Genomic DNA, 56064 nt, shown 5'->3' on the forward strand with positions numbered 1-56064 from the left:
TGTTCCCAGCGAGCATCTGCGTGGGCGGTGGCTGTATGTTTGCCACGCAAAAGCACTAGACACATCGCATTGGGTTGTACTCAACAAACCACACTGGATTGGCGGCTGGTTTCAGGGCGAGAAGCCAGATGCCGAACTTGCTATGGATGCTCTGAGGCGCGTAGAAGACAGAGGCATTCCGCAGCTGTTTGCCGTATTGCGGGAAGATCCGCGGGTCGGCAATTGGCACGAGGTGGATCGGGTGTTTGTGGTGCCGGAAGATTGGCCATGATTTTCGTACCAATTTCAGGAAACGCCTGCCACAATAAGCCAATAATATCAGCACTATGCAGATCAAGCTTGCAAGCAAAGCAGGCCGCTAAAACACTGATAAAGGATAGGCATCATGGATGACCACAGCCAATTTCGACTGCTTTCAAAGCGCCGGTTCCTGCCGTTTTTCCTGACGCAATTTTCCGGCGCCTTCAACGACAATCTGTTCCGCAATGTCCTGCTGCTTTTAATTACCTATACCGCAGGTGGTTTGATGGGCCTGCCGATTGATGTGGCGGTAAATATTGCGGCCTTCGTGTTCATTGTGCCGTTCTTTCTGTTCTCCGGTATTGCTGGTCAATTGGCGGACAAATACGAAAAGTCCCAGGTTATCCGATGGGTAAAACTGGCAGAAATTGCAATCATGGTGCTGGCCGCTGTTGGCTTGTGGCACGGATGGTATGAGGCTTTGCTGCTGTTATTATTCCTGATGGGTGTACAGTCCACCTTCTTTGGCCCGGTCAAATATGCCCTCCTGCCCCAAGTGCTCACAAACGATGAGCTCGTGGGCGGCAATGCTCTGGTAGAAATGGGCACCTTCGTTGCGATTTTGGTGGGTACGCTTGCGGCCGGCTTGTTAATGGGCAGCGAGCAGCCGGAGAAACTGGCGGCAATCGGTGTAGTGGTTCTTGCCGTTGTTGGTTATCTGGCCGCACGAAAAGTTCCGGTGACGGGCGCTACTAACCCAGAGATGACCATTGGTTTCCGGCCACTGCGAGAAACCTGGAACCTGATGCGGCTGGCAGCCGAGAATCACTCAGTGTTGTTGTGCATCATGGCCATTTCCTGGTTCTGGTTTCTGGGCGCCGCCTACCTCACTCAATTCCCCAGCTTCGCCCAAACGGATTTGATGGGCGACGAAACCGTTGTCACCTTGCTGCTCGCCGTATTCACCATCGGGATCGCATTGGGCTCAATGGCCTGTGAAAGGCTATCCGGGCACCGGATCGAACTCGGTATCGTGCCGATTGGTTCGCTGGGCATCAGTCTGTTCGGGCTTGATCTATATTTCAATATGCCCGCCAATCCTGTGCCGACCGACTGGTGGATGCTCGTCACCGACAGCCAACACCGGCAACTGGCCATTGATCTTCTGGGCATAGGCTTCTTTGGTGGCCTGTTTATCGTGCCGCTATATGCCTTTGTACAACAGCAAACCCCGGAGCCCCGGCGGGCCCGCGTAATTGCGGCATTGAACGTATTCAACGCCCTATTCATGGTAGTCAGCGCTGGTATGGGTATTTTAATGCTGGGCGTGATCGGGCTCAGCATTCCGGAGTTCTTTCTGGTGCTCTCCATCATGAACCTGATCGTGGCTGGCTTCGTTTATCAGCAGGTTCCCGAGTTCGCTTTGCGGTTTATTGTCTGGATACTGTCACACACCATCTACCGGGTGCGCCACGAAGGCCTTCGCCAGATTCCCGAGGAAGGCCCGGTACTGTTGGTTTGTAACCACGTAACCTATATGGATGCATTTATCATTGCCGGCGCAGTGCGCAGGCCCATCCGTTTTGTAATGGACCACCAAATCTTCAAAACGCCCGTTCTTGGCGCCCTGTTCAGGCTCGCCAAAACCATCCCGATTGGTCCCAAAGCCAAAGTGCCTGAGATTTACGAGACAGCTTTCAACCGCATCGACGAAGAGCTGGATGCTGGTAACGTGGTGTGTATATTCCCGGAAGGAAAACTGACATCTGACGGCGAAGTAGGCACCTTCAAAAACGGGGTTGAAATTATCATCCAGCGCAGGCCCGTAACGGTTGTGCCCATGGCACTTCGGGGGCTATGGGGCAGCTTTTTCAGCCACTGCGGCGGGCCGGCGCTGAGCCACCTTCCGAAACGTTTCTGGTCGCGGATCGAATTGGTGGCTGGCGAGCCGGTTTCGGCAGAAAAAGCGACTGCTGAGATGTTGGAGCAGCGGGTTAAAGGTTTGAGGGGGAGTGGTCAGTGAGCTGCTGACCCTCTGGCCTTCGATCGCCGATCCCAAGCATCATTCAAAAATATACATTCCGTTTTCATCCTTCTTCACATCCATAAATCCCATGTGAGGAAACAGTCGAACCTTTATTGAATACGAGAGCACGCACCCTGAAATCGCCAACAGAACACCCACGACTCTTTTTGAGCTTCTCGAAAATCTCATTTCGGCTAAATCCCTGCTTTATGAGTTCTTTTATTTGATAATCCATTGTCTACTCTCCTTGTAACATCAAATTGGCCATGGGCCTGCCAGGTACTCAGCACAACTTCCAGACAGCCTTTCGCCAGTTTCTTCGGCGATCAGGCGGTCACCCTGCCAGAGGGGGATACCCATCAACCAGAAGCGTCAACACTCTGTAACTGAATAACACCACCGTTCAGCGCTGAACTCATGATTGCTGAAACCAAAATGAATGGAACCGCCACGAAATAAGTAGGGAATCCGGCATCACCAAATATATTGATCAGCGCTACCACGCCAACCGTTGCCGCCCCAATGGTTAGTATTAAAACCGATACTTTTGCTTTTAGCTCTGATTCGGCATCCGCATTAATCTTTACCAGTACCCCACACTGGGAACACTCAACAGGCTCAGATTTCCCAAGCATTTCCATCTGATCTGCAGCAAGTTGATTCCTACCATCGCAGGCTGTGCATGTCGCTTCTACACAATCACTCATTTTCACCATCCCTGGAGTTGAGTTAATTTTTAATCTCTGTTTCCCGTATTGCTCCGTGCGTCGCCGCTGAGTTCCCTCTGTCTGGCAAGACCCTCAGGCTCCCCGCCGGCCATGGTTAGTTTCCTGGCCGCAAGGTCAAGCCATTAGCGGGCTCTTTGTCTCAAATTGGCCAAGAGCCATAAGGGCGCTTCTGGCGATACTCTTCCATCGAGATCCTGCCCAGTTGTGGCGTAAGTTTGCAAGCCCGGCTGCCCCACGGATACTGTCTTTGCCGCTGATATAATTCCCGCCATCCCTCTCCGTCTTTCCAGGAGTCCAGATCAAGGTCACGCCAGTAACGGGGGTTCCGACCGGTTTGCTTATCATGTTCCGCAGTGACCGGATCCAGGTGACGAAAGGGTTCCAGACGCGGTGTATCCGGCAAGGGCTGGGTCACATCCATGTAGCGCTGAAGCATATCCCACAGGGCCAAAACTTCGTGCTTTTCCGCTTCAATGGTGCTGAAGGCGGTCTTGTTGAAGGTTTTCTGGGTGTAGCGGTGTACCAACATGAGTCGATAGAAGATACCGCCTTGCTGAACAACCCGCTCAACATAGGCATCAAACTCCACAAAAGGCGCTTCGAAAAAACGCTTTCGGCCGAGGGCAATGCGAACCTGGCCTGTGAGGCGATTGAATTCACTGCAGCCATCTTCGAGGGTGTTGTCCAGCTTTTTGTGGATGGTTTTCTCGAAGGGTTTGAGAAAAAAGCTGAGACCGGTGCTCATTATCCAGTTGGTGGTGGGAGGGATTATCCAAAATGCAAAAAACAACCACGCGAATACCATAACCAACCCAATCATACCAACTAGCAGCCCGGGAAGATCGTACCACCCAGATAACAGGATGATTCCCCAAACAATAGAAGCCAAGCCACCAAATAGAAGCATAAAGATCCACGTAAATGGCAAGAGCAGGATTAGAAACTTAAAGCCTAGCTTGCCATTAAGAAATCGAATTTTCTGGTGATCCCACCACCAATCCTTGTCTTTGAATTCAGGATCTTTTCTTTCCTGACCCTGCAGAGTATCAATATCTTGGATAGTTCCGTGGTATGGAATAAACCCAGCGTAGATGCCAATGGGCTGCAGTTCTTCGCCGATACGGGTGCGCTTGGTCTGGCTTTGAGGCAACGGCCCTATAGCAGTTGCCCTGAAGGCCGTGCCTGCATATTCAGAGACAGCTTTTGGGGCACTCATGCGGTTACCTCGGTGAAAAACCAGTATGGCGACTTTGGCTGAGCGTATGGATCCAAGATAGCCCGCTCCTTAGGTGGTGGGTTGCTGTGCAGGGCCGAATTATATGGTTCATAATATTCATACACTGGTGCGGGAAATATGATCGGCCCTAATTCGGTATCTAAAGTAACCTGAAGTCCAACTCGAACCCGTGTCTTCACTGACTCTTGATAAAGCAAACTACGATATTCACGATCTTGAAGCTCGCGTTTTACAAGAAACCGAACAGCAGATAGATGTGGCAGTGACTGTCGAGCCACGACTTTCTTCAACGGTGTGGTTTTTACGAGTTGAGTACTGCTAACGGGCGCAATAGAGCCCGGAGCAACGATGCTTGTATTTGAGGATTGATAGGCGACTTCCTGAACAACCAAGTTGAAAGGGGTCACAGGTATGCCTGCGTTACACTCATACCCACGATAGAGGTTCAACCGGCTGACCAAAGGGAACTTTACTGTTACCACGTAATCATCAGATTTGGGTGTGTAACTAGGGGGAGATAATGCAGAATCCGGTTCAATATCTGCATACTTTTGCGCAGTAATCTCAATCGGTGAAAGAAGAGAAAGCAGTTGACTGTAATAGGCTTGATCGTCGTGCCCAACCATTAAGTCGTCAGGATACGTACCCCACGGACCTCGCTTGAGGAGTTTTTCGAACACATCATCTGCAACAGCAGAGGCATACAAACCACCGCCAATCACCATCGTCATGCCAAGGATTGCCCACCCCCAGCCAGGTATGGCGAGCAAAGTGCCAAAAAGTGGCTGAGCCACAAAAATCAAGCCACCTATTAATGCTATAGCGTGGCCCGTGGCGGCATCCAAATCCTGCTGTGACAAACTGATTCGCAATTCCCAGGCGCTCACAACAACATTGATAGCACCTGCAACAAAACTCGCCAAGCCTACAGTACGAACCAAGGTAGAAGCATTCAAGCTTTTTAACCTACTACCAATAAAAATCCAGTTTTTCATATCGAACAGTGGTCGAGTAGAAAATTTGTAAAGACGACGCTGGTTAGTTAAGTCGCTTCCCATCACAACGCTCAATTTAATGGACGCTGCGAAGAGATCCACGCCAGCACCCGCCAGCAACTTCGTGGTTGCTAGGGGCATGTTCCCATTACGTGAATCTTGGGCTCGACCATAATTTTGCAGTTCTATAAAAACATTAAACGCCGCCAAAACCACCAGCCCACGGGACACAGCTGGCCCATCCACAACTTTCCCGACACGCTTAGCAAAATCCACCTTCAACAGGCTAAGCTTCTGGGCTTCGGAGTGCGCATCGGGCGCAAAGAACACCATGGTTCCACCAGCTACCTTATTAACAGCTTCCTCCAAAGCATCAGCGGCGCGTGTGGGGCTGCTTGATGCAATTACCTCATCAGAACTGTCCAATAGGTCCGCATACAAATAGTCTTTTTTTCGGGTGAGCACGCCTTCTGTGTGGTCAAAATCATTTAATCCCCGGTCGAGCCCATTTCCTTTCACACCTAGAATTGAACCGCTGATAAGAGCTCCAGCCCGGTCCATCACCTTAATACTTTTCAGCTCGGGATCAGTTAAAGCAAGGTTCGATGAAACGGCCTGCATAACTCTTTGCAATTCGACCTGCTGAATTTTTCCCTCTTCCATCAGACGCTTACATACTGCCAATATCGCGGAACTCCACTCTGACAAAGCACCGGATACTAACCCTCCAACTTTTCCCGCATTGGAAATATCCTTAATAACGCTATCACCGCTTTCTGTTTTCTCTTGCAGCTGCTTCTCCAGATAGACTAATGACTGCGTATTCAGGCGGTTTAGCAGCGCCTCATCAATCTCGACGCCCCCATCAGCAAGCGCTCGCAAGCGTTCATAAGGAGACGGCATCTCGCCCTTCTCATCAGTTGAACTCTCAGAATCAGGTTGCGGTGACCAATCAGCTAGAAAACTTCCCTTGAGTATCCATTGTTTTAATCCGGTTAAGACCTCGACATCACTGCTTGCACCTTGAGCTTTAAGCACGCCGGGGATCTGCTGCAAGACATTGAGTTTATCCGCCACCAACAAATAGGCTTCACAGATCGCATGATCACTGCATGTCCGGTAATCTTCAAAAATTGGATCAAGCCCCCCTATCTTGATCGTAGCTATCAGATCTTCGGCGTGCTGCTCAATGATGCGAATGGCATGATTCTTTTCAGGCGTGTGCAACACTTCATCTAACTTCTGCCGGTCTATGGCTTCTGCATACTTTGCCAATGATGGTTTTTTACCACCTGCTTGCGGATCAAAAACCGCCTGCCGGATCAGCATTGCAGAATGAACCATCGGGTTTTTCTGAATAGACACATCAATCGCATCAAGATAATGCAAAGCCAAATGCAACTGAGCAAGCGAATGCCGCAGCTTGAAAAGCGGGTCTGGCAAGGCAATACAAGCTAGCCCTTTCTGCCCTCTCAGGTCGGCCAGCCGGTCTTTGTCGGGATCACAGCTGATATCAAGCTCTACGGGCTGCCCACCTTCTTCCTGAGCTTCACGCAAGCGGGCGGCTAGTTTTACACAGAGTTCGGAATCCGATGGAGTTTCGAAGGCTGGCGTAAAATCTCGCGGATTTTCCAGCATTAGCTCAACGCCGAGATCCCTTGCCCGCAGCTCCGGTAGATCCTCAACCCTGGAAGCCGGAAACCCGGTCTTGAAGCTGATGCCCTCTGCGGCAGTTACAGCCCAGGCATGGCCAATGCCTGTTGTGCGGGCATTCCTGGCCTTATCATCGGCCTCCAGCTTCTGGATATAGCTCCAGTCCCATTGCACCTCACTGTACGCCATGCGGAAGTCGTGCATAACCGCTTGCCCTTGCAGGAATACGGGTACGAGTACATCGTCGAACCATTCACCTTCCGCTGGGCGTTCAACCCGTAAGTTACTCTCCGGGTTATCAATTTCATTCCGGGCAGCCGTGAGATCAACATCACTCACTTTTGAATCTGGCCCGATCTCCAGCTCACGCCACAAACTGCCTCGGCGAAACACATATAAGTAGCCTGGCCGGAGCATCGCAACAGCCTTGCCTTGATAGACTGGGGCTCCATAACCTGTAGAGACAGGAAGTGCGCTTTCGATTTCTGCCAGGGGTTTAATCCTTAACAGGGTGTTCTCCTGATGGTCTTCCCGTTCAATATTCGAACGGGCATTTTTCAGAAGCGGAATAGTAATCTGCCCCCCTTCCCGCTTGTTGATTGTGAGCACCAGGTCATGGGGATTACTGTCGTCGTATTCTGCTTTACGACGAACTGAACGTTCCCTGGATTCATCGGTAAAAGTTACAGTACCTGTCACGCTTTGCCCCCTTCTGAAGAATCCTTGATAACCTCAACTGCTCCCCCGCTGTTATGCCCACCAATCACATCAACGATCAGCTTTCGATCTGTGCCCGGTAACTGATCAACCTCCATTTGGTCAGGAGAGGCATTTTTGCGTTGGCCCACCATCGCCAGTTCCGGCGGCTGTGGCATTGCCGCACCATCTATACCAAGTACTGCTGGGAGTTCCGGAGTAACGACCGCCTGCCCTGAGCCACTCCCCGGCGCCCCACCCGAATTAATCTTGATCCCCGGCCCACTCAGTGTTACCCCACTGGGATCCAGCTTGATAAAGCTGCCACCGCCGGAGATGGTGATTTCGGCGCCGGCATCCAGTACTACTTTCGCGCCCGCTTTGTGGTGGGCTTCGCTGCCAGCTTCGCAGAGCATGGCGCTGCCGGATTTCTGGTGCAGGGTGCCGCCGATGGTCTGGCTGCAGTCGGCCCCGATGGTTTGGCGCCTTTCGCCATCAACCGTGAGGTGCTCGTTGCTTTTTATGTGGCTGAAGCGGTCGTTCTCAACGGTCAGGTGACTGTCATTTTTGATGACTTCGGTGCAGTTATTTTCCGTGAGCAGGTCCAGGTTTTTCTGGGCGTGGATGTAGATTTGCTCTTTGTCGGCCTCATCTTCAAACCGCAATTCGTTGCTGCCCTCGCCTTTATGGGTCTGGGTTTTCAGGGTGGTGCGAGTTTTGTGTTCCGGCAGCGCGTAGGGCGGTGTGTTGGTGGCGTGGTAGGTTCGGCCAGTGATGATGGGCTGATCCGGGTCGCCATCGAGGAAGGAGACAATCACTTCGTTGCCGATTCTGGGCAGGGCCATGAAGCCATACTGGCCGCCAGCCCAGCCCTGGCTTACTCGCAACCAGGCGCTGCTGTGTTCGTCGTTCTTGCTGTATCTGTCCCAGGGGAAGCGTACTTTTACCCGGCCAAATTCGTCGCAGTGAATTTCTTCCCCTTCCGGGCCTGTCACCAGGGCGATTTGCGGGCCGTCCATTAGAGGGCGATGGCTAACCGTTGGCCGCCAGGTTTTGTCGGCGGGTACGGCACTGAAGGTGTTGTGGTAGGTAGTGGGGCCAGAACCGCCCTCTTCTTCCATGGCTTGGGGCTGTTTACCGGTGTGGGTAACCGCCGTAAGCAACCAGTCCCGATTCAACTTGGGGTTGTCGTGTTCGGTGAGTTCGGTTTTGGCACCGCAGGTGAAGTCTGCGCGGTTGCTCGCGCCGGTGGCGGTGCTGGCGTCGTTTCTGAGGGCGTCCAGCCTGGCTTCGGTAAACGGCTGGCCGCTGGCGTCGGCTTTGAAACGGCCCGGGTAATCAAAGTGCTGGTAATCCTGCCGTTGATTGGCACCGGCTGCACTGTGTTCGTGCATCAGCGCATAGGCGGGGTTTTTGAAGGTGTAGTCTTTGGTGGCTACAGAAGCGGCGCGAACCCGTTCTTCGTAGCGGAAACGGAATACGGCGGATTGTTTGGTGCTTCCGCCCGCTTTGCCGTTGTATTCGGCTGCTTCCAGCCTTGGCGCATCACCGTGGTGGTCGGCAATAATCAGGCCGGGTTGTTCGCTGCCATCCACGCTGCCGTACTGGTAGCGGTAGTGCCAGCCTTCCTCTGCCGCCAGCCGTTTGACAAAGGCCAGGTCGGTTTCCCGGTGCTGTACGCAGTATTCCCGTTCCTGGGGGGCACGTTTCAGATCAAATACGGAATCCACAATGCCCCGCTCTTCCAGCAGGGTGCGCACGATGGTATCTGTAGTTTGAGTCTGGAAGATGCGGCTGTTGTGCATCAGCCCCAAGCGCCACACAGGCGGCTCGATAACAATTTCATAGCGGGTGCGCCGGTGGCCGGAATCACCCCGGGCGAATTCGTTGACCACGCCGGTGAAGCGGCGAAGGGGCATGCCATCCTGCCACACAACCAGATCGACTTGCTGCTCCAAAACTTCGGATGCATCTATGTCCGGGTCGGTGCTGGCCAGCTCAAGGCAGCCGTGAAACAGCTCGGATAGCCGTTCGGTCAGCGTAAAGCCAACAACAGAGAATAGATCAGTGGGGAGTTCGCCAACACGGGCGGTAAACTGCAGTCCGCTTGCCTGGGGCATGTCTTCTGTCCCTGAAGATTGGTGTGTTATCCATGCTCATCCTGAGCCGGTGCCCGATTATAACCTCCCGATTCCGGAATGTAACCCCGCTAACCGGTATGGCCAGAAACATGAGAGCTTGACCACAAGTTTATTCTCCTTCAAGCTAATCTGGTCTCTTTACGCAACCTAAATGAAAAGCCGGCCCAAGACCGCCGCCCCTCAAGTTGCGTTCCACCATGCATAAGCAGAGGAAACACCATGAGCCAATACCAAAATCGCGCCATTGTTCTGAAGCAGCGTCCCAACGGCGAAATTCAGGACGGTGATCTGGCGATGGAAGAGCGCCCGGTGCGCAAGCCCGAAGAAGGTGAGGTTGTTGCGCAGGTGTTATGGCTTTCGCTGGACCCATACATGCGTCCGCGAATGAACGATGCAAAAGGCTATATGGATCCCATTGCGATAGACGACCCCATCGTGGGCGAAAGTGTTGCGAGGATTGTTGAGTCCCGGTCAGACAAGCTCAAAGTAGGTGATCTGGTTACCTGCTATTCCGGCTGGCAGGAGTATGTCACCTTCCCCGCAGATGCGCCGATGGTTTACAAGATCGATCAAAAAGAAAACGTACCCCTGCAAACCTATCTCGGCGTGGCAGGCATGCCAGGGCGCACGGGCTACTGCGGTTTAACCTACTTGGGCAAACCGAAATCCGGCGAAACGGTGGTAGTTTCCGCAGCTTCCGGCCCCGTGGGCACAGTAGTTGGTCAAACCGCCAAACTTGCGGGTTGCCGCGTGGTGGGTGTTGCAGGTGGGCCAGAGAAGTGCGGCTATGTGGTAGGCGAACTGGGCTTTGATGCCTGCGTGGACTACAAAGCGGGCAATCTTGAAGCCGATTTGAAAGCCGCCTGCCCAGACGGTATCGATATTTATTATGAAAACGTAGGTGGTGACGTAACCAGAGCCGTTGCGACACTACTGAACCCCGGAGCGCGGGTGCCCATTTGCGGTTTCGTCTCGGCTTACAACGCCAAGAGCACAGATAACGTAGAGACACCGTTTGATATTCTCAAGCGTCTCGACCCGGTTCCGGAGCACCGTTTCTTCCTGGTAACCGAGTGGCAGGACAAGCACCAGGAAATTACCGACATTCTCACCAACCGCATTGCCTCAGGCCAACTCAAGTACCGTGAAACGGTTGCTGAAGGCCTCGAAAACGCTGTTGAGGCATTCAAAGGCATGCTGAAGGGCAAGAATTTCGGCAAGCAGCTGGTGCACATCGCCGATTAAAGTAACCGGCGTATAACGCCGGGAAGGCTACTCCCCTATTTGGAGAAGTACCTTCCCGGTATTTTTGTTGGCTTCCACATGGGCCATGGCGTCTTCAACCTGCTCAATGGGCCAGGCACTGTCAATCACCGGCTCAATCTGCCCGGCAACCAGCAACGGCCAAACATGGCGATACAAATCTTGCATCACACGCTCCTTATCGGCGACTGAACGGGAACGCAGGGTCGAGCCGATCAGCTTGTGGCGCTTCATAAGCATGAGACCCAGATCGACCTCCGAAAAACGTCCTCCCAGAAGACCGATCAGAACAATGCGGCCATCAACACTCAGGACCTTCTGATCATCCTTAATGTATCCTCCGCCGACTGGATCCAGCACCATATCTACGCCGCCCCAGCTTTTCACCGCATCCACAAACGATCCGTTCTTGCGGTTCCAGGTGCCCGTTGCTCCCAGCTTACGGCACACTTCCAGCTTGTCGTCGTCACCTGCAGTGGCAAACACCGGATTACCAAACGCTGTGGCTATCTGAATAACTGTGGTACCCAGGCCGCTTCCTGCCGCGTGCAGCAATACACGCTCACCGGGCCTAAGGTCGGCTTCCTGGTATAGATTCAACCAAGCCGTCGCAAACACTTCCGGAAGCGCTGCGGCTTTTTGCAACGAATACCCCTTGGGTATGGGCAATACCTGAGCCGCGGGAACCACAACCTTGGTTGCGTAGCCTCCCCCAGTCAGAAGCGCACACACTTCATCGCCCACTTCAAAGCCCGTTACGGCTTCGCCTATGGCTGCAATACGGCCACTGACTTCCAGCCCGAGAATTTCCGATGCTCCGGGAGGTGGGGGGTAAACGCCCGCCCGCTGAGACAAATCAGCCCGGTTAACGGCAGTCCAGACAACATCGATTTCTACGTGGTTTGCAGGTAGCTCTTCGGAGCTCGCATAGTCTTCCCACACCAGGGAATCACCGACTATCTTGATTGCTTTCATCATGTATCGAATCTCGGCACTCGTGGGTGTCCAGCTTTTGAATATCCAGCTATAAATCGCGTGTCATATCAGGATACCCCATGTGGATGGGTGGTTCGACTTTGAAGCTAAGGGAATGCGATTCCGATACGTCCACTACCACATTCGCCCTCACGGGCATTTCCGCAAGGGAAGCTCTGGTTATCCGTTCATAGTGCATAATAAAACGAGCGACTTCATCATCGCTCATAACCCGTAACGGCTGCGACCTATCAGCAGTCATAGCTAAAGTTCTGATCCGCTCTGCCAGTTTGTTTTCCTGCAAGGTGCGCCATTCCAGAACGCTTTCCATGGAGGGCGCTTTAAGCATAATCAGGCTATCCAGCTGGCTGAAAAAATCCTTATATGTAGTACTCAGGCACTGATTCACGTAAGCGCGCCCTACTCCTTCCGGGTCTTCTTGCTCCTCCAATAAATTCACCGGAGCTATAAGTGCCTCCTTGCTTTGCGCCCGGGCTCCCACACACCAACCTTCCAGCAAAATAACTGCCGGCCGGCCTTTGAATACTGGCCAATCACCTGCTGGCGCCCTGTCATCCATTGCTTTATCAAACGCAGGGATGGCCGTTTCATCCTTCGGTTGGGCTGAGCGGAGCTGATCTATTACCCGCAGGCCAAGCTCAAGATCGTGTGTACCCGGCACCCCACGGGTTAGCAGTAATGGGTGCACTTGCTCCGCAAGCTCCCAACGCTCTGCTCTGGTAAGGTAGATGTCATCAAGAGAAAAGCTGGCTGTAGGATAATTCCAGTGCTTTGAGAGCAGCTCTTTCATGAACAGAGCCAGGGTAGATTTACCTGTTCCCTGTGCACCGTGAATACCTATAACAAGCGTTCGTTGCTCCGATTCTTGGAGCTGCGAGACGTAATGCACCAAGGGCACAATGATCTTTTGCACCGTGTTGGCGTAGCGTTCAGGAAGGCCTTCCTGGTCTATTAAGGTGGCGATAGTATTTTCGAGCGCATTCACAAGCAGAGCGGATTCCCGGCGTTAGTTAATGGTTTGCAAACATCTTTATCGATTTGGAGTATAGGCCTTTTATGAGCAGCAATAGTTTTCGTGTAGAGCACCGCTATCTGGAACTCCCAGACAGCTTCTACACCCGCGTTCAGCCCACTCCACTCAAAGACGCAAAAATGGCGTGCTTCAACCACAAACTGGCCCAGGAAATGGGCTTCCACGTTACCAACGAAGCCGACTGGGCAAAGATTGGTGGCGGTGCCGAGTTACTTGAAGGCATGGACCCGGTGGCTATGAAATACACCGGCCACCAGTTTGGCACGTATAACCCGGAACTGGGGGATGGCCGCGGCCTGCTGCTTTGGGAAACCGTAGGCCCGGATAACCGCCGCTGGGACTGGCACCTGAAAGGCGCAGGAACAACCCCCTACTCACGTTTTGGTGATGGCCGGGCGGTACTGCGTTCCACCATTCGCGAATACCTGTGTAGCGAAGCCATGCATGGGCTTGGAATCCCAACGACCCGCGCTCTGTTTATGGTCAGCGCCCGGGACCCGATTCGCAGGGAGTCCATCGAAACTGCTGCCGCATTGATGCGCGTCGCCCAGAGCCACATCCGGTTTGGCCATTTTGAGTTTGCAGCACACCATGAAGGCCCAGACGCGATAAAAACCCTGCTGGAACACGTTATATCGCTTCATTTCCCACATCTGATCCAACTACCTGATGAAGAACGCCACGCACGCTGGTTTGAAGAAGTGGTGGAGCGTACTGCAAGACTGATCGCAGACTGGCAAGCAGTAGGCTTCTGCCATGGCGTTATGAACAGCGACAACATGTCCATCATCGGCGACACCTTCGATTACGGGCCTTTCGCGTTTCTGGACGATTTTGATGCCGGTTACATCAGCAATCACACCGACCAGGGCGGTCGATATGCCTATAACCGCCAGCCACAAGTCGGCTTTGCCAACTGCCAGTATCTTGCCAATGCGCTGCTACCGGTGATGGACGAAGATACTATCCGCAAAGGGCTACAGCGGTATGAAGCCGCCTACAACGGGCGCTTCTTACAGAACATGCGGGACAAGCTCGGCCTGGCCCAGGAAGACGAAGGCGATCTCAGCCTGGTAATGGACACCTTCAGCATGCTCAACGAGCACCATGCTGACTACACAACCTTCTTCCGCGCACTCTCAAACCTGTATGATCACGGCCATGCGCCACTGCGGGATTTGTTTGTGGATCGCCAAGTGGCTGATGAGTGGCTCGCTCATTATGCGGAACGGCTTGAGAAAGAAACGCGCGCCCGGGATGAGCGGGAATATGAGATGCGCAGGGTGAATCCAAAATACATTTTGCGGAACTACCTGGCGCAGAAAGTGATTCTGGAAGCTCAAAATGGCGATTTTGAACCCATGAAGGAATTGCTTAAGGTTCTGGAAAGGCCCTTCGACGAGCAGCCGGGTTATGAAAAGTACGCTGCGCTGCCACCGGACTGGGGCAAACACATGAACATCAGCTGTTCGAGTTAACGGCGGAGAAATTAGGAAGGGAGAGCCGAGGGCCAGATGGTGAAACCTGACCCTCGACTTTATAGCTCAGCTAACGTCAGATGGCTTTCGCAGCAATAATCTTCTCTTGCCATTCCACCGGGCCAGTCTGATGAACCGACGTACCCTTGGAATCCACCGCCACAGTTACCGGCATGTCTTCCACATCAAACTCATAAATGGCTTCCATACCCAGCTCCGGGAAGGCAACCACTTCTGCGTGTTTGATGGCCTTGGAGACCAGGTAAGCAGAGCCACCCACAGCCATCAGGTACACCGCGCCAAATTCCTTGATGGCATCAATGGCCACCTGACCACGCTCGGCTTTACCAATCATGCCCGTAAGGCCGGTCTTCTCCAGCATGGTGTGAGTAAACTTATCCATACGAGTAGCCGTAGTGGGGCCAGCAGGACCAACCACTTCTTCACGCACAGGATCAACCGGGCCCACGTAATAAATGAAGCGGCCTTTCAGATCTACCGGCAGCTCTTCGCCAGCGTTGATCATATCCACCATCTTCTTGTGAGCAGCGTCGCGGCCGGTCAGCATCTTGCCAGACAACAAAACGGTTTCACCCGGCTGCCACTCTTTTACATCTTCCGGCGTGATCGTATTCAGGTTCACGCGGCGCACACCCTCACCCACTTCCCAGGTGATTTCCGGCCAGTCTTCCAGGCTCGGAGGTGTTTGCAAAGAGGGGCCGGTGCCATCCAGAGTGAAGTGCGCGTGGCGAGTAGCCGCGCAGTTCGGAATAATCGCCACTGGCTTGTTTGCTGCGTGAGTCGGGTAATCTTTTACCTTCACGTCCAGCACAGTTGTCAGGCCACCCAGGCCTTGAGCGCCAATGCCAAGATCGTTCACCTTGTCGAACAGTTCGAGGCGCAGTTCTTCAGCGCGATTGGATGCACCACGTGCCTGCAGATCGTGGATATCGATGGGGTCCAGCAGGGATTCCTTCGCCAACTGCATGGCCTTCTCAGCCGTACCACCAATACCTATGCCCAGCATTCCAGGCGGACACCAGCCAGCACCCATCTGGGGCACCATTTTCAGAACCCAATCCACTACGGAATCGGATGGGTTCAGCATGGCGAACTTGGATTTGGCTTCAGAGCCGCCGCCTTTAGCTGCTACATGCACTTCAACCGTATCACCCGGAACCATTTTGTAGTGAATGATTGCAGGCGTGTTGTCGCCAGTGTTCTGACGCTTGCCATCCGGATCTGCAAGGATCGATGCGCGCAGCACGTTGTCCGGGTTGGCATAGGCACGGCGCACGCCTTCGTTGATCACGTCGTCCAATGCCATCTCGCAGTCCCACTGAACATTCATGCCGATGTTAACGAACACGGTCACAATGCCGGTGTCCTGGCACAGCGGGCGATGCCCCTGAGCACACATACGGGAGTTGATCAGGATTTGCGCCATGGCATCCTTGGCTGCCTGGGACTCTTCCCGCTGATAGGCCTCATGTACCGCGTCAATAAAATCTTTCGGGTGATAGTAAGAAATGAACTGCAGCGCGTCCGCTACGCTTTCAATCAGGTCATCCTGGCGGATTACGGTGGTCATAGGCGCCTCATCAGGTTGGTATCGTTATGATCGGATCGTCAAAAAACAGGTGGCACAGTTTATCAGAAATTCGCGGGCGGGAGGGATTGGGCAAAAGGCAAAGCTTTTATCTTAACAATCGCCTATAAAAAGGTATCATCCTACTCAAATGACAAAAAGCACATCAGGAAGCACCCCAGGAGACACAGTGACAGACTTCGTTCAATCCCAAATCAATAATCAGATTTTGACCGTTCGCATTAACCGCCCGGAACGCAAAAACGCACTCACCCACGCCATGTACACGGCACTGGGCGATGCGCTTGAGCAAGCCGAATCCGATGACGGCATTCGCTGCGTGCTATTTACCGGTAGTGAAGACTGCTTTACCGCAGGCAACGATCTCAGTGATTTTGCCAGCGGATTGCAAGGCAGCTTCAGAGAAACCCCCGTAGGTCGCTTTCTAATGTTACTGGCTAAAGCCACAAAGCCAGTCGTAGCAGCTGTAAATGGCCCAGCCGTAGGCATTGGCACTACCATGCTTTTGCATTGTGATTTCGTATTCGCAGGCACTAACGCGCGTTTTCAGATGCCGTTTGCCAACCTGGGCCTGTGCCCCGAGGGTGGCTCAAGCCTTCTACTACCTTCCTGGGTCGGCCGGGTACGCTCAGCCGAGCTATTAATGCTGGGCGGGGCCTTCACTGCGGAAGATGCTTACCGGCTGGGGCTGATTAATAGAGTGTGTGATCCCTCCGACACCGAGAAAGCCGCCATGGAAACTTGTGAAAAACTCGTCAACCAGGCACCAGCCGCCATTCGGGCAACGAAAATGCTTCTCAATAAGCCCATCCAGCAGGAACTCGAGGCAACGATGCTGGCGGAAGGCGAACTGTTTTCAGCGCGCCTGAAATCGCCAGAAGCGGCAGAAGCCTTTGGGGCCTTCATGCAAAAACGCAAACCGGATTTCTCACGCTTTAAATAATCCCCTCGCCCGCCAACTCTCTTGCCTTGGCGGGCAATTGATACATTTTGTAAAAACCCCCGCATATCTTTAACTTGGACTCGACAAACGTCGCCCGGCCATCTATTTTTCATAAAGGCCAAGTTTCCTTCCAAGGAGAGTTCAAAGAGGTTGTGCGAGGAGGATTCAAACAGCAAGAATCACACTTTTGGCTGATCAACACTGGCCATAGTGGCGCTATAGTCATAGATATAGAAATTGGCTTAAAGCGCTGGCTACAATTTCAGACAACCGTTTATGCAGAACAGGCCACTGACATCGGGTTTACCGCTTCAGACCGGCCCCGTTAGTTGCCGAACATAACGATACAACAACAGGAAAAGGTTCCACCCATGTTCAAGAAAACTCTAATAAGTCTTGCCGTGGCGTCTTCCCTTGGGCTAACAGGCTGCCTCAGTAGCGGCGAAGAAGGGGCGAACGCTAATCCGGATTATCTGATTGAAGATACGACGATCGACAAATCGCTCGTTCGCCCAATTTACAATCCGAATCCAATTGCTGCGGAACCTAAATTTCCAATCAACTCGGATCTGATTCTGCTGCTCGGCGCAACCCAGAGCGCCAACTATGATTTCACTGGATTATCTACTGGTAAAACCCCAGCCGATGATGCAGTCAATCGCCTATCAGGATTTTCGACGTCTGGTGCGTTTAGCCTCAAATTTGATGGCTCGCTGAACCCTGCCTCGGTTATGGCTAATGCGACTGTTTTTCTTGTTCCTTTAAACGTGGGGCCGGCTTTAGCTTCGGCACCTCTAGCGCTGCCAAACACAAACCCCAGCAGTATTGTAAAAGCTGATCCATTTGGTCAGGGTCTGACAACGCCGTTGGTGCAGCCAAACTTCAGAGCGGAAGTTGTTAGCCTTGACGGTGGCATCGACAACGCCATTCGCGTTGTTCCACTTGAGCCACTGGAAGAAAGCCAGAAGTACCTTGTCATCGTTTCTGACGATGTCGTCGGTGCGAACGGCAAACCAATTGCTCGTTCAACTGAAGACCTTGCGTTGGCTAATGGCAATCTTGGCAATCCAGCACTGGGTAACGTGAAAGCAATCCTTTCCTCCGCTGACCAGCTAGCTAATGGATTTCTTACCGCCCAGCAAACCGGTTCAAAATCTGCATTTGCTTATACTTTGACTACAAACGCAGATACAGATGTCCTGAGGGCAATGATGGCCCCAGCTGTATTTGGCTCAGGTCTGGGGCAAAAGATAGGCTTCAACGCCCAGCTGAAAGCTGTCCGGGATAATTATCCTGATATGAACTTTTCTCAGCTTACTACTCAGCTTGGCGTGATCGCAGCGAAAGCCGAAGCATTGAAGCTGGGGCAGCTTGATCCTAGTACACTCACTGCCGCGGAACTGAATTCCATTACCAGACTCGGTGAAATTGGGCCACTAATTACCGAAGCAAAGATCGAAGCAGCAATAGGAGCTGAGGTTGGGAAAACTCTCCATATCCCGGTTCCGCGCCCTTCGTTTTTCTACCCGGCAACATCAGCGGCAACCTTGGCCACCATAGCTGGCCTGGATGCAAGCAGCCCTATCAAAGCTGCTGCGAATCAAGTACAGGTGTCTCAAGGCGCAATTACCCTCCCATACTACCAATCTCTGCCCGGCAGCACCGGCGCAGGAATTGTCACGGGCAGCTGGACTGGCAGTACAGCTCTTGAAGCAGGATTGAATGAGAGCCTGGATCCAGGTGAAACGATTTTCTCTTTCTTGCGCGATATTGACGGCAAACTGAACGTGAACGGCTACTTCCAGTTCCCGCAGCAAAATGCCACTACAACAGTCCCTGTGGTTATTTTCCACCCCGTACTGGATGGGACAGCTGCGCAGCCGATCACCTGCGTTAACGCCGCGGCAGGTAAACCCAATGGCGTAACCATCTTCCAGCATGGCATTACTGTTGACCGCAGCGTTTCAATGCTTCCTGCAATCCTTCTAGCGCAAGGCGCCTGCCAGACTGTTGTTGCTATTGATCAGCCGCTACATGGCTTGGCCGGAGCAACGAATGGGCGCGTACCAGGGCTAACTGCTCTGGACGAAGCTACCCTAATCGGCACCGTGAATCAGGTTCTCCAAGCACCTGGCGTTGCTGGCTCACCGCTTGAAGCTCAGCTGAATGCACTGATCGGCGCCGACTACATTGGCGAACGCCATTTCGGCTACACCAATAATGGCCAACTAGTACCAGTTGCAGCAGATGCTACTGACATCTCATCAGGCAGCTTGTTTATCAATCCAGGCAACATGATGAACAGCCGTGACAATCTACGCCAAGGTGTTGTGGACCTGCTGAACGTTGCTGCATCTGTACAGACCTTTGATATCGATGGTGACTTCACTACGCAAGGCGATTTGGCTGGTGTGCCCGTAAACTTCGTTGGCCACTCGCTCGGTGGCATCTCGGGAACGGCGTTTGCAGCTCTTGCGAACGACGGAACCTTGAATGCAACACTCAACGGGATCTACCAAATGGCCGGTGCACCTCTAAGCGGCTTCACATTCCCAACCCTTAGCTCGGTTGTACTCCATGACACTGGAGGCCAAGTCACTCGCCTGATCGAGAACTCTCCGGGATTGTCCGGTTCGCTTTTGGGTGGATTGGCTAACGCTGGTGTAACTCAGGGCAGCTCCAACTTCGAGAGCTTCTTCTATGTATTCCAGTCAATTGTGGACGCATCGGATCCAGTTAGCTTTGCTAAAGATCTGGGAACATCTACACCCAACATCCTGATAACTGAAGTCGTAGGTGATACAACGGTACCGAACCAAGCCAACGTAGACCCATTCGGTAAAGCTCTGTCGGCGCCCTTGGCTGGCACTGAACCGCTTATGGCACTGGTTGACCTGGGCGCTGGTGGAACATCGCTAGCCGATGGCACTGACGGCCTAGGCATCATTGACTTAAGCACGCCAACTGGCTCTGCGATGCCAGCTGCAAGCTTCTTCGATGGCAGCGATCCGTGTTCCGGAGCAAACCACGGTACATTTGTAGGCCCAGTTGCACCTAACGCAAACTGCCCTGGTGGAGCAGCTGATACTAGCGTTGCATTCAGTGCGATGGTTACACAGACAGCTCAGGCTCTCAGCGCACAACCAATACCTGGCCAATCAGTTCCCGCTGTTGGCGCATCACTTGGCACGAGCTTGACACTCGACAACGCATTGGACCAGAACGCGGGTGGCGGACTGTAAATTAACTAGCCCAAGCCCTGACTTAATCGGGGCATCAGAGCACCAATGAACCCCGGCCTCCCGGGGTTCATAGCTTTTGGCGTCAAAGAAAAGAAGCATGCAATGACGAAAGCTGTCCTCTGTTGTCGCTACCTAATTACAGGTGAGAACGGCTAAAAGTATCGGCAGTCTATGGAAGGGATTAAGAAGCAAGAGCATGGCTCAGCAGTGTTGCATTTGCCGACCCCCTCCTTGGAGCCGGACTATTTCATTGATTTCTTTTAGTTAATTGGACCTGTCTATTCACTCGCTACTGATAGTCATCTCACCATTAGCGATTAGACTAGCCGTGATCTCAGCTTCCGTGAACGGCAGCTTCCTGTAGGTCTTATCAGAATACATCTGAGTCTGGTCTTCGAAGTAAGGAGAGTTTGCGTCTGAAGACTGTGAATAGCTGATAAGCCCGTATGCTTCAGGCCCATTATCGGTAAACTCCAGACCAAAGTGCCAACTTGTCCCCCTGGACATCAGCCAGCCATCAACGCCGTTACTACCATCAGAGAGCCCTGCCGTCCGTGGGATGGTAGAGGGTGCAATGCGCGGAATACGTGTATCCTCGGCAACGTCACCAGTGTAGACACCTACAGCGTTGAACGCCCCGTCGACATTGCCATCTCCACCGTGCCAGGCAATTTTATCGGTTTGAAAGCTCGGCGTATTGCCGGACTCAGGCTTTACCCCGCCGGATGCGCGATAATACTGCAAGGTACCCAGCTCGGCTGTTGGCAGAATACCCTGTGACTCAAGAGCCCCTACCCCAGCAGACAGCGCGAGAAGCATGGTATCTGTCGCCGTTCCTGCATTGTTTTGGCTTGGAAGCGCCGGCGTGCCCACAGGATCTGCCGGGCTGAACGGCTTGGTCAAATCCACATCCATATTTCCAAGGTAATTCGCCATGAAAACCCGGAAGATGTGAGCACCCTTGCTATTGAGCTCATACAGACCATCCCAACTACCGAGCGCTTGGCACCAGGCGCTCAAGTCACGGCCATCAACAGGATCAGCGCCAATATCGCTGCAGCGCTGCTGAAGCTCTGGCAAGAGCTGCTCTGCGTACCAGGCCCGATTATTCCAGATGGTACCAAGCAGCTCTTTTGCATTGAACTTACCATCCTGCCCTGCAATCAAATCAGGGGAATAACCTGGATCCATCGGATCCTGAAGCATCTTGATACCCAGGCGGGTGCGAGCGTTAATGGGCGCCTTCTCATCCCCATACAGTGGTGAGTAACCCGTCAAGAACTCATCCGGGTTGGTTGACCAATGACTGCTATTGGAGTTTTGCACCCAGTCAGTACGCACAAGTTTGGGTTTCTGTTCATAGGTCGTCAGGCCACCGCACTGGGTTTCAACCCAATCTTCAATGGATCTGCTTCCATCAAGCAAAGTGACACCCTGATCAAAAAGCCCGGCATATGCAGGCTGCAGTCTTCTCAGATTCACCAACGCAATAGCTTTTTCAGACAGGTTAGGCACAGAACTGCTGTCTATATAGAAGGCATTGCCCTGATCATCCGCGTAGGTTGTATTGACCCATAGCGTCGACCCACAGTTTTTGAACACATCCTTAAACTGTGACAGATTCGTTGCCCGGCTCATTTGCAGCCAGGTATCCAACAGCCCCCCGGTATTGGCATTTGCATCACGGTAGGTGAGCGCTACCCGCTTGCCTGAATTGAGTGCTCCGTTATCACCCCAAGCTGGAAGGCTCGGGTTTATCTTGTCAGCCGCAATCATCGGACCGTACTCGGAGAAGTAGAAGTCCCGTTCCAGAACCATAGGCTCCGGCATTCCCGGCACTTTGACTTCCACCTGGAAGGTCTCAACTGTAATAGGCTTTTCCTTGCCATCTTTGATGTAGGTAAGGTCGTCGCCGTCTTTCAGGGTCAACTCGTACCAGGTAAAGCGTCGGCTGGTGGATACGGTGTGGGACCAAGCAAGGTTTTCATTGAAATTGATTAAAGGAATCGCCGTTCCCAGCAATCCGGCACCGTGCACGTTGATATAACCCGGAACCGTCATTTGCATTTCATACAGTCGGCGGTGACCGGTATAAGGGAAATGCGGGTTTGCCAGAAGCGCACCACGGCCTTGCTCGGTCATCGATTTACCGACGCCCCAGGCATTACTCGCCAAGCCGGTGTCTGTGAAATCCTGTACAGATCTTGCAGAGGCGGTGGCCGCTCGAACAACCTTTTTCTGAAGCTGCTCAACCGCCTCATTACTGACAACAGTGCTTACCGGTGTCGGAGCAGGACTGACATTTGGCGGAACCGCCAAAAACGCCACGCCTGTTGCGAAGGAATTACCACTGGCGTACTGCCCGATTATGCGATAGTGGGCGAGAAGGTCCACCGGAGTAATAGGCTTGACCCATTCTTCACTTTCGCATTCTGCTGGGAAATCAGCAGGGTCGGTCTCGGTAACGTATTGATTGTATCCTTCTGCAAAGCCCTCTATCAAAGCACGGCTTTCTTCGCTAAGCGTTGGCAACTCAGCCTCGGCGCCACTATAGATCCTCTGCGCCTTGTAACTAAAATCAGTCACGATGTTCAAACCGAGACCACCACCAATGTCCGGCCCACCTCCAAAATACTTGGCCCGCTCGCTTCGTGCTTTCACAATCGCTTCGGCAAGTAAACAGACGTTATCTTTCGCCTGCATATATCCATGCCCAAAGGCCGCAGACTTCAGGTTGTCGGCCTTGACATGAGGAACCCCTCCTTCCGTTATTCGAATTGTCGCTTCCAACTTACCATCGGCCGGAAACAGGTTTGTGTCGAGAGGGGGCTCAGAGGGGCCAGATGATGAGCTGTTGCTATCAAAACAGCCTGCAAGCATGGTACTGCCTAACAGCACCAGAGCTGCGCCGCGCGACACGCGCGCGACACGAATATTCCAGGTTTGCATAGTGATACCCTTATAATTGTTAACTACGGGATTCGCCGTTACCGGCGACACTATTAAACCTAGCAGAAGCTACAGAAAGCTGAACTCTAATTCAGGCTATTTAGTAACAAATCGCACTTTGTAATCACTTGCCGCCCAGTGGCTGCCCAATCCGTGTGGTCGCCGCAGGCGTCTTCTCAAACTTAATCGGAAACCCAATCTGCCTCTGCAGTGTGCCATCGCCCCGATCAACCCCAATCACCATATCCCTGGCTTTTAATTGAGGGTGCTCAGCCGCCTCAGCAATACTCAAAACCGGCTCTACACAAGCATCCACATCAGCAAAAATAGCCTGCCACTGGTCCAGCGTTTTCAGCTGTATCTTTTCACTGAGCGCCGCTTTGAATGCTTTCTGGTGCTCCGGGTTCTGGCTCAGGGCAAAGCTCTTCATTTCAGCCAGCTCTAGAATGTCGCACAGTCTTGCGGAGAACTGTGGCTCCAGGCTTCCTACTGAGAGCCACCGGCTGTCCTGGGTTTTGTAGTAGTCATAGAAGGAACCACCGTTGAGCATGGCACCCTCGGGCTTCTGCTCCTGACCGCCAGCCAGGTTAGCGGCACCAGCCATGCCGTTGAGTGCGAAGGCGGCGTCAGTCATGCTGATATCAACAAACTGCCCTTCTCCAGTTTGCTGGCGATGGATTACTGCGGCAAGTATGCCCATCACCGCGTGGTGAGAGCCGCCAGCTACGTCGGCAATCTGGATGCCCATTGGTGGGGGGCCGTCTGCTTCACGGCCGCTATGGCTGCTCACGCCGGCTATGGAGAGGTAGTTTATGTCGTGCCCTGCCCGGTCTTTGTATGGGCCTGTTTGGCCGTAGCCGGTGATGGCACAGTAAATCAGCTTGGGATTGATGGCTTTCAGGGTTTCATAACCAATGCCCAGCCGGTCCATAACGCCGGGGCGGAACTGTTCGATCACTATGTCGTAATCCTTCACCAGTTCCAGAATCTTTTCTTTGCTGCCTTCTTTTTTCAGGTTAAACGCTAGCGATTGCTTGCCCCGATTAAGGAATGCATGGGCTGTGCTCACGCCCGCATCGTGAGGCGGCATCACTCGGGTAAGGTCCACCCTGTCTGGCGCCTCCACTCTCAACACTTCTGCGCCCATGTCTGCCAAAAGCATGGTGGCGTATGGCCCCGGCAGCAGTGTACTGAAGTCCAGAATTCTCATTGAGGTCAAGGGACCTGCCATAGTGTTCTCCTTGTATGCGTTAGGTTGTTCATGCTCTGCCCATGCTGCACGGTTTTGCCATAAGGGCCAACCGCCGGTTACGCCATTACAATTAACCAATTCTTACAACGGCTTCGGTTGCATTGTGGCTTGGGGGTTTTATGATGGGTCTGGTTCTTATGGAATGGCGAAATTAATGTCTGATCTGACTGTTTCACGGCACTTTGTGCAGGCTGCCCTGTCGGGCGCTGAACGCTTGGGGCTTAATACCGGAGACATGCTCCGCGATGCAGGCATATCACCTGATCTTTTGCGAATTGAGATGGCCAGGGTTAATAGCGATCAATTCAGTTCGCTGCTACAGATTGCCTGGTACCGTATGGATGATGAGTTTCTGGGTATGGGGCCGCGGCGAGCCCGGGCCGGCACCTTTGCTACCATGTGTGCGCTGGTTATCGACTGCCCTACCCTTGAGGCAGTTTATCGCCGCGCGTATCAGTTCTCCCGGCTGTTTGATCCCATGGCCACAATGGAGTTGGAAACCAGTGCTCAGAAAGCGCAACTGGTGTCCCGCATTGAAGGCGAGATTCACGACCCCGACTATTTTCTGCGTGAGAGCATTCTGGTTATCTGGCACCGCTTGGGCAGCTGGCTGGTAGGCCAACCGGTAGAGCTGGAAAAAGCCGAGTTTAACTATCCCCGGCCCGCTCATGGCGATGAATACCGCCATATCTTCCATTGTCCCCTGGAATTTGATTCTGACCGCACAGCGCTGACGTTTGATAAACGCTTTCTGTCGGCACCGGTGATAAGAGACAAGCCGGAGATACTGCAATTCCTGAAAACCTCACCCGCAGACCTTCTGTCCCGTCCGGACGAGAGCAATACTTTCACCGGCAAGATCAGGGCACTCATCGGCAGGGATTTTTCAAAGCCATTGCCAGATTTCGAGTGGATTGCGAGCGAACTGCACACAAGTCCGCAAACACTGCGCCGCAGGCTGAAGCAGGAAAACACGTCGTTTCAGGAGATAAAAGATTTATTGCGCAGGGATATGGCTATTTACTATTTGAGCCGACAGGAACTGTCGATTAACGATATTGCTGAAAAAGTCGGGTTCACTGAGCCCTCAACGTTTCACCGGGCTTTCAAGAAATGGACAGGGGTTACCCCGGGCGCCTATCGTGAAGGCGAGCGGGGCAACCTCAAAACCCATAACTAGGAGCCGGAAGGGGCCTGCAGGTTGCGAATCAGCCGCCCCAGAGTCTGGGCAACCTCTTCTGCCTGGCTGCGGTTCGGCGAAAGCTGGAACAAGCGAGAACCGTCTCGTGGATCATACACCCAGCAGGTCGCCAGGGCTGTGTCACACCGCCACTCGACCTGAGGGTTTACCCCATACACCGGAATCTGGCCGGCTACCCGCGTAGCGCCACCCGAGCTATTGCGCTTAATTTCCTGATAGGCGACTGCATCTCCACTGATGCTCACGCGGTATTCAATATCCGCTGGCCGATCAAGCCGCACAATTGCCTGATCCTGCCGCCATCCGGCAACTCCCAAAAGGCTGTTGAGGTGCAACACCAAAGCTTCGCGGTCCGTATCGGCCAGATACAGTTTGCGCAGAGATTCAAGTCGCTTATCCCCAGCCGGCTCAATCACTGCAATTTTAGCCTCGCCTTCAATTTGAGGGGTCAGCGCTTTTTCTTTTCGTGCCCGTTCAATATCAGTGATCAGTTTCAGAGCGCTTTGGTAATGACTGCCGTCAGCTCCGGCTTTGGTTACGTAACCTTCCAGTGCCGCCTGCGCCTCATTGAAATGCGAAGACTGAAGCATCACCCTGCCACGGTAGTAAAAATAATCAGCGGGCTTCTCTGCATCCAGCAGCTGTAAGCGATTTAGATACTCACTCGCCTCAGCCCAGTTTTCAGCGGTCACTGCTTCTTCAGTGGCCAGCATCAGGCGACGGGTTTCGTGCTCCGGTGCCAGTGCCGCAGCCTGCCCTGCCAGCAAGGCCGAGGCGAGAATCGCCACCTTGGCCAGCTGCCGACCTTTAAATGCGAAGGCCAGTAGACCGCTATTCCCAAAACATACTGCCATGGTACTTACTCCTGATCGTTATCTGCACCAACTGCCTGATTTTCCGAACCCGGCTCTTCGCGGGGCGCTTCCTGCTCAAAATCCACCTCAGCCTGATCCATGATGACCTTCGGCAGTTCTTTTTTCACCCGCACACCCAGCTCCACAAACCGGTTGGCTTGGGAAACGAGGTTCCCCCGGCCTCTGGTGAGCGTGTTCATGGCCGAATCGTAGGTAACCTGAGCAGTATGCAGTTGCCCGCCAAGGCGCTCCATGGCTTCTACGAATACTCTGAGTTTGTCATAAACCGCGCCTGCGCGCTCTGCTATCAAGCGCGCATTCTGGCTCTGTCGCTCATAACGCCAGATATTTTCAACTGTGCGCAGGGTAGCCAACAGCGTTGTCGGAGTTACTACAATAATCTTTCGCTCGAAGGCTTCTGAGAAAAGGTTCTCGTCCTGCTGAAAAGCTGCCACAAAAGCCGGTTCTATGGGCATAAAAAGAAAAACAAAGTCCGGCGAGTGCAGGCCGCCTAGTTGGCTATAGTCTTTTTCACTCAGAGTGCGAATATGGGTCCGCACGGCAGCCACGTGCTCCTTAAGCGCCTCTTCTCGCGCACTGTCATCTTCTTCCGTGGCCCATGTTTGATAGGCCACCAGTGACACTTTGGAATCAATCACCAGATTACGGCTGTCCGGAAGGTGCACCACCACATCTGGCCGGAGCAACTGGTTTTCCGCATCCCGGTAACTGCCTTGGGTGTCGTACTCAATACCTTTACGAAGCCCGGATTTTTCCAGAACCCGCTCCAGAATCAACTCGCCCCAGTTGCCCTGGATCTTCTTATCCCCCTTAAGCGCCCGAGTAAGGTTGGCGGCTTCCTCGGTAATCTGCCTGTTAAGATCCTGAAGCGATTTAATTTCGCTGCGAAGCGCTTGTCGATCCCGGGTTTCGGTGGTGTAGACATCTTCCACCCGCTTCCGGAAGTCCTGCAACTGATCCCGAAAAGGGTTTAGCAGGGAGTCCATGCTGGTGCGGGTTTGCTGGGTGAAACGCTCACTTTTTTGTTCAAAAATCCGATTGGCAAGATTTTCAAACTCCTGCTTCAGTGCGTCCCGGTTGCGCTCCAGCAACGCAAGCTTCTCTGTCGCTGATCGCCGCTCCTCTTTCAGCACAACCTGTTGCTCACGCAGTAACGCACGGGCCTCACCCAACTCACTGCCGAGGGAGTCAATTTTCACTTGCTGGCTTTGGCGCTCCTCCAAAAGCTCTTCAATCCTTCGACTGTGCGCTGACACGTCAGATTGCAGGCCTGCTGCCCTGCTTTCCGCTCTTGCCCTCGCCATAAGCCCGACAATAACAACCAGAGTTGCGAACAGCAGAGTAACCAATGCAACCAACATCTCTGGCCGGGACACTACAAATTCACTGACGGCCTCGAGCACAGGTAAAGCTCCTCTGGTGGATTCAATAATTGTTCGGATTAACGTGAGCTTACCCACGCATTACATTCTATAGGAACGCAATGACCTTTTCGCCGATGGTTTTTGCCGTGAGGCACATGCACGGCCTGCATCACGACTGTTTGGCAATTTGGTAATGCACTCGAATCCGGCTATGGACGCGCACCGTAATATCCACTAAAAGAGTATATATCGCTCAAAACTGGTGGATTACACTTTTTTAACCGCCTCTTGGATCGATGCCGAACCAAACTGGACCATCTATCATGCTCAAAGAACTCTGGCGAAAGCTGGGCGCTGATTTTCGACAGACCGAGTGCTCTTACACTGAGTGCGGAGAAAACGATCCTGACTTTTATGGTTCGGGCGATTTCAGATTGTTGCCTCACATTACCCACACCGGCGAGTTCCACCTTGAACGTCTTACTCTCCTGCTCAAGAGCCGGTATGGCAAAAGCCTTGAAACGTCTGATGCCGGGTCTGACGATGCCATTCGCGATTTAATTGTTTTCGCTTCACGGATTCAGGATCAGGATATTCAAAAAGAATTGCTTCTTTTTTACCTCAACTGCTCACCGGTGATTCAGGAATATTTGCGTTCCGATGAGGTTCTGGGTACCAGCCACTTTCTATTCCGCTAAACAGTCAATAGAGCGGATAGAGAACTCGCCTTAACCAACTGTAAAGCAAATACACACGTCAGTTGCTGTATACTCCTGCCCCGGATATTCTCCGTTATTCTTTTTTATGACTGTCACATCTAGCGTATTCCAAGTGTGATCAGCAACCGGCTCAGGGGTTTTTAATGCGTTCTAAACAATTGCGAGCTGGTCTATCGACGTTATCCGTTGTGGTTCTGGCAGGCACAGTTCTGCTGACGGGTTGCTCGGCAGACAGGTATTTCATGGTGCCAAAATCCGATCTTGGCGATCTCAACACCTCCGTTCAGACCCAGCGCGCGACACTGGTGACCATGGAAAACAACGCAACAATTCGCCACGACAAGATTCTGGAACAGAACGAAGTCGCAACACAGAAAGTGCTTGAAGCCATTGCGACGCAAGTTGCCAAACCCTCTTGTCCACCCATCCCGGCTCAGAAGGCCTGCCCAGCTACCGATAGATCCAAAGGCAGGGCTGATCGGCTCAAAGGAAAAGTGATCGTTGGCGAAGTTGAGAACTTCTTTCTGGCCGGGCCCGGGCTGATCTACAAAGCGCGCATCGATAGCGGCGCTGAAACATCTTCCATCGATGCACGCAACATTACCCGCTTTGAGCGGGACGGCAGCAATTGGGTCCGCTTTGATGTTCCGGTTCCCGGCGCGAAAGAATTCGTTACCCTGGAAAAAGAAATTTCCCGGCGCGTAAAAGTAATTCAGGCCAGTGCAGATGGCGCGGAAAGGCGCGTAGTGGTCGAGCTTCAGTTCTCCATAGGCGACCATCAACAGGTAGCAGAATTTACGCTATCAGATCGGAGCAACCTTACCTACCAGGCACTCATTGGCCGGAATGTTCTCCGGGATGTCATGCTGATTGATGTCGGCAAGGAGTACGTAACCGAGCTGCCTGAGTCCATCCGCACAGACAATGACAACGGGAAATAATCGTGAATAGCCCCTCCCGCCTACCATTTTATATTGCTGTCTTCCTGCTTATTACAGCAGGTATTTCACTTGCCATTTGGCGCCACGCAGAACTCGGGATTCCCTGGCTTACCGGGGAACAGCATCCGGTCTGGATGGTTGAGGCCCGGGTTGACTTTAATGGGTCAAATCAACCAATTGTGGCAAGTTTGAATGTGCCCGAGCACCCCCCCGGATTCCGCATTCTGACTGAGCAAGCGGCATCCCCGGGGTACGGATTTTCAATTATAGATAAAGCTGGCAGCCGGCGCGCTGAGTGGACAAAGCGCGAAGTGGCAGGCCCTCAGACCTTGTACTTCAAAGCACAGTTCATACCCGACCCGGGCGCAGAGCAAACTCCGCCTGCCCAGCCACCAAAAACCCGTAGATTGTTCTGGGAAGAACCCCAGGCCACCGCTGTGCGGGAAATTCTGGCCCAAGCAGAAGCACGCTCAAGTACACCAGAGAGCATGACGCGAGAGCTGATCCGGCTGATGCAACCAGATACCCGCGTTCAAAACACAACACTTCTCGTGTCGGAAGAAAACTATCTGCAACTGCTGGTTAACATGCTTAACCATTCTGGAATTCCTGCTCGCACGGCTGATGGCCTGAAGCTTGAGGATGCCCGGCGCCGGCAGCAGCTGACGCCTTTCCTACAGATATATAACGGCGAAAAATGGCTTACTTTGAACCCGAAAACTGCCGCCCAGGGTATCCCCGAAGACCTCCTGCTCTGGCGGCAGGGCTCTGAATCCTTGCTCGATGTTGTTGGCGGTGACAATTCCGAAATCAGTTTCTCCATACTGCGGCAAACCATCCCGGCCCTCCAACTTTCAGCCATGCAGTCCGATGGCAATGGCTTGGGCTTTCTGAGTTTCTACGAACTCCCTATTGAAGAGCAGAGCATGTTCCGCATGCTTCTGTTGCTGCCGCTCGGGGCGCTTGTTGTTGCGTTTATGCGTATTGTTATCGGCATTCGCACATCCGGCACGTTCATGCCGGTGTTGATAGCAGTTGCCTTTGTTCAAACCACTCTGGTTCCTGGCCTCGTGGCTTTCCTCTCAGTGGTTGCCATTGGACTGGCAATGCGCGGCTATCTCTCCAGTTTGAACTTGCTTCTGGTATCACGCATATCAGCCCTGATCATCCTTGTTATCTTCATAACTGCCGGCCTCAGTATCTTCGGTTATCAGATGGGCTTTAACACAGGCATGACGGTAACCTTCTTCCCGATGGTCATCATCGCCTGGACTATCGAGCGCATGTCCATTCTCTGGGAAGAGGAAGGCGGCCAGGAGGTTCTGGTTCAAGGCTCTGGCAGTCTGTTTGTTGCTATTTGCGCCTACTTACTGATGAGTGCGCCCTTGGCGGGCCACCTGACATTCAACTTCCCGGAACTGCACTTTTCGATTTTGGGACTGATTCTCTTGATGGGCCAATATACCGGTTACAAACTCAGCGAACTCAGACGCTTTACTCCAATGAAGGTCTACGACTGATATGGACTGGATCTCTCCGCGCGCACTGAACCGTTTGGGCATGCTGAACATGAACCGGCGCAACGTTGACTACATTGCCCGTTATAACGAGCGCTCGTCCTATCCGCTGGTAGACAACAAACTCAAAACGAAGCTGGCGGTTGCCGAGTATGATGTGAAAACGCCAAAGCTGTTGCAAGTTGTAAAGCAGCAACACGAAATCTCTCGCTTCCGGGAAATGGCGGAAGGACTTGCAGGTTTCGCCATCAAGCCTGCAAAGGGGTCTGGCGGCAAAGGCATTACGGTGATCACTGGCCGGGACGGAGATAGCTTTGTAAAGGCATCCGGTGCACGAGTGGGCGCCTCGGTACTTGAGCGGCACCTAACCAACATTCTGGCTGGCCTATACTCACTTGCGGGCACGCCGGATGTAGCGATTGTTGAAGATCTGGTGGAATCTGCCCCATCGCTGGCTCGCTATTCACACCAAGGCGTACCTGACATACGCATAATCGTATTCCAGGGCTACCCGGTGATGGCTATGCTACGCCTTGCAACAACCGACTCGGATGGCAAAGCAAACCTGCACCAAGGTGCAGTGGGTGTAGGATTGGATCTGGGCACAGGAAAAAGCCTGAACGCGGTGCAATTCAACCGTCCCATTACACTGCACCCCGATACTGGCTTACCCCTCGAAAACATCCAAATTGAAGCTTGGGATGAAATGCTGGAGATGGCTTCACGCTGCTTCGAGGCAACAGGGCTGGGCTACATGGGCGTTGACCTTGTAGTGGACGCTCAGCATGGCCCACAGCTTTTAGAACTGAATGCACGGCCAGGCTTGGCTATCCAGATGGCCAACGGCCGCGGCTTGCTACCCAGGCTGCGCGCTGTTGAGCGTCTCAAGCGTCCTCACTTCACACCCGGTGAGCGCGCGAACTACGCTATGAAAAACTTCGCAAGCCTTTGAGCTGAACATAACGAGCATAAAAAAACGGAGCCTTGGCTCCGTTTTTTTATGCGTCACTTCCTATGACATCTCACCTCGTGCAATCAACAACTTGCGCTCATGAGCCAGGCCTTTCAACAAGCCCCAAGTCATGATCAGAAGGATCACGGTGAACGGTAGGCCCGCACTCACTGCAGACGCCTGGATAGCGCTCAGCGCATCCGCGCCGCCACCGAAGATCAGTGCCGCTGCAATGGCACCTTCCATAATCACCCAAAATACGCGCTGCGCGGTAGGTGCGTCGGTTTTACCACCCGCCGTGATGCTGTCGATAACCAGCGAGCCTGAGTCCGATGAGGTGATAAAGAACACCAACACCAGCACAATGCCAACAAACGACAGGATCTCAGTCAGCGGAAGGTTGGCAAACATCTGAAACATCGCCAGGGACACTTCTGTGATGCCATCTTCTGCCAGCGCGCCAATGCCCTGATCAATCTGCTCAAGCGCCGCACCACCAAAGGAGCTCATCCACACTGCGGTAATAACCGTAGGGATGATCAGAACTGCCGTTACAAATTCACGAACCGTGCGGCCTTTCGAAACACGTGCGATAAACATACCTACGAATGGTGACCAGGAAATCCACCATGCCCAATAAAACACAGTCCAGCCACGCATCCAGGCCTCATCGTCACGGCCAAATGGGTTACTGAAAGCTACGACATTACTCACATAACTGGAGCTGGTTGCCCAAAGGTTTTCCAGAATACTCATGGTGGGGCCGGCAAAAATAACGAAGAACAAAAGAATGCCCGCCAGCGCCATGTTGATGTTACTCAGCACTTTTACGCCGCCGTCGAGGCCACGCAGAACCGACAACAACGCGACAGCGGTTACGCCCACAATAATCGCCATTTGAACGTTGATACCGGAGCCCATACCAAACAAGTAGTTAAGGCCGGAAGCGGCTTGCTGTGCACCAAAGCCAAGCGACGTTGCCAAGCCAAATATAGTGGCGACAACCGCCAAGGTATCGATGATATGCCCAGGCCAGCCCCACACCTTGTCTTTTAAAAGAGGGAAAAACGCGGAACGAATGGTCAGCGGCATGTTCTTGTTGTACGCAAAGAAGGCCAGGGAAAGCGCAACAATGGAGTACACGGCCCAAGGGTGAAGACCCCAATGGTACATAGTGCCGCCCATGGCCAGCTTACGCGCTTCTGGCGTGTTTGCTTCCACTCCAAACGGCGTACCAAACCAGTCAGTGTAATAAGCGACTGGCTCGGCCACAGCCCAGAACATCAGGCCAATGCCCATGCCTGCTGCAAACAGCATTGAAAACCAAGAGATGGTAGAAAAATCAGGCTTGGCATCCATACCGCCCAAACGGATCTTACCCACCGGCATAAAGATCAGTGCAATACACACAACTACAAATACGTTGGCGCTTAGCAAAAAGAACCAATCGAAGTTTTCGATGATGCTGTCTTTTGTACCAACCAGCAGCTCATTAGCCGCTGTGGGGAACATGAGTGTCCCCACTACAAACAGCACAACCAATATCGCCGTAATCGGAAATACCGGTGCATGAAGATCCAGCCCGAATGGTCGTACGTTATCCTGGCCGGCTACGTAATCCGTTTGATATTCGTCTTTAACTACGTCGCCCACGTGATGGCGCCTCCTGATTTTTGAATTTAGTATCCGAAATTCGTCATAATCTGGATTCAAATGTTACAGGCGCGCCATATTAATGTTTTGAGCTCAAAACATCAAAGCGCTCTCAATACCCTTTTCAGCATAGACCAAACACGGAGTTTTAAAGAAGAAACTTAAACAACCAACTATAAGTTACCCATTGCATCGATATACTGGATGCCAATCGAATGGTGCAAATCCTTCCCAGCATTTACTGAGCCGAGTGAGAAATTCATGGAAAAAACAACCACGTTCCCGATGCGGTACTCAGCTTACGTTTTGAGTATTTCAGGTTTCATTGTCTCGCTGGCCCTGAGCCTGCATTTTCAAGCGGGTTACATTTTCCCCGGCATCTTCGGTGCCCTGACCATTCTTGGAACCTACGACTTACTTCAAAAGAAGCACACCATCAGCCGCAACTACCCCATCATGGTGCACTTTCGCTACCTGTTCGAATCCATAGGGCCCGAGATTCGCCAGTACTTCATCCAGTCCGATAATGATGAGCAGCCGTTTTCAAGGGACCAACGAGCACTCATCTATCAGCGAGCTAAAAACGTGCTCGACAAGCGCCCTTTTGGCTCCCAGCTGAAAATGTATGAAGATGGTTTTGAATGGATAAACCACTCACTGAAGCCTTCAAAAATCGCCGATAGCAACTTCCGGGTTCAGATTGGCTCGCGCTGCGCCAAGCCCTACAGCGCAAGTGTTTTCAATATCTCTGCCATGAGCTTTGGCTCGCTTTCGGCAAATGCAATTCTGAGCCTGAACACAGGCGCAAAAATGGGCGACTTCTACCACGACACAGGCGAAGGCTCTATCTCCCGCTATCATAAAGCGCCCGGGGGCGATCTGGTCTGGGAGATCGGTTCTGGCTACTTCGGCTGCCGGAACAAGGATGGCTCATTCAGCCCTGACCAGTTCGCACTAAATGCGACGCTCGATCAAGTAAAAATGATAGAGGTCAAACTATCTCAAGGTGCAAAACCCGGCCACGGTGGAATTCTCCCTGGCGCGAAAGTGACACCGGAAATCGCAGAAGCCCGAGGCGTTTCCGTAGGTGAGGACTGCGTTTCGCCCGCCGAACATTCAGCTTTTTCAACACCCATCGAAATGCTTGAATTTCTGGACCAGCTCCGCGAACTGTCTGGGGGCAAACCGGTAGGCTTCAAACTGGCTATCGGGCACCCATGGGAGTGGTTTGCCATTGTTAAAGCCATGCTGGAGACCGGGCGCAAACCCGATTTCATCGTTATAGACGGCGGCGAAGGCGGCACCGGTGCTGCGCCACTGGAGTTCATCAATCGTATAGGCACGCCCCTGACAGAGGCGCTCCTTCTGGTGCATAACACATTGGTGGGCACCAACCTCAGGGAAGACATCGCCATTGGGGCAGCCGGGAAAATCACGTCTGCCTTCAATATCGCGCGCACTCTGGCCCTGGGCGCAGACTGGTGCAACTCCGCCCGTGGCTACATGTTTTCGCTAGGCTGCATCCAGGCCCTGAATTGCCATACCGGTCGTTGCCCCAGCGGTGTCGCCACTCAAGACCCCAGACGAAGCAGCAAGCTAGACGTAGAAGATAAAAGCAAGAGGGTATACAACTTTCATAAAAACACCCTGGATGCGCTGCAAAACATGCTGCAAGCGTCAGGTCTGCGCCACCCTGGCGAGCTGGGGCCCGAGCACATTGTCCGCCGGGTATCGAAAACGAGGGTGCACTCATACATCGACCTGTTTCCATTCCTGGCACCCGGGGCGCTGCTAGAAGGCAAAACCGGCATGGCAGTCTTCGATAAATACTGGGCTGCATCGAATCCGGATAGCTTTGATCCGCCGGAGTTCGTGCAACAGCTCCGGGAAACCAAGCTACGCTAGAAATTCAGATGCAATTTATGCAATGCCTGTTTATTTTCATTCCGGGCTAGTGTAGACTTCGCTCCCGCTAAGCCACTGAGATTCCTCTTTAAGTCTCTTTGGCGCACGTCATCAAAGCCGAGCTTTGAAAAGATAGTAATTAGCGAATCGGGGCGTAGCGCAGCTTGGTAGCGCACTTGCATGGGGTGCAAGGGGTCGAAGGTTCAAATCCTTCCGTCCCGACCAAATTCCCCAATTAAGGCAGACACTTACGAGTGATCTGCCTTTTTTGTTTTTAGGCCATCCAAAACAAATCCAATATAAATCCAAAACCTTCTACTCCGCATGCACCTCAACCCACCTGATTTCCTCATGCCCTGAATCATAATTGCTGGTCATCTTGGCCGTAGCATGCCCCGCCAGTTTCTGTGGATCTTCGCCGCGATCCCGGTACCGTTTAATACCTAGGGCCCGGATCTCGTGGAACGTGGGCAGCTCGTTTTCGGGTACGCCATCAAACAATCCCGACTCATCACGGGCCTCGGCAAATGCCCTGGTAATCATCTGGGGCTTTACCTGCGTCCAGTGATCCATCCCTTCCCTTTCTTTGATCTTGCGTTCAGGCCTGCGGTGCACCAAGTATGGGCTGGCGAGATCATCCCGGCAGCGCTTGATTACTTTATCCAGTTTCGGACCCACGGCTATGGCCAGATAACCAGTGTCGTACTTCTCGGTTTTCTCCTGGATCACCAGCAGTCTGCCGTCTTTGATGTTTTCAAACTTCATCCGGGCAACGTCGCCCCGGCGCTGCAGCGTGATCAGCGCCAGATCCATAGCGTTCTGAGCCCACCGCGGACAAAGCGCGTGGATTGCGTCGTATTGCTCCTGAGTCAGCCGCTTCCGGGCCTTCTTCTCTTTTCGCTTGAGTGTTGCTTCAGCGGGATTGTCCGGTCTCAGGCCCCGGCTCACTGCCACCCTGAACAAATCAACAGCTACCTGCCTAATCTGGTTTGCGGTCCGGGCTGAGTGTTTCTCCAGCAGCTTGGCCAGATCCTGCACATCAACATCCTCAACTGCCCTATCACCCATAGCCGCGTTAAGCTTCCGCATCTGCACCTGGTACATCTCCAGCGTGCTTTTCTTGTACTCACGCTCTGGCGCTATATTCTCTAACCACCACTTGGCATGCTGGCGGACTGTCACATGCCCCAGCACCTTGGCCACCAAGTCGTTATCCGGAACCAGCATGGCGTTCAATTCCTTGGCTGCCGCTATGGCCTGCGCCCTGCTCACACCCATGCCGTGGTACTTGCCGGTTATCGGGTGCCGATACTGATACGACTTACCGCCATTTGCCGGATACAAGTTGTCCGGAAGCGGCTTGTTGGCTCTTTTGCGCGGCCTTGGGCTCATGCTGCCAGCACCTTATTAACCAGCGGATTCGTGGATATCTTGATTCGATCAAGGTCAACGTAGTAGATCGTTCCGAACTTTTGCCCTGGCAGCTCTCCGTCATCGATGAGCCGCTTGAGTGTTTTCATGTCTGGCTCGCTGCCTTTTTCAAAGTAGCGCGTCCGGAACTGCGTTGCTTTTATAAGCTTCAAAACCTAACCCTCCACCAATTCAGCCCGCTCTTCAGCACAGGACTCACAGAGACCTGCATCATCCAGCTCGTCGCGCCGCCTTTGAGCCATGACGCCAGATACGACGCCGGCGAGATATGCAAACACAGCATCCCGATCTTTAGCACAGGTTATTACCTGCCACGGCAGGCATCCGCCCACATAAACGAGTAGCTGCCAGCGCCAATAAACCCGTGGCTTTCTGAACAATCTCTGATCACGATGCACAGTTGCAATAACTTGCCAGTCTTTGCCGCTTAACCGGCGAGCCTCGTCAATGATGTAATCAACTTCAGCATCCAGCGAAGATCTATTGAGTTGATGATCCATAAGGGTCGTTGTTGCAACCATCACTCGCCCTCCTGCTCAGCCGATACCCGCACACTGAACCCTGTCTGCTGGCGGATCACTTCCGCGATGTTGTCTGCCACCTCTGCGGTGATAGCACCCCCGTGCGGTGCGCCCTCCGGTACTGAGATGTTTGCCTGTAATACCGGTTTAATGAAAAGCGAATCGGGAATATCCAGATCTAGGGCGACTGCGATTTCATCCTTGTCAGTGCTAGGCCTAGTCTTCGTCAGCCTGATAGCGCCTGCCACCCGAGTGTTTTCTTTGTCTAGGCCGTACCGGGGAACCTTCCCCTGCACTACCAGGTAGCATTTAAGTTTCATGACTCGCCCTCCGGCTTTGGTGGTTGCTGGAGTTCTGTAGCCAGCGCGTGCAAGATCACATCTGAAATCCGACTATCTCCGTCCGGAAAAGGCGATATGTAAAACCCAATGTCAAGATGCGATATAGCTATGCTGCCCTCTCGTGTTGGCTCGATTTTCCACCCCTTCGGCACTCCGGCGCTGGGCATGCCGGCATATAGCTTTGTTCCGACGGGCAAGGGTTTAGCTGTCCATTGAATAACTCGATGCCCGTGAACCACATTTACTGATGCTGCTGGCGGGCAGTTGACCGTCCCTTTCCTATCGGCATGCAGTTTCCGAAGCGCACCAACAGTAAGCGCCGGAAATTTATCAGCAACATCAGCTAGCCACGTGGGGATAACTTGCGAATCAGCCATTCCGTTGCTACCGGCCACGATTAGCGCAGCATCTAACCACTCATTAAAATCGCTCATGCTGCTATGACCTCCGGCTCAACTGAAACGATCTTGCTTAGGTTATCTTCCATACTTCCATCTTTCGGCCTGAACGGCCCCAGCTCTTCCCAAGTGAACCGCCCAGCATCAGCTGTGTCTTTGGTGTATCCGCAGAAGCTCGAACGGTGATAGCAGCCGTGGCCCTTGTGGTAGACCATAAAAAGCGGCTCGTCAGTAGGAAACACAATCTCCTTCAGCTTCTGAGCTCGCAAAAAATCCATGGATTTAACGGCTTTAGATAGCTCGGACTCCAGGCGCTTCCGGCGCAGTCTGCCATTCCGCTTTTGCTTTGGGTTCTCCGGGCAAATGCTGTACAGGTTGGATGCTGATTCGTTGCTCACGTCAAACTTCCCTGTTACCACCCACCACATGTTGTTGATGTTGTAATAGGCAATACCGGTGCAGATCCGCCCTTTACGGTCGGCAAACCAAACCCTCTGCCCGTGACTTAGCTTTGCTCCGTCTCCCGACTTCCGGTTGTATTCAGCAATTTCGTAATTGGTGATGTCACCCTTGAAGTGCCAGCTGGTCTGATAACATCCGTCTACCCATTCAACCGCGGTCAAACTGCCTGGGCCCCTCTTATTTGAGCGGCCATCGTTTCTGTCAGCCTGGAACTCATAGCCAGAAAAAACGTTACACAAGTAATCTCGGATCCGGCGGCGGGTGCGCTCCATTTCCAGGCGTAACAAGTAAGGCATCCGCTGTTCTTTATCGAAGTCGTAGCGCCCCCCGTTCGGGTTATCGACGTTAGCCACGTCCTGCCACATCTCAAACTTTATGCAGCGTCCACTCAGATCGAGCAGGCCCTGAAGGTTGCCCTTGCGGCAATGGCGGTAGTCTTCTGCAAAGCTCCGGCCGTACTGCTCGATCATGTCGGCAGGAACTTCCACGCTCCAGCCAAGCCGGTTTAGTTGTTGCACAATCCGCTTAAATGTTTGGCTCTTGAACCCACGCTCGTATTCCTGCCATTCGTCCCAGCCCCTCCTAACGAGGTCTTCCCAAACGTTCACGCTGGCATCGCCGAATGTTACTTTTCCGGTTCTATCAATTTGCGTCATGATTTAATTCCTTCTGTGACATGTCACGATCTTTGTAAACGAGCGAAAGCAGGTACTCTGTCTGATCTTCGAAGCCTCGAAGCTCTGCCATTTCGGCTATGGTCTGGCGCTCGCTGGCGGCCAGCTCCATCTGCACCAGCCTTACATCGAGGCTCTTCAGGCGCTCACGCTGGCGGCGCTTACGCTCTGCGGGTGTCATGGCCATATCCACTAGCTCCCGTGGAACGCGTCGTGTTTATCCAGTGGCCTGCTGCTAACAATTCGAGAGCAAATAAGCTTTTGACCATCTCTCACCAGCGGCATCTCCCGTGCTTGGCGGATCGCTGCAGACTCAGCTTCACGATCACCTGCAGCCCTGAGATAAATGCTGCGTGTGGCTTTGATCTTTCTGGCGCCCGGGGCCCGGTAACCAACCAGAACCTTCCACGGCCATGGCTTCTCCGGATCCACCAGCAGAGGGTGGTTATCTGACAGCTGGTACATGCTCAACTGATCCATCAATCGACCCTCCGGAATTTGATAACCCATACCCACGGGTTGGCATCCCAGCTATCAACGCCATTTATTTGCCCCCACAAATGCTGAAATCCTCGACGACCGCTTATCTCAGCTCCGCTGTGGCCATGAGTTGGACCGCCTTCCGCCTTGGCGTCTGCCTCGCTGATATCCTGCAACCGCTCCACCCGAACACCGGTAATCTCCAGCGTGATCCTGCTGGCCCAGCGGGGCATGTGGATAGATGGACGCCACTTCATAGGCTGCTCCATTCCATTGCAGTCGTAGCAGTGGACGGCATCAGGGTTTGAAGCGCGGTATGTGATCTGTTCGTGAGGTGTTCCGCCAACAGATCGAATCTCGAAGCCATGAGTTTCCCGCACCCAAAGTCGATCACCGGAGCGGCCGTATGGGCAGCATGACGAGTAGTCGTGCTTGTAATTGGCCATGCACTCCTCTTCGGTTGAGCCAAACACGCCGAAACCGTATCTGCGATCACGCTGAGCAACTGAAATCCAGCTGGATTCAGGGAATTCGTCATGCGGGCCTGAGGTTTCTGAGGGAAGCTGCCACTCAGGAACAAGTCGCCGAGTCTGAGTCTTTCGGCCATCCAGAATCGCTTGCACCATTTCAGTGTTAAAAAGTATTGGTCGGTCCATCACGCTGCCTTCTCCCGTTCTTCCAGATAATCCCTATTCGATTGCTGCCAAGTAGCCTTTCGGCTATCGCTGTACCCGGGCCCAGCCATTCGCTCAAGGGTGCGCCGGTCATTGCACACCTGGGCGATAATCTCAGGCGGTGCGTAGTAGTAGTGCCATAGCTCGTGCTCGTCTTCTGGCTTGCGCCCGGACCATGTTTGCGCAATCCAGCCCATATCAAACACCTGGTCAGTGCGCTGATTGCTCAGAACATCGGCACGCAATTGGTGGTAAGCGCCATCGATGTCACCGATCTTCCGGGCTGAAAGATCAAACGTCTGGCTTTCCATCCACATGGTCCCGTCTGGAGCCCTGCACAGCGCCCGCACACCGATCATCCAGTTGCGTGGTAGCTTGATAAGGTGACTGGCCAAGTCCTCACCCATGGGGCACCAGCCGCCCATACGCAGGTAGGTTTGCGCTGTGGTGTACTGGTAGCCATCTTTCGGGCTGAGCAGCCCCTCCCACGTAAACAGATGGCATGTGCCGAACAGCTTGTGATCCCGCGCGCGGTTGCTGTTGCGCTTGCGTCTTGGCTTAGCCATTACGCGCACCTCGCTTCGTCTTGGATCGTGTACGCCGCCACACCATCACCAAGTAGGTCAGTTCCACATGGCTTCAAAACCTGCTTTTTCAGTAATGCTCGAAGCGTCAGCTTGTTGATTTGAGTGCCGTCAATCATGAAAGCTCTCCCGTTGGCATCAAGGTTTATGCTCTGCCCAGTTTTGCGCATGTGCTCTAACGCCTTGATCTGGGGGGGGGGTAAACTTGCTCATCACGCCACCTCACCGATATACCGATCAGCCACCAGGGTCATGGCCTCGAAATCCCCCGGCCACTGGATCTCGAACTTCTGGCCAGCCACCACGAAGAACAGTTCACCGCGCTCAATCACCAGAGAAGCGTTCTCCGGCACTTTCTCCTGTAGCTTCTCCAGCAGCTGTAACACATCGGTGGGCTCTGGCGCTTCTGCGTTAACCGCTTCACCAGTCAGGCCATTGTTCGGATAGCCGGACAGGTCGAGCATTTCGCGGCCAACACCTGTGAGCGACCAGCGCCCCGGGTTGTTCTTGGCAATCAGCCCTGCCTGCTTCATGTTGCCCAGGGCAAGACTCAGCTGCTTGCGGGTTTCGAAGTGCTCAAACTCAGAGTGCAATTCGTTGGTGTGGGTTTCTCCCTGCTGCAGCAAGTGGTGCAGGATCTGCATTTCTTGCACTGCTAGTGGAGAGTGATGGCCAGTCATGCTGCCTCCTTAACTGCTTGAATAATCCGCTTTACCGGCTCAGGGCAAACTGCATTACCCATCAAATGAACTGCGAGCCTGTGGTTTTCTGGCAACTGGTATGAATCCGGAAAGCTCATTGCCGCCCTGCATTCGAAACGGTCAAGCATCCGCATGCGGTCGCCATCGATGACGGCCCACCGGTCCCGGGTTGTGATCGTTCCGATCGGCCTATCAAGGCTTCTGCCGATCTTGGTGTTGCCGTAGTACGAGATCAGAAACCGGTCACCGAAAGCCGCCCGCCCTGCCCTGACTCTTTCAAGTGTTGCTTTTGCCCGCCCGGGCTTCTCGATCATCGACCAGTTGCCAGAATCAAAGCTTATGAATCCGCTGGCGGGTTTGTGGTTCAGCCTTGGGAGATCGAGCTTCAGTGGCGCCTTCGTTCTTGTCAGAACGAGGAACATCCGTATCCGGTTCTGAGGTGCGCCCAAGTCAGCGGCATCCACCACATGCGGGCTAACGGAGTAGCCCAGAGCATTCATGGCCAGTTCCCATGGTCGGTAAAGCTGCCAGTTAAGAAACTCGGGCACGTTCTCAACGATCGCCACCGGTGCCTGGTGGTATTCCGCGGCTGAAACGATCGCCCATGCTGTGCTTCTGCTCGCATCGTGCTGGGGGTTGCCATGCGCTTTGCCCCGGGCCTTGCTGTGCCCCTGACAACAGGGCGAGGCAAGCATCAGATCGTGCGCAGGAACCTTCGACCAGTCTGCCTGGTGCAAGTCTTGGCAAAGGTGCTGGGCGCCTGGGTGGTTGCGTGAGTGCCATTCAACTGCCTCTGGCCAGTGGTTAGCTGCCCAAACGACATTGACGCCAGCCATCTGCGCTCCGGTTGAAAACCCACCGGCGCCCGAGAACAAATCAATTGCGTTCATTCGGTGGTTTCCTCGCTTCTCTGTTCGCTTTCAATCAGCTTCAGCAGCTCATCAGCATTGCGTAGCGCTGCCTGGTAAGTGTTCAGAGTGGAAGCTGCCAGCTTCGCCAGCCCGGTTAGATCCTTGAGCACCTGGTACAGCTGGTCTGCATGCCGGGTCTTGGCGGTTTCTCTTACTAGCGGCACCACAACCAGGTCATGTTGCTTAGCCAGAGAATCGACAACGCCCTTGCTCGAGCATGCGCTTGTGATTCCGGTATCACCTGGGTAAACCCAGCCCCATGCATCAGCCACGACTCGATTCCTCCTTCTTGCGAAGGTAAATCTCTTCCCGATCTACAGAGATGGACGGATCAGCAATCACCCCCAGCCGTACCTGTGCACCCCGGTTTTCAAGCACAACCACCTTGGCTTTCTCACCGCTGGCGGATTCCATGACCACGGCCTCACCGGGTAGTCGCGTTAAGATCAGCATTACGCTCTCCCCTGCTCTGACTGCTCGACCGCACGCACCCGGGCTGGCAGACGAACAACGTTCTGTACCGGTCCTCTGCGCTCAAACCGAAACCGGTTGTGCTCTACCAGCTTCATGTCGCAGCCAACGTCTGCTGAAAACTGAATCAGAGACATGATTGGCGTGTCGTCAGGCAGTTCGATCGTGATCGTTCTCATGGTTGTTCTCCTTGTTATGCGTAATTGGCACGAATTGGGTTGCGGCCTATGCGGCTGGCGGTAACTGGCGGACGCGATGAACTGGTTGGAGCTGGACGGCTGCGCATGGCCGGCACGGCAGCTAAAACCAGCAATGCCCAGGCAAGCATCCGGGCACGGAACAACCCCTGCATCCAGCCTTGGGAAATCAGGTCTACACGGCTCTGTGCGTGAAATTGATCTTTGGCTTCGTCCAGATGCCAGCTAACGGTATCCGGAGAGATGTGCAGTTCGCGGGCTATCTCTTTAGCGCTCAACCCGCGAGCCGCCAGCACGACGACTTCTGAACGGCGTGGCGGTAACAGTGTTTTGTCCGCCAGCTCTACAAGCATTCTTGGATAAGTTGGTTTTGCTCTGCGACCCATGATGTTGTCTCCCTGATCAACGTTATGGATACAGCGTATACAATATGTATCCGTTCGGTCAATACAAAACGTATCCTTTTTTAGATTTTTTATTGATCGCTGAAAAGTTCAAACGACTCAGGTATCTTTCCTGGCTTCAAATACAAGGAGCCCCAATGCCAAGAAATGTCACAACCACCTTCATAGCCGTGCTAGCCCTCTTTGGCTCATTAGCTACCCAGGCACAGCCAGTGAAGATGTCAAAATCAGGAATCTGCCATTCTCCGGCGGGCGCCCACTACGACCGAACAAAGAACTACCAGCCGTTCAGCACTTTGGAATCGTGCTTAGCAGAGGGCGGAAGCCTGCCAAAGGGCATGAGCGAGCCTAAAAGCAAAGCGCTGGCTTTAGCTGATACGGGATATTCAAGAAGCAAATTTGGAAATGGCTGGGCAGATAGCGATGGAGATTGTCAGGACAGCCGCGCAGAGGCGCTGATTGCCCAATCAAGCACGAAGGTAAGGTTTGCAGACGAACGCCGCTGCAGGGTTGTCACAGGCCGCTGGATCAGCCCATTCACCGGCAAGGTCATACAGAACGCCAGTGATATCGACATCGATCACGTAGTGCCCCTGAAGTGGGCCTGGGATCATGGAGCCAATACCTGGGAGCAGGAAAAGCGGGAGAGGTTCGCGAACGATCCTGTGAATCTGTGGAGTGTAGAGCTCAGCCTGAATAGGCAGAAAGGGGCGAAAGGCCCGGAGGATTGGTTACCACCAGCTGGCCGGTGCGGATACGTGAGTAGGTTCTTGAGGATTGTGAAGATTTATAAGCTGGAACCATCAGCCCGCCAGCTTAATCGCTACAGGGAGCAGCTGGCGGACTATTGTGGGTAACAGGGCCTGATCAAGCGCTGACCCTATTAATGATTTCTGGTAACTTCTGTTTTAATCAGCTGGTGAAACGCAGCTGGCATACTACGCCACGGAACAGCTTTATCTGTGTAATAGCTTGCTCGCGCTAACTGCTTATCACTGAACTTCGACATATCTTCAAAAACAGCTATTACCCGCATGGGGTCACTGATCTGTTGAGTTGTGCTCCACAATAGTTCCGCTTCGAGAAGCCGCTCTCCGGAAGTGGCAATTACAACGGATATTGGCGTTTTTGCCATGAAGTACGCATCAACAAAAATCTGATGGTTCGGATCTGCTGGAACGTCATAGCGCGTTTCTACGTTGGTCTCACGCTCAACCTCGCGCAGCACGTTCATAATTTGTTCTTTAAAGTCGGAAACCTTTCGCTCTTGACGAAATGCAGAGAGCACCTGCATTTGAGCTGAACACTCCGCTACCCGCATTGAGGCGTCGGCAACTGAAGCAGCAGAGCCCGCGACAGCGAAAAGCTCGTCATCAATTTCATCCCAGATCACATTATGGCTTGCCTCAAGCGACTTTAGCCAACTCTTAGCCTTGTTGTGATCAGGACTCATCCCGTCCGTCATTAGCCGAAAAGCGGCCTCACCATTATCATCAACTCGGAAGGATCCGTCTTTCAGGGGCATTACAAAAATGACGACACTATCCCCATCGTCATAAGTGAAAGGGGTGCAAATGGACAAGCCATCGCCTTCTGTTGGGCGAATTACAAAACCTTTGCACAGCTCCGATTGAAGATCTTTTGCGTCCATCAGAAAAGCCCTCCCTCTAAGCTCAGCATAGAAATGCGTAGGCATTTTAATGCTTGGTCGACGAGATTAATACGATCAATGTCGACTTTTGGGTCCCACTTACGAGTTCTACCTATAGCCAATTCTTTGGCCCCTGGAAGAGCCCTATTGGTAAGATCCCGCGAATCCTCGCAGTTTACATGCATGTGAAAGCCTTTATGCGATGGATGGTAGTCCATTCTTGCAATAGGCGTTAGGTCATCTCCTTCTGATAAGAATAGCCACGCTGAGAACTTTCGCTTTTCAAAAATATTTCCATCTCTCCAAAGAAAAAGCGCCCGGTAGCTTCCTCCAGCATCCAGAATATCGGTGTGGTGTATTCTACGGCCTTTCAACTGGAGGAACTTTGGCATATTACGAGAGGCGCTGGCCGGCTTAAATAAAACAGACCTAACCGCTTTCGGGGTGCGCAAGTGATCCCTTACCTGCTGCCTTGTAAACATTAGACTACTCCTATCTCAACACCGACCACCAGAACACCCGCCCAATGACCCGCACGCTGGCGGCCATTTCATCAGCGGTAACGTCTTCAACCGGGTGCTCAACAGCATTTTGGCTGACTATCTTGATACCGCCACCTGGTCGACGGTGGAGATACTTCACTCGCAGCATGCCGCCGTGGTCGATCGCGTAGATCTCGCCATCTCGGATTGTGGTATCACCGGTATTCACGCCCACACAGGTTCCGTCTGGCATGACCGGCTCCATGCTGTTGCCGCGGACAAACGCACACGCGGCGTTTTCCTTCAAAACCCCTGCCCTCGCCAGCGTAGATTTTGCAAAGCGTAACTTGGCACCGTGGTTTTCAATGACTTCGGTCTGGCCTGCACCAGCTGCCAGCTCGACTTCTCGGAAAAGCGGCAATTCAACCTCGTCGTCATCCAGTGGTGTTTTGCTGTCCCAAGCATCCATGTGCCCGACGAATTCCAGCTCATCCTCTTGTGGTGGTGGAGCGAGCTCTTTTTGAGCACGCTCCACACGTGATTTCCACTCAGACGTTACTCCCCACCGCCGTGGGTATTGATCGACATCCTCCAGCACCAAGTGGGGTGGAGGCCTCTCACCAACCTCTCCCTGGCCGGTAAGTATCCAGTCGAGACTGACATTAAAGAGGGTCGCCAAAGCCCTCAACTGATCAATTGACGGCTCTCTGCGACCACTCAGGTAATGACCTACTGCTCCTCGAGTTTTCACACCGAGAACTTCAGTCAGGGCGTCCTGAGTAACGCCATCTCTTCGCATTAGGGAGCGAACCCGATCAAACCATTTTTCCATAACATGAATGGTACGCAATGTATCCAATCCGGCAACGACACTTTTTGTATCTATTTCAGCTTGACTAGATGCTAATGTATACATATCGTATCCTTCATGAACATACAGACCTTTATCCAGAAAGTAGGCCCGGAAGCTGCCGCCAAAACCCTTGGCGTTTCGGTATCTGCAATAAAGCACTACCGAAACGGCATCCGGAAAATAGCTCCTGCAAACGTTATTTCAGTCTGCGCATCAACAGGGTGGATGGTTACCCCGCATGAAGCGCGCCCTGACATCTACCCCAACCCAACAGACGGCCTGCCAGCAGAAAAGGTTGGAGAGGTCGCTTAATGGTTTCTATTAAACCACTCCGGCACAACTCAGATACCGAGTTAACCGGTGGTGGATATTTGAACAGTGTTTGGTGCGAGCGCGAGCTGCAGCGCAATTAGAAGCAGCCGGTAAAGCTGGTAGTGCCGCCATTTGCAACTGGGGGATAGGGTCCCGGTAAAGAACGCCAGCAGCATGGGCCGAAGGATCCCGACCTTTCCACCCTTGGTGACCATGCCGCTTGGCTCTCGTAAGGAGCCCGTATCTGGGAGGGCTCTGCTCCCACAACCAAGGTGACCTGGCAGGTCCCCAGTCTGCTGCGTCAGGTAGAGCCCTCCACGGATGCGAAAGCATCAACGCAATGACATTTGCGAACTTGTCGCCCTGGGCCATGGCGCAAAACTGGCCTGACAACGAACTAATCGAGGGTGATGGCAATGGCAGAGCACATGGTAACCACAGAGCTGGAAAGCACGGCACAGGTTGAGACTACGAGTGAAGAGGTGCGCTGGCGGATGGATCAGGTCGTTCGATTAACGGCCTCGTCAGGTAGGACTACCTATGAAACTGCGCAGGATTTCTGCAAAGCCTTGCGCCACCTCAGCGGTGAAGTGGCACAGGCTTCGGACTCTTAATCCTCGTCAGTGTTATCGCGAGCGTTAATGACTGTGTTGAAAATAGTTTGGAAGTACTTCGCCGCATTTGCAGGAGTGCAAAGGTCTTTTTTCTGGTTTACGTCAGAAGCGGTTTGAATCGCCGCGATCAGGATGTCAGCGGCAATACGTTCAGGGGAATCGGTTTGGGCGGCCATGGGGCCCTCCTTTTCATAGTTGGTTTGTGTTGCAGCAAGCAGCTTAGCAGAAGGCGGGCCCCACCTTTACAGGCCGGATAGCAATATTAGGAAAACGTGACATGTCACGAAATACAGAAAACCAGAGCCCAGCTTGGCAAAAGTGGCAAGTGATGCTGCCCTGGCCGCCCCGGGAGTTAAGCCCGAACGCCAGGGTGCACTGGGCAACGAAGGCGAGAGCCGCCAAGCGCTACCGTCATACCTGCAAGATTAAGGCGCTGCAGGAGATTCAAGCCTCTGCTTGGGGCGTACCAGCCCTGCGTGAGTTGGTTGAAGCTGGCGGGCGAGTGCATCTGTTTATCGACTTCTACCCACCCGATCGGCGGCATCGTGATGACGACAACGTGATCTCGTCATTCAAAAGCGGCCGGGATGGGCTGGCGGATGCCCTGAAAATCGATGACAGCAAGTTTCGGATTCACCCGTTCTTTGATCCCGACAAGCCCATGAAGGGCGGCGGCGTGAAGGTGACGGTAACGGGCTACTTGCCCACTGAAGGAGATACCGCATGAAGATCAACCCGACAACCCTTAGCTGGACTGCCCCCACCACGAACGTGGACGGATCGCCGATTGATTACGAATTGGAATACGAAGTGGGTATTGAGCCCAAGGATGTCGAGGCTGAAGTGGGTTACTACAAACCTATCGCAACCATCCCCGGCCAGCTTCGCGCCAATGAACGTTACGAAGCACCGATCAGTGAGCTGCCCCTGGAGTACGGAGAGAACACCATCGCGCTCCGCAGCTTTAAAAAAGCTGTTCCGGAGCTGGTATCACAGTGGTCGGACCCCGTGACATTCATGCTGCAACCGGTGCCAGAGCGCCCTTTGGAATTGCGGGTTACCTGAAGCGCGCTTGGCGTTGGCTGGTAGCCCTGTTTTGAGAAGTGGAAACCCAGAAAAGACAAAACCCCGGGTCAAGGGCTTGCAGGCCTACCGGGGTATTGCGGACGAGATAGGAGTAATTATGAACCAAGTTATCCAAACCGGCAACTCAGAATCGATAACCATGAGCAGTCGTGAGATTGCTGTACTGGTGAACTCACGCCCGGACAAGGTGAAGCAGTCAATCGAACGCCTTGCGGCCCGCGGCGTTATTCAACTCCCCCCACTGGGGGAAGTTAAAAACCACCTTGGCCAGAGCGTTGCAGAATACCGCGTCAGCAAGCGCGACAGTTACGTGATAGTTGCCCAGCTCTCGCCGGAGTTTACCGCACGGCTGGTAGATCGCTGGCAAGAGCTTGAGTCTCAACAGTCCCCTCAAATACCCCAAACAATGCATGAAGCACTGCGCCTTGCAGCGGATGCGCTCGAGCAGAACTCGCAGCTCACCATCGCAAATCAGAAGCAGACCGCTGAAATAGAGGCGCTACAGAGCTTGTTCAGTGAAGGCATGACACCCGCACAGTTTGTTAAAGGCCTAAATGGCGTTAACTGCATGGCTATCAACCAGGCGCTGGCAGATCGCAAGTGGCTTTTCCGTGAAGGTGGCCACTGGCGCGTCGGGAGCTATGCACGGGACACCTATCTCACTGAGCAGCAGTCCCAAATCACACCACGCGATGCTGAGCCTTTCGTCCAGTACAAGCCGGTTCTTCTGCGAAAGGGTGCTGCCGCCATCTACAAGCTCTACCTAAACCGCCAGCTGGTCATGAAACGCACTTGGAACGGTGAGTTTACGCACGACACGATTAAGAAGGTCGCATAGCCATGAGCACCATCGAATTACTCAGCCGCCCTATTGCCTTCCATAGAGCCTACGTTGATCTGGGCCTGGGCATTACTGGCGCCCTGATGCTTTCCCAGTGTGTGTACTGGAGAACCCGAACCAGCAACCCAGAGGGCTGGTTCTACAAGTCACAGGCCGAATGGCAGCAAGAAACAGGCATGGGCCGTCGCGAGCAGGAGACGGCGCGCAAGCGTCTCGTTCAGGCCGGGTTTCTTGAAGAGGATCGCCGTGGCGTTCCGGCCAAGCTCTATTTCCGAGTGAATACTGAGGCGCTGGAATCGGCTCTAGCCGCACTGGTTGTCAGTATGGCGGAATCCGCCAATCAAGAATGTACGGGTAAGCCTTCCAGTATGGCGGAAAGCGCCATTCAAGAATGTACGAAAGCGCCAAACAGTGCTGGCGGAAAGCGCCAATCTATTACAGAGATTACTACAGAGACTACCTCAGAGATTACGGCAGAAAGAACGTCCGGACCTGATCGGCCGGACTCGATTCAGCCGCCTTCGAATGAATCTGACCAAGACGCCCCAGAACCATCCCGACCAAACGCAGCGATCCAAAGCGGAAAGCACTGGGGCACTGCCGAGGATCTTATGCTTGCTGACGGCATGTGGAGTGATCTGGCCGGCCAACTGGGTGATGACAGCCCCCGCCAGCCGAACATGGCTGCATGGGCAAACAGCGTTCGCCTGATGCGAGAGCGCGATGGTCGCAAAATTATTCACATCAACGCCCTGTGGCACTGGTGTCGTCAGCACACGTTCTGGTCAGCCAATATCCAGAGCCCCGCCAAGCTCCGAGAAAAGTGGAGCCAGCTGGCCATGCAGCGCAAACAGGAACGCGAAATTCCCAAATCCAACGACATCGAATCACACAACCGCGAAGTGGGCATGAGCTGGGCTCATCGCCGCAGTGGCAGCACCGGGGAGACCATCAACCATGAACGATAACAATCGTGTTGAGTTCCAGGAGGTCTGGACGGCCACCTACGCCATGTACCGCCAGCGGGTTAGCGACTCCATGCTTGATCTGTCGTTCGGCGCATTGGCCCCGTATAGCATCGAGGACGTCCGAAAGGGGATCACTGCCCACATCCGCAACCCGGACACTGGCCAGTTCCCGCCAAAGCCTGCAGACGTCATCAAACACATCTCCGGCAATAGTCAGTCAGCCGGTGGCGAGGCGTGGGCCAAGGTTGACCGGGCAATCCGCTGCGTTGGGAATTACCGGTCCGTAGTGTTCGATGATCCCCGCATCCATGCCGCCATTGAGCGCTTGGGTGGCTGGCCAAAAATGTCTCTGACCGACGAGAAAGAATACCCATTCCTGAGAAACAACTTCCTGAAACTGTACCAGGGCTTCACCGTCCAGCCGCCAGCGGTTTATCCGCGAAAGTTAGTCGGTACCAGTGAGCACCAGAATAGCAATCACGATTCCTTTGAGCGGGGGCGCCCACAGGATGAGCCGGTAATGATCGGAGACCCAGAGCGCGCCAAATTGGTTTATCAGGGTGGCGGTGATCTGGGTGTTGCTCAAATACATCAGCAAGGCACACAGACCTTTCTTGGGTCGGCCATCGATGAGCAGGTTAAGCGGCTAGGTGGTGGCGCGGCATGAATCATCACGCAAGAAGACTCAGAGCCCGCCAGGCGGCTCAGGATTACATGGCTGGCGCAAAGCTCCGGCGCGACTCCGAACAGTTGTCGGACAAATCCCTGGCAAAGAAGTTCGCCTGTAATGAAGGGACCATCAAGCGGGTTAAGAGCTGTATGCCCGTTGGCGTGCTGGTCGAGGAAGATCAGAAGCTTATCCGCCTGTGTGCCCGGGAGAAGGTAGAGCTCGACCAGCGGGTGGCCCGATTGACCAAAGAGGCACTGTGTTACAGGCATCAGGTAAGCCGTGAAGCGATTGATATTGAGCTGGACCTGATGGGCTTCGAGAGCCCGAAGGCTAAGCGAAAGAAGAAGGCAGCCACCGCATGAAGAAGCGTTCAGGGCCATCACTCCGAAAAGAGAAGCGACCCCTGAAGCGCTGCCCGGAATGCAACGGGCGCGGTGTTGTGAAGCCCATGTTCTATGAGCTGCCCTGCGATTACTGCCATGCCTCTGGGATTGTCGACAAGGAAACTGGAGAGGGGGTGGCATTGGATGTGCTGGTTATGCAATTGCGCTTACGCCTGAACGAGCGTGAACAGGAGCTGGCAGAGTTGCGGGCAAAGCTTATGGGCCTAACAGGCAGCGAAAGGACCAATAGTCACGGCGCTGGTGGCTCAAATTATCGGGGAGATTGACGTGCTAACTCGAAAGACTGCCCTGCGCAGCAAGACTCAACTGAAGGCGACAACCCCAAAGACGAGCAAGATCCGCCAGAGCGCCAAGGGTGAGCATTGCCTGGTGAGGGTGCCCGGTGTGTGTAACGGCAATCCTGCCACCACTGTACTGGCGCACCTTAATGGCGCCGGAATTGGGTGTAAGCATAGCGACCACAAAGCTGCGTATGCCTGCTCCGCATGCCATAGCTGGCTGGATGGCGGGTACGTGCAAAGCGGTTATGGCCGAACAACCCGTGATTTATGGCATCTGGAGAGTGTGATTCGCACACAGGACAGGCTTATTAATAAAGGACTTATTCAGGTTACGGGTGGTGCGTGAGGCCTGAGCACGTTGCAGCTAACCGCCTGATCGACATTGCCCTAACCGGCAAGCGTAAGACATACCGCGCTGAGCTGGACAAGATCAGGGCGGGGAGCAGTGCGGTGGCTTATGACAACATCGTGAGGCTGGCAGCCATGCAATACAGGATGCAAACACAGGACCACAGATACATGAGTTGGCGTGCTGAGTGGATGAGGCAAAACCGGAATGACAACTGAACACCCAAACCTGGAGCGCTACTGGCTACACCGCCGGTCAATGGCTTACATCAGCCTTGCCGCACTGCTCTCGATCATGATCGCCATGTTCGCCGGCCGCATTCAGGTAGCTCTGCTTCCGCTTGCAGAAACACTGTGCTGGGTGTTCTGCGTGAATCTTCTTTACTACTACGGCGGCAATGCTGCCGAGGTATTAGCCAAACGAGGTAGACCATGATCTCACCGTTAGTGGGTAAAGCCCTGCCCTATATCATCAGCGTTGTGGTGCTGCTTGGCTCAGCTATGGCTGGCGCAATCTGGCTACTGATGCAGGAGCGCGACAGCCTCAACCAGAGCGTGGGCACGCTTGAGCAGACAAACAAACAGTACACCGAAACCATTCAGCTGAACGCCACAGATTACGATGCACTCCAAGCAGAGCTCCAGCTACGTGATTCCCTGGTATCCCAGGCACTCCAAGCCCAGCAGCAAGCCGAAAGGAAAGCCAATGAGACAGCCGAACGCCTGCGCAAAGCCCTGCAGAATGACGCCTGCGCTAACACTCGTCACCCTGATGCTGTTACTGACAGCCTGCGCCGCCAGCCCACCGGTAGTAAGGACGAAGACTGAGTATGTCTATCCGCCAGCTGCACTCATCCAGCCAACACCGGCGCCCTACTACACCGGGCAGGTGTGGGGCGATGTGGCAGAACATTGTGTTCGTGTTGAGTCCGCCCTCGATCAATGCAACTCGGACAAATCTGCGCTGCGCGATTGGGAATCAGTCGGCAAAACTTCGCGTCAAAAAAATGGCAAAGGTACTCCTGAGCCTTAGCGCTGTACGGGGGCGCGGAATCGCGAGATTCGAGAGTTTTTGCAAAATCATAGGGTTGTTGTTGGGGTCTGGCCGGTGAAGCAAGTAGTGCGGTTATCCAAAGCTGAACAACTGAGGCGCTTGAACAAATCCGAGCTAGCGGAATTCTTCGGAGTTTCTGTCCAGGCGGTTGACGGCTGGTGCCGGCGAAACTGTCCGGTGATTGAACGCGGCGCACCCGGCAGGCCTTGGGCCTTCGATGCCGTGGAAGTTGCCAAGTGGCGGTTTGGAGTGAAGGACGCCCCGGAAGGAGTTGACCCAGATGAGATGCTGCCAACCGATCGTAAGGCTTGGTACGAATCTGAAACCAAGCGCCGGGCCCTGCAAGTGCAAGACCGGGAGCTGATACCGGCGGGGGAAGTGGAACGGGTGGTGGCCACCGCATTCAGTGCCATTGCCCAAGGTCTGCGCAGCCTGCCGGACAACATTGAACGCCGCACGGGTTGTACGCCCGACATCGTGGAAGCCATAGATCTGGCACTGGATGCAGAGATGAGCGCTCTGGCAGACAAGCTAACGGAGTTGGTTGCATTGGATCTCGACGAAGAGGCAATGGAAGCATGAGCAGCTACGGCGCAGCCCTACCCATCATCACCAGCGCCGCCGAAGCCTTCAGGCCAGCCCGCCGCGTACCCGTTGCGGATGGCGCTGCAGAAACCTTGCGCATTGTTCAGCCAGGCGGTTACACGGGCTTCTGGTCAGCATCCGAAACCCCCTACATGGTCGAGCCCATGAACATGCTGGCCAGCCGCAAGCACGAAGCGGTCGTGTTCGTTGGCCCTGCACGTTCCGGGAAAACCATGGGCCTCTTGGACGCCTGGGTAACCTACGCAGTCACCTGCGATCCCGGCGATATGCTGGTCGTCCAGATGACCCAGGACAAAGCGCGAGACTACTCAAAAACCCGAATCGACCGCGCCATTCGCCACAGCCCGAAAATGGCCGAACTGCTCAGCCTGCGTGGGCAGGACGACAACACTCACGACAAACTGTTTCGCCATGGCATGTGGCTCAAAATCGGCTGGCCTTCAGCCTCGCAGCTGTCATCGAGCGATTATCGTTATGTGGCCCTGACCGATTACGACCGAATGCCCGACAACGTAGACGGCGAAGGCTCCGCTTACCAGCTCGGCTTGAAGCGCACCACCACCTTTCTCAGCCGTGGAATGTGCATGGTGGAATCCTCACCTGGTAAGCCCATCACCGATCCCAACTACCGGCTGGAAACAGAGCACGAAGCGCCACCCGCTGGCGGCATACTCGGCATCTACAATCGTGGCGACCGGCGCCGTTATTACTGGCCATGCGCTCACTGTGGTGAGTTCTTCCAGGTAAAACCCGGCCTTGAGTTATTCGCCAGCCTGCCCAGTGAAAACGACTTGCTCAAACTGGTTCGCAGTGCCGACCTTTCTGCAATGGCAACCGAGCATGCAGTCGTGTTCTGCCCCCAGTGTGGCTCAGGATCTGACTCTCGAGAGAAAAACCGTATGCTGCAGGCGGGCGACTGGTTGCGAGATGGCCAAGAGATCAGCAAGTCAGGAATTAAATCAGAAGGCGGCATTCACTCCAGTATTGCCAGTTACTGGCTTGGCGGCGCAGCAGCTGCTTACCAATCTTGGAACAACCTGCTTCTTCGCTACTTACAGGCATTGCGCAGCTACTCCACCGCCGGAGATGAGGAATCCCTTCGCGTAACCATCAATACAGACCAGGCCATGCCCTACCTGCCCATGGCAATCCGTGAAGAATCACAGCGCGGCGAGCTGGCGGACATGGCCGAAGAGTTTGAGCGCTATGTGGTGCCAGAAAACGCCCGTTTCCTGATCGCCAGCGCAGACGTTCAGGGCGGACAGAACGCCCGCTTTGTTGTTCAGGTTCACGCCTTTGGCCCGCACATGGAGCAGTGGCTGGTGGATCGCTACGAAATCAAGGACAGTGCCCGACCGGGTGCTGGCGGCGAGTTTGCCCCCATCGATCCAGCCAGCTATCCAGAAGACTGGGACATGCTCACTCAAAAGGTACTGAAATCCACCTACCGCACCACCACCGAAGGGCAGGAACTGCGAGTGCGTCTTCTGGTGGCAGACTCAGGCGGTGAAGACGGCGTAACCGAAAACGCCAAGCGCTGGTGGCGTAGGCTGCGCCGCGAAGGCATGGGCGACAAAGCCCGGCTTTACAAAGGCGGAAGTTCAGCCGGTGCTGCAATCCTGAAACGCACCCGCATCGGCAGCGAATCCCGCAAAGACGTTCACCAGCTGCTGTGCAACCCTAACCTGCTCAAAGACGCCATATTCAACGCCAGCCGAAGGGCAACCAGCGGCACTAACCGCTTGCACTTTCCCACCTGGCTGGGTGCGTTCTTCTGGGACGAGATGCGCGCAGAAATCCGAGAGGCCAACGGCAAGTACCGGAAGATCCGCAAACGCAACGAAGCCATTGACCTGTGCGCCATGATTTGGGCCGGAGCCCTGCACCTGGGCGTTGATCGCATCAACTGGGAAAACCCGGCCCAGGCATGGGCCAAACCCATCGAACACAACTCCGAGCGCGTGACCACCGACGAGCGCCGGGCCATGAAACCCGCACAAAAAACACGCACGGCCCCGAAACCCCGCGGCCTTGGAA

60 protein-coding genes and 1 tRNA gene (2 of these 61 running past the window's edge) are annotated in these 56064 nt (G+C 53.7%); 29 read left to right on the forward strand and 32 right to left on the reverse strand.

What is annotated here, in order from left to right:
- Both AADB16_RS14535 and AADB16_RS14540 read left to right on the forward strand, forming a co-directional pair.
- Window positions 1-271: the final stretch of a DUF1853 family protein gene (locus AADB16_RS14535; RefSeq protein WP_410804291.1), read on the forward strand. The gene continues 626 nt to the left of window position 1, outside the view; 271 of the gene's 897 nt are visible here — the last part of the coding sequence; its start codon lies off the left edge, out of view; its stop codon occupies window positions 269-271.
- 114 nt (window positions 272-385) lie between these two features.
- Window positions 386-2263, forward strand: a complete 1878-nt coding sequence (locus tag AADB16_RS14540) for an MFS transporter (RefSeq protein WP_410804293.1) — start codon at window positions 386-388, stop codon at window positions 2261-2263.
- Window positions 2264-2625: 362 nt separating this feature from the next.
- On the opposite strand, the gene AADB16_RS14545 is transcribed toward AADB16_RS14540, so the two are convergent.
- The 4 genes from AADB16_RS14545 to AADB16_RS14560 all read right to left on the reverse strand — a co-directional run bounded on the left by AADB16_RS14545 (window position 2626) and on the right by AADB16_RS14560 (window position 9695).
- Complete coding sequence (locus tag AADB16_RS14545; protein ID WP_309045643.1) at window positions 2626-2973, reverse strand: hypothetical protein; 348 nt, start codon at window positions 2971-2973, stop codon at window positions 2626-2628.
- Between the two features lie 160 nt (window positions 2974-3133).
- Window positions 3134-4210, reverse strand: a complete 1077-nt coding sequence (locus tag AADB16_RS14550; protein WP_410804295.1) for a hypothetical protein — start codon at window positions 4208-4210, stop codon at window positions 3134-3136.
- The gene (locus AADB16_RS14555; RefSeq protein WP_410804296.1) at window positions 4207-7578 is read right to left on the reverse strand and encodes a hypothetical protein; all 3372 of its coding nucleotides are present in this window, start codon (window positions 7576-7578) and stop codon (window positions 4207-4209) included. The genes AADB16_RS14550 and AADB16_RS14555 overlap by 4 nt, the downstream gene beginning before the upstream one ends.
- Window positions 7575-9695 carry a type VI secretion system Vgr family protein gene (locus tag AADB16_RS14560; RefSeq protein WP_410804298.1) on the reverse strand — a complete coding sequence of 707 codons (2121 nt, stop codon included), beginning with the start codon at window positions 9693-9695 and terminating at the stop codon, window positions 7575-7577. The genes AADB16_RS14555 and AADB16_RS14560 overlap by 4 nt, the downstream gene beginning before the upstream one ends.
- 240 nt (window positions 9696-9935) lie before the next feature.
- Here AADB16_RS14560 and AADB16_RS14565 point away from each other — a divergent pair, with 240 nt between their 5' ends.
- Window positions 9936-10961, forward strand: a complete 1026-nt coding sequence (locus tag AADB16_RS14565) for an NADP-dependent oxidoreductase (RefSeq protein WP_410804300.1) — start codon at window positions 9936-9938, stop codon at window positions 10959-10961.
- A gap of 27 nt (window positions 10962-10988) precedes the next feature.
- On the opposite strand, the gene AADB16_RS14570 is transcribed toward AADB16_RS14565, so the two are convergent.
- On the reverse strand, window positions 10989-11957 hold the full coding sequence (locus AADB16_RS14570) for an NAD(P)H-quinone oxidoreductase (RefSeq protein ID WP_410804302.1): 969 nt from the start codon (window positions 11955-11957) through the stop codon (window positions 10989-10991).
- Between the two features lie 46 nt (window positions 11958-12003).
- Window positions 12004-12960: a hypothetical protein gene (locus AADB16_RS14575; protein WP_410804304.1), complete on the reverse strand. Its 957-nt coding sequence runs from the start codon at window positions 12958-12960 to the stop codon at window positions 12004-12006.
- 71 nt (window positions 12961-13031) lie between these two features.
- Between AADB16_RS14575 and AADB16_RS14580 the strand changes: the two genes are divergently transcribed.
- Complete coding sequence (locus AADB16_RS14580) at window positions 13032-14486, forward strand: protein adenylyltransferase SelO (protein ID WP_410804305.1); 1455 nt, start codon at window positions 13032-13034, stop codon at window positions 14484-14486.
- 76 nt (window positions 14487-14562) lie between these two features.
- Here AADB16_RS14580 and AADB16_RS14585 read toward each other — a convergent pair whose 3' ends face one another.
- The gene (locus AADB16_RS14585) at window positions 14563-16077 is read right to left on the reverse strand and encodes a fumarate hydratase (protein WP_410804307.1); all 1515 of its coding nucleotides are present in this window, start codon (window positions 16075-16077) and stop codon (window positions 14563-14565) included.
- A 187-nt stretch (window positions 16078-16264) separates the two neighbouring features.
- Here AADB16_RS14585 and AADB16_RS14590 point away from each other — a divergent pair, with 187 nt between their 5' ends.
- Complete coding sequence (locus tag AADB16_RS14590; protein WP_410804309.1) at window positions 16265-17038, forward strand: enoyl-CoA hydratase; 774 nt, start codon at window positions 16265-16267, stop codon at window positions 17036-17038.
- A 371-nt stretch (window positions 17039-17409) separates the two neighbouring features.
- Window positions 17410-20280: an MECDP-synthase gene (locus AADB16_RS14595; RefSeq protein WP_410804311.1), complete on the forward strand. Its 2871-nt coding sequence runs from the start codon at window positions 17410-17412 to the stop codon at window positions 20278-20280.
- Between the two features lie 282 nt (window positions 20281-20562).
- On the opposite strand, the gene AADB16_RS14600 is transcribed toward AADB16_RS14595, so the two are convergent.
- Together AADB16_RS14600 and AADB16_RS14605 are read right to left on the reverse strand one after the other, a co-directional pair.
- Entirely contained in the window at window positions 20563-23229 is a 2667-nt protein-coding gene (locus tag AADB16_RS14600; protein WP_410804313.1) for a penicillin acylase family protein, read from the reverse strand.
- A 124-nt stretch (window positions 23230-23353) separates the two neighbouring features.
- Window positions 23354-24460 (reverse strand): CaiB/BaiF CoA transferase family protein, encoded by a 1107-nt coding sequence (locus AADB16_RS14605; RefSeq protein ID WP_410804315.1) that lies wholly within the window; start codon window positions 24458-24460, stop codon window positions 23354-23356.
- Window positions 24461-24635: 175 nt separating this feature from the next.
- Here AADB16_RS14605 and AADB16_RS14610 point away from each other — a divergent pair, with 175 nt between their 5' ends.
- Complete coding sequence (locus AADB16_RS14610) at window positions 24636-25661, forward strand: AraC family transcriptional regulator (protein WP_309045984.1); 1026 nt, start codon at window positions 24636-24638, stop codon at window positions 25659-25661.
- On the opposite strand, the gene AADB16_RS14615 is transcribed toward AADB16_RS14610, so the two are convergent.
- Together AADB16_RS14615 and AADB16_RS14620 are read right to left on the reverse strand one after the other, a co-directional pair.
- On the reverse strand, window positions 25658-26536 hold the full coding sequence (locus AADB16_RS14615) for a hypothetical protein (protein WP_410804317.1): 879 nt from the start codon (window positions 26534-26536) through the stop codon (window positions 25658-25660). The genes AADB16_RS14610 and AADB16_RS14615 overlap by 4 nt on opposite strands.
- 5 nt (window positions 26537-26541) lie before the next feature.
- Window positions 26542-27960: a DNA recombination protein RmuC gene (locus AADB16_RS14620; RefSeq protein WP_410804319.1), complete on the reverse strand. Its 1419-nt coding sequence runs from the start codon at window positions 27958-27960 to the stop codon at window positions 26542-26544.
- Between the two features lie 284 nt (window positions 27961-28244).
- Here AADB16_RS14620 and AADB16_RS14625 point away from each other — a divergent pair, with 284 nt between their 5' ends.
- From AADB16_RS14625 to AADB16_RS14640, 4 genes are all read left to right on the forward strand, one after another.
- Window positions 28245-28619 (forward strand): hypothetical protein, encoded by a 375-nt coding sequence (locus AADB16_RS14625; RefSeq protein ID WP_309045987.1) that lies wholly within the window; start codon window positions 28245-28247, stop codon window positions 28617-28619.
- 164 nt (window positions 28620-28783) lie between these two features.
- Complete coding sequence (locus AADB16_RS14630) at window positions 28784-29581, forward strand: ATP-dependent zinc protease (protein ID WP_410804321.1); 798 nt, start codon at window positions 28784-28786, stop codon at window positions 29579-29581.
- A gap of 2 nt (window positions 29582-29583) precedes the next feature.
- Window positions 29584-31101 (forward strand): inactive transglutaminase family protein, encoded by a 1518-nt coding sequence (locus AADB16_RS14635; protein WP_309045988.1) that lies wholly within the window; start codon window positions 29584-29586, stop codon window positions 31099-31101.
- Between the two features lies 1 nt (window position 31102).
- Entirely contained in the window at window positions 31103-32050 is a 948-nt protein-coding gene (locus AADB16_RS14640; RefSeq protein WP_309045989.1) for an alpha-L-glutamate ligase-like protein, read from the forward strand.
- A 60-nt stretch (window positions 32051-32110) separates the two neighbouring features.
- Here AADB16_RS14640 and AADB16_RS14645 read toward each other — a convergent pair whose 3' ends face one another.
- A complete protein-coding gene (locus AADB16_RS14645) occupies window positions 32111-33703 on the reverse strand; it encodes a BCCT family transporter (protein WP_410804323.1) in 1593 nt (530 codons plus the stop codon).
- Window positions 33704-33964: 261 nt separating this feature from the next.
- On the opposite strand from AADB16_RS14645, the gene AADB16_RS14650 reads away from it, so the two are divergent.
- Together AADB16_RS14650 and AADB16_RS14655 are read left to right on the forward strand one after the other, a co-directional pair.
- The gene (locus tag AADB16_RS14650) at window positions 33965-35608 is read left to right on the forward strand and encodes an FMN-binding glutamate synthase family protein (protein ID WP_410804325.1); all 1644 of its coding nucleotides are present in this window, start codon (window positions 33965-33967) and stop codon (window positions 35606-35608) included.
- A 148-nt stretch (window positions 35609-35756) separates the two neighbouring features.
- Window positions 35757-35833: transfer RNA gene (locus AADB16_RS14655), tRNA-Pro, on the forward strand.
- 90 nt (window positions 35834-35923) lie between these two features.
- Here the strand turns inward: AADB16_RS14655 and AADB16_RS14660 are convergent.
- From AADB16_RS14660 to AADB16_RS14735, 16 genes are all read right to left on the reverse strand, one after another.
- Window positions 35924-37000 carry a phage integrase Arm DNA-binding domain-containing protein gene (locus AADB16_RS14660; protein ID WP_410804327.1) on the reverse strand — a complete coding sequence of 359 codons (1077 nt, stop codon included), beginning with the start codon at window positions 36998-37000 and terminating at the stop codon, window positions 35924-35926.
- Window positions 36997-37191: a hypothetical protein gene (locus AADB16_RS14665; protein ID WP_410804328.1), complete on the reverse strand. Its 195-nt coding sequence runs from the start codon at window positions 37189-37191 to the stop codon at window positions 36997-36999. The genes AADB16_RS14660 and AADB16_RS14665 overlap by 4 nt, the downstream gene beginning before the upstream one ends.
- A 3-nt stretch (window positions 37192-37194) precedes the next feature.
- Entirely contained in the window at window positions 37195-37560 is a 366-nt protein-coding gene (locus AADB16_RS14670) for a hypothetical protein (protein ID WP_410804330.1), read from the reverse strand.
- Complete coding sequence (locus AADB16_RS14675; protein ID WP_410804331.1) at window positions 37560-37880, reverse strand: hypothetical protein; 321 nt, start codon at window positions 37878-37880, stop codon at window positions 37560-37562. Before AADB16_RS14675 ends, AADB16_RS14670 begins: the two co-directional genes overlap by 1 nt.
- Window positions 37877-38335, reverse strand: a complete 459-nt coding sequence (locus AADB16_RS14680) for a hypothetical protein (RefSeq protein WP_410804333.1) — start codon at window positions 38333-38335, stop codon at window positions 37877-37879. Before AADB16_RS14680 ends, AADB16_RS14675 begins: the two co-directional genes overlap by 4 nt.
- Window positions 38332-39417 (reverse strand): hypothetical protein, encoded by a 1086-nt coding sequence (locus AADB16_RS14685; protein ID WP_410804334.1) that lies wholly within the window; start codon window positions 39415-39417, stop codon window positions 38332-38334. Before AADB16_RS14685 ends, AADB16_RS14680 begins: the two co-directional genes overlap by 4 nt.
- Window positions 39404-39622: a hypothetical protein gene (locus AADB16_RS14690; protein WP_410804336.1), complete on the reverse strand. Its 219-nt coding sequence runs from the start codon at window positions 39620-39622 to the stop codon at window positions 39404-39406. Before AADB16_RS14690 ends, AADB16_RS14685 begins: the two co-directional genes overlap by 14 nt.
- Window positions 39623-39627: 5 nt before the next feature.
- The gene (locus AADB16_RS14695; protein WP_410804338.1) at window positions 39628-39915 is read right to left on the reverse strand and encodes a hypothetical protein; all 288 of its coding nucleotides are present in this window, start codon (window positions 39913-39915) and stop codon (window positions 39628-39630) included.
- Window positions 39915-40571 (reverse strand): hypothetical protein, encoded by a 657-nt coding sequence (locus tag AADB16_RS14700; protein ID WP_410804581.1) that lies wholly within the window; start codon window positions 40569-40571, stop codon window positions 39915-39917. Before AADB16_RS14700 ends, AADB16_RS14695 begins: the two co-directional genes overlap by 1 nt.
- Window positions 40571-41155, reverse strand: coding sequence for a hypothetical protein (locus AADB16_RS14705; RefSeq protein WP_410804340.1), 585 nt, complete (start codon window positions 41153-41155; stop codon window positions 40571-40573). Before AADB16_RS14705 ends, AADB16_RS14700 begins: the two co-directional genes overlap by 1 nt.
- A gap of 230 nt (window positions 41156-41385) precedes the next feature.
- A complete protein-coding gene (locus tag AADB16_RS14710) occupies window positions 41386-41853 on the reverse strand; it encodes a hypothetical protein (RefSeq protein ID WP_410804342.1) in 468 nt (155 codons plus the stop codon).
- Complete coding sequence (locus tag AADB16_RS14715; protein ID WP_410804343.1) at window positions 41850-42764, reverse strand: DNA cytosine methyltransferase; 915 nt, start codon at window positions 42762-42764, stop codon at window positions 41850-41852. The genes AADB16_RS14710 and AADB16_RS14715 overlap by 4 nt, the downstream gene beginning before the upstream one ends.
- Window positions 42761-43057 carry a hypothetical protein gene (locus tag AADB16_RS14720; RefSeq protein WP_410804345.1) on the reverse strand — a complete coding sequence of 99 codons (297 nt, stop codon included), beginning with the start codon at window positions 43055-43057 and terminating at the stop codon, window positions 42761-42763. Before AADB16_RS14720 ends, AADB16_RS14715 begins: the two co-directional genes overlap by 4 nt.
- A complete protein-coding gene (locus AADB16_RS14725) occupies window positions 43050-43238 on the reverse strand; it encodes a carbon storage regulator (protein WP_410804347.1) in 189 nt (62 codons plus the stop codon). Before AADB16_RS14725 ends, AADB16_RS14720 begins: the two co-directional genes overlap by 8 nt.
- Complete coding sequence (locus AADB16_RS14730) at window positions 43238-43435, reverse strand: hypothetical protein (protein WP_410804349.1); 198 nt, start codon at window positions 43433-43435, stop codon at window positions 43238-43240. Before AADB16_RS14730 ends, AADB16_RS14725 begins: the two co-directional genes overlap by 1 nt.
- A gap of 14 nt (window positions 43436-43449) precedes the next feature.
- Window positions 43450-43839: a response regulator transcription factor gene (locus AADB16_RS14735; RefSeq protein WP_410804351.1), complete on the reverse strand. Its 390-nt coding sequence runs from the start codon at window positions 43837-43839 to the stop codon at window positions 43450-43452.
- A gap of 155 nt (window positions 43840-43994) precedes the next feature.
- Here AADB16_RS14735 and AADB16_RS14740 point away from each other — a divergent pair, with 155 nt between their 5' ends.
- The gene (locus AADB16_RS14740) at window positions 43995-44714 is read left to right on the forward strand and encodes an HNH endonuclease family protein (RefSeq protein ID WP_410804353.1); all 720 of its coding nucleotides are present in this window, start codon (window positions 43995-43997) and stop codon (window positions 44712-44714) included.
- A 26-nt stretch (window positions 44715-44740) separates the two neighbouring features.
- Here the strand turns inward: AADB16_RS14740 and AADB16_RS14745 are convergent, their stop codons facing one another.
- The 3 genes from AADB16_RS14745 to AADB16_RS14755 are packed head-to-tail and all read right to left on the reverse strand — an operon-like array spanning window position 44741 to window position 46906.
- Complete coding sequence (locus AADB16_RS14745) at window positions 44741-45508, reverse strand: DUF1828 domain-containing protein (protein ID WP_410804355.1); 768 nt, start codon at window positions 45506-45508, stop codon at window positions 44741-44743.
- Entirely contained in the window at window positions 45508-45990 is a 483-nt protein-coding gene (locus AADB16_RS14750; RefSeq protein ID WP_410804357.1) for a hypothetical protein, read from the reverse strand. Before AADB16_RS14750 ends, AADB16_RS14745 begins: the two co-directional genes overlap by 1 nt.
- Before the next feature lie 10 nt (window positions 45991-46000).
- Window positions 46001-46906, reverse strand: coding sequence for an XRE family transcriptional regulator (locus AADB16_RS14755; protein WP_410804359.1), 906 nt, complete (start codon window positions 46904-46906; stop codon window positions 46001-46003).
- Window positions 46907-46918: 12 nt separating this feature from the next.
- Here AADB16_RS14755 and AADB16_RS14760 point away from each other — a divergent pair, with 12 nt between their 5' ends.
- Both AADB16_RS14760 and AADB16_RS14765 read left to right on the forward strand, forming a co-directional pair.
- On the forward strand, window positions 46919-47155 hold the full coding sequence (locus tag AADB16_RS14760) for a transcriptional regulator (protein ID WP_410804361.1): 237 nt from the start codon (window positions 46919-46921) through the stop codon (window positions 47153-47155).
- A gap of 416 nt (window positions 47156-47571) precedes the next feature.
- Entirely contained in the window at window positions 47572-47769 is a 198-nt protein-coding gene (locus tag AADB16_RS14765; RefSeq protein ID WP_410804363.1) for a hypothetical protein, read from the forward strand.
- On the opposite strand, the gene AADB16_RS14770 is transcribed toward AADB16_RS14765, so the two are convergent.
- Complete coding sequence (locus AADB16_RS14770; RefSeq protein WP_410804365.1) at window positions 47766-47945, reverse strand: hypothetical protein; 180 nt, start codon at window positions 47943-47945, stop codon at window positions 47766-47768. The two genes, AADB16_RS14765 and AADB16_RS14770, sit on opposite strands and share 4 nt — an antisense overlap.
- 101 nt (window positions 47946-48046) lie before the next feature.
- On the opposite strand from AADB16_RS14770, the gene AADB16_RS14775 reads away from it, so the two are divergent.
- The 13 genes from AADB16_RS14775 to AADB16_RS14835 all read left to right on the forward strand — a co-directional run.
- On the forward strand, window positions 48047-48496 hold the full coding sequence (locus AADB16_RS14775; protein WP_410804367.1) for an endodeoxyribonuclease RusA: 450 nt from the start codon (window positions 48047-48049) through the stop codon (window positions 48494-48496).
- Window positions 48493-48834, forward strand: a complete 342-nt coding sequence (locus AADB16_RS14780) for a hypothetical protein (RefSeq protein ID WP_410804369.1) — start codon at window positions 48493-48495, stop codon at window positions 48832-48834. The genes AADB16_RS14775 and AADB16_RS14780 overlap by 4 nt, the downstream gene beginning before the upstream one ends.
- A 118-nt stretch (window positions 48835-48952) precedes the next feature.
- On the forward strand, window positions 48953-49693 hold the full coding sequence (locus AADB16_RS14785) for a Rha family transcriptional regulator (protein WP_410804371.1): 741 nt from the start codon (window positions 48953-48955) through the stop codon (window positions 49691-49693).
- A 2-nt stretch (window positions 49694-49695) separates the two neighbouring features.
- On the forward strand, window positions 49696-50664 hold the full coding sequence (locus AADB16_RS14790) for a replication protein O (protein WP_410804373.1): 969 nt from the start codon (window positions 49696-49698) through the stop codon (window positions 50662-50664).
- Window positions 50654-51331, forward strand: coding sequence for a DUF6475 domain-containing protein (locus AADB16_RS14795; RefSeq protein WP_410804375.1), 678 nt, complete (start codon window positions 50654-50656; stop codon window positions 51329-51331). The genes AADB16_RS14790 and AADB16_RS14795 overlap by 11 nt, the downstream gene beginning before the upstream one ends.
- Window positions 51328-51696 (forward strand): hypothetical protein, encoded by a 369-nt coding sequence (locus tag AADB16_RS14800; protein WP_410804377.1) that lies wholly within the window; start codon window positions 51328-51330, stop codon window positions 51694-51696. The genes AADB16_RS14795 and AADB16_RS14800 overlap by 4 nt, the downstream gene beginning before the upstream one ends.
- A complete protein-coding gene (locus tag AADB16_RS14805) occupies window positions 51693-52004 on the forward strand; it encodes a hypothetical protein (RefSeq protein ID WP_410804379.1) in 312 nt (103 codons plus the stop codon). Before AADB16_RS14800 ends, AADB16_RS14805 begins: the two co-directional genes overlap by 4 nt.
- A 1-nt stretch (window position 52005) precedes the next feature.
- On the forward strand, window positions 52006-52365 hold the full coding sequence (locus AADB16_RS14810) for a nuclease domain-containing protein (RefSeq protein WP_410804381.1): 360 nt from the start codon (window positions 52006-52008) through the stop codon (window positions 52363-52365).
- A complete protein-coding gene (locus AADB16_RS14815) occupies window positions 52362-52586 on the forward strand; it encodes a hypothetical protein (RefSeq protein WP_410804382.1) in 225 nt (74 codons plus the stop codon). The genes AADB16_RS14810 and AADB16_RS14815 overlap by 4 nt, the downstream gene beginning before the upstream one ends.
- Window positions 52576-52803 carry a hypothetical protein gene (locus AADB16_RS14820; protein ID WP_410804383.1) on the forward strand — a complete coding sequence of 76 codons (228 nt, stop codon included), beginning with the start codon at window positions 52576-52578 and terminating at the stop codon, window positions 52801-52803. The genes AADB16_RS14815 and AADB16_RS14820 overlap by 11 nt, the downstream gene beginning before the upstream one ends.
- Window positions 52800-53195: a DUF2570 family protein gene (locus tag AADB16_RS14825; RefSeq protein WP_410804384.1), complete on the forward strand. Its 396-nt coding sequence runs from the start codon at window positions 52800-52802 to the stop codon at window positions 53193-53195. The genes AADB16_RS14820 and AADB16_RS14825 overlap by 4 nt, the downstream gene beginning before the upstream one ends.
- Before the next feature lie 280 nt (window positions 53196-53475).
- Entirely contained in the window at window positions 53476-54003 is a 528-nt protein-coding gene (locus tag AADB16_RS14830) for a DUF1441 family protein (RefSeq protein WP_410804386.1), read from the forward strand.
- Window positions 54000-56064, forward strand: partial view of a phage terminase large subunit family protein gene (locus AADB16_RS14835; RefSeq protein WP_410804388.1) — the 5' portion only. The gene runs 26 nt beyond the window's last position; 2065 of the gene's 2091 nt are visible here — the first part of the coding sequence; it begins with the start codon at window positions 54000-54002; its stop codon lies beyond the right edge, outside the window. The genes AADB16_RS14830 and AADB16_RS14835 overlap by 4 nt, the downstream gene beginning before the upstream one ends.

The sequence above is a fragment of the Marinobacter sp. KMM 10035 genome (assembly GCF_046537445.1).
In the GTDB taxonomy this organism is placed as follows: Bacteria; Pseudomonadota; Gammaproteobacteria; order Pseudomonadales; family Oleiphilaceae; genus Marinobacter; species Marinobacter sediminicola.

What these genes read in the sequence shown, in the direction of transcription:
- AADB16_RS14540 (WP_410804293.1), top strand. Translation starts at nt 386, where the DNA reads ATGGATGACCACAGCCAATTTCGACTGCTTTCAAAGCGCCGGTTCCTG.
- AADB16_RS14545 (WP_309045643.1), bottom strand. Translation starts at nt 2,973, where the DNA reads ATGAGTGATTGTGTAGAAGCGACATGCACAGCCTGCGATGGTAGGAAT.
- AADB16_RS14550 (WP_410804295.1), bottom strand. Translation starts at nt 4,210, where the DNA reads ATGAGTGCCCCAAAAGCTGTCTCTGAATATGCAGGCACGGCCTTCAGG.
- AADB16_RS14560 (WP_410804298.1), bottom strand. Translation starts at nt 9,695, where the DNA reads ATGCCCCAGGCAAGCGGACTGCAGTTTACCGCCCGTGTTGGCGAACTC.
- AADB16_RS14565 (WP_410804300.1), top strand. Translation starts at nt 9,936, where the DNA reads ATGAGCCAATACCAAAATCGCGCCATTGTTCTGAAGCAGCGTCCCAAC.
- AADB16_RS14570 (WP_410804302.1), bottom strand. Translation starts at nt 11,957, where the DNA reads ATGATGAAAGCAATCAAGATAGTCGGTGATTCCCTGGTGTGGGAAGAC.
- AADB16_RS14580 (WP_410804305.1), top strand. Translation starts at nt 13,032, where the DNA reads ATGAGCAGCAATAGTTTTCGTGTAGAGCACCGCTATCTGGAACTCCCA.
- AADB16_RS14585 (WP_410804307.1), bottom strand. Translation starts at nt 16,077, where the DNA reads ATGACCACCGTAATCCGCCAGGATGACCTGATTGAAAGCGTAGCGGAC.
- AADB16_RS14595 (WP_410804311.1), top strand. Translation starts at nt 17,410, where the DNA reads ATGTTCAAGAAAACTCTAATAAGTCTTGCCGTGGCGTCTTCCCTTGGG.
- AADB16_RS14600 (WP_410804313.1), bottom strand. Translation starts at nt 23,229, where the DNA reads ATGCAAACCTGGAATATTCGTGTCGCGCGCGTGTCGCGCGGCGCAGCT.
- AADB16_RS14605 (WP_410804315.1), bottom strand. Translation starts at nt 24,460, where the DNA reads ATGGCAGGTCCCTTGACCTCAATGAGAATTCTGGACTTCAGTACACTG.
- AADB16_RS14610 (WP_309045984.1), top strand. Translation starts at nt 24,636, where the DNA reads ATGTCTGATCTGACTGTTTCACGGCACTTTGTGCAGGCTGCCCTGTCG.
- AADB16_RS14615 (WP_410804317.1), bottom strand. Translation starts at nt 26,536, where the DNA reads ATGGCAGTATGTTTTGGGAATAGCGGTCTACTGGCCTTCGCATTTAAA.
- AADB16_RS14625 (WP_309045987.1), top strand. Translation starts at nt 28,245, where the DNA reads ATGCTCAAAGAACTCTGGCGAAAGCTGGGCGCTGATTTTCGACAGACC.
- AADB16_RS14630 (WP_410804321.1), top strand. Translation starts at nt 28,784, where the DNA reads ATGCGTTCTAAACAATTGCGAGCTGGTCTATCGACGTTATCCGTTGTG.
- AADB16_RS14640 (WP_309045989.1), top strand. Translation starts at nt 31,103, where the DNA reads ATGGACTGGATCTCTCCGCGCGCACTGAACCGTTTGGGCATGCTGAAC.
- AADB16_RS14650 (WP_410804325.1), top strand. Translation starts at nt 33,965, where the DNA reads ATGGAAAAAACAACCACGTTCCCGATGCGGTACTCAGCTTACGTTTTG.
- AADB16_RS14660 (WP_410804327.1), bottom strand. Translation starts at nt 37,000, where the DNA reads ATGAGCCCAAGGCCGCGCAAAAGAGCCAACAAGCCGCTTCCGGACAAC.
- AADB16_RS14670 (WP_410804330.1), bottom strand. Translation starts at nt 37,560, where the DNA reads ATGGTTGCAACAACGACCCTTATGGATCATCAACTCAATAGATCTTCG.
- AADB16_RS14675 (WP_410804331.1), bottom strand. Translation starts at nt 37,880, where the DNA reads ATGAAACTTAAATGCTACCTGGTAGTGCAGGGGAAGGTTCCCCGGTAC.
- AADB16_RS14680 (WP_410804333.1), bottom strand. Translation starts at nt 38,335, where the DNA reads ATGAGCGATTTTAATGAGTGGTTAGATGCTGCGCTAATCGTGGCCGGT.
- AADB16_RS14685 (WP_410804334.1), bottom strand. Translation starts at nt 39,417, where the DNA reads ATGACGCAAATTGATAGAACCGGAAAAGTAACATTCGGCGATGCCAGC.
- AADB16_RS14690 (WP_410804336.1), bottom strand. Translation starts at nt 39,622, where the DNA reads ATGGCCATGACACCCGCAGAGCGTAAGCGCCGCCAGCGTGAGCGCCTG.
- AADB16_RS14695 (WP_410804338.1), bottom strand. Translation starts at nt 39,915, where the DNA reads ATGGATCAGTTGAGCATGTACCAGCTGTCAGATAACCACCCTCTGCTG.
- AADB16_RS14700 (WP_410804581.1), bottom strand. Translation starts at nt 40,571, where the DNA reads ATGGACCGACCAATACTTTTTAACACTGAAATGGTGCAAGCGATTCTG.
- AADB16_RS14705 (WP_410804340.1), bottom strand. Translation starts at nt 41,155, where the DNA reads ATGGCTAAGCCAAGACGCAAGCGCAACAGCAACCGCGCGCGGGATCAC.
- AADB16_RS14710 (WP_410804342.1), bottom strand. Translation starts at nt 41,853, where the DNA reads ATGACTGGCCATCACTCTCCACTAGCAGTGCAAGAAATGCAGATCCTG.
- AADB16_RS14715 (WP_410804343.1), bottom strand. Translation starts at nt 42,764, where the DNA reads ATGAACGCAATTGATTTGTTCTCGGGCGCCGGTGGGTTTTCAACCGGA.
- AADB16_RS14725 (WP_410804347.1), bottom strand. Translation starts at nt 43,238, where the DNA reads ATGCTGATCTTAACGCGACTACCCGGTGAGGCCGTGGTCATGGAATCC.
- AADB16_RS14730 (WP_410804349.1), bottom strand. Translation starts at nt 43,435, where the DNA reads ATGAGAACGATCACGATCGAACTGCCTGACGACACGCCAATCATGTCT.
- AADB16_RS14735 (WP_410804351.1), bottom strand. Translation starts at nt 43,839, where the DNA reads ATGGGTCGCAGAGCAAAACCAACTTATCCAAGAATGCTTGTAGAGCTG.
- AADB16_RS14740 (WP_410804353.1), top strand. Translation starts at nt 43,995, where the DNA reads ATGCCAAGAAATGTCACAACCACCTTCATAGCCGTGCTAGCCCTCTTT.
- AADB16_RS14745 (WP_410804355.1), bottom strand. Translation starts at nt 45,508, where the DNA reads ATGGACGCAAAAGATCTTCAATCGGAGCTGTGCAAAGGTTTTGTAATT.
- AADB16_RS14750 (WP_410804357.1), bottom strand. Translation starts at nt 45,990, where the DNA reads ATGTTTACAAGGCAGCAGGTAAGGGATCACTTGCGCACCCCGAAAGCG.
- AADB16_RS14755 (WP_410804359.1), bottom strand. Translation starts at nt 46,906, where the DNA reads ATGTATACATTAGCATCTAGTCAAGCTGAAATAGATACAAAAAGTGTC.
- AADB16_RS14760 (WP_410804361.1), top strand. Translation starts at nt 46,919, where the DNA reads ATGAACATACAGACCTTTATCCAGAAAGTAGGCCCGGAAGCTGCCGCC.
- AADB16_RS14765 (WP_410804363.1), top strand. Translation starts at nt 47,572, where the DNA reads ATGGCAGAGCACATGGTAACCACAGAGCTGGAAAGCACGGCACAGGTT.
- AADB16_RS14770 (WP_410804365.1), bottom strand. Translation starts at nt 47,945, where the DNA reads ATGGCCGCCCAAACCGATTCCCCTGAACGTATTGCCGCTGACATCCTG.
- AADB16_RS14775 (WP_410804367.1), top strand. Translation starts at nt 48,047, where the DNA reads ATGTCACGAAATACAGAAAACCAGAGCCCAGCTTGGCAAAAGTGGCAA.
- AADB16_RS14780 (WP_410804369.1), top strand. Translation starts at nt 48,493, where the DNA reads ATGAAGATCAACCCGACAACCCTTAGCTGGACTGCCCCCACCACGAAC.
- AADB16_RS14785 (WP_410804371.1), top strand. Translation starts at nt 48,953, where the DNA reads ATGAACCAAGTTATCCAAACCGGCAACTCAGAATCGATAACCATGAGC.
- AADB16_RS14790 (WP_410804373.1), top strand. Translation starts at nt 49,696, where the DNA reads ATGAGCACCATCGAATTACTCAGCCGCCCTATTGCCTTCCATAGAGCC.
- AADB16_RS14795 (WP_410804375.1), top strand. Translation starts at nt 50,654, where the DNA reads ATGAACGATAACAATCGTGTTGAGTTCCAGGAGGTCTGGACGGCCACC.
- AADB16_RS14800 (WP_410804377.1), top strand. Translation starts at nt 51,328, where the DNA reads ATGAATCATCACGCAAGAAGACTCAGAGCCCGCCAGGCGGCTCAGGAT.
- AADB16_RS14805 (WP_410804379.1), top strand. Translation starts at nt 51,693, where the DNA reads ATGAAGAAGCGTTCAGGGCCATCACTCCGAAAAGAGAAGCGACCCCTG.
- AADB16_RS14820 (WP_410804383.1), top strand. Translation starts at nt 52,576, where the DNA reads ATGACAACTGAACACCCAAACCTGGAGCGCTACTGGCTACACCGCCGG.
- AADB16_RS14825 (WP_410804384.1), top strand. Translation starts at nt 52,800, where the DNA reads ATGATCTCACCGTTAGTGGGTAAAGCCCTGCCCTATATCATCAGCGTT.